Annotated in this window: 38 protein-coding genes; 24 read left to right on the top strand and 14 right to left on the bottom strand. The window is 63.9% G+C overall.

Features of this window, described 5'->3' with window-relative positions:
• Positions 1-45: 45 nt before the first annotated feature.
• Positions 46-924, bottom strand: a complete 879-nt coding sequence (locus ACTJJN_RS22210; protein WP_003255031.1) for a LysR family transcriptional regulator — start codon at positions 922-924, stop codon at positions 46-48.
• Between the two features lie 97 nt (positions 925-1021).
• Here ACTJJN_RS22210 and ACTJJN_RS22205 point away from each other — a divergent pair, with 97 nt between their 5' ends.
• The 4 genes from ACTJJN_RS22205 (at position 1022) to guaA (ending at position 5594) form a co-directional block, all read left to right on the top strand.
• Positions 1022-1777: a sulfite exporter TauE/SafE family protein gene (locus tag ACTJJN_RS22205; RefSeq protein ID WP_012051361.1), complete on the top strand. Its 756-nt coding sequence runs from the start codon at positions 1022-1024 to the stop codon at positions 1775-1777.
• A gap of 47 nt (positions 1778-1824) precedes the next feature.
• On the top strand, positions 1825-2382 hold the full coding sequence (locus ACTJJN_RS22200) for a hypothetical protein (RefSeq protein ID WP_003255027.1): 558 nt from the start codon (positions 1825-1827) through the stop codon (positions 2380-2382).
• Positions 2383-2468: 86 nt separating this feature from the next.
• On the top strand, positions 2469-3938 hold the full coding sequence (gene guaB, locus ACTJJN_RS22195) for an IMP dehydrogenase (protein WP_003255025.1): 1470 nt from the start codon (positions 2469-2471) through the stop codon (positions 3936-3938).
• A gap of 78 nt (positions 3939-4016) precedes the next feature.
• Positions 4017-5594, top strand: coding sequence for a glutamine-hydrolyzing GMP synthase (gene guaA / locus ACTJJN_RS22190; RefSeq protein ID WP_003255024.1), 1578 nt, complete (start codon positions 4017-4019; stop codon positions 5592-5594).
• A gap of 124 nt (positions 5595-5718) precedes the next feature.
• On the opposite strand, the gene tri1 is transcribed toward guaA, so the two are convergent.
• Both tri1 and ACTJJN_RS22180 read right to left on the bottom strand, forming a co-directional pair.
• On the bottom strand, positions 5719-6786 hold the full coding sequence (tri1, locus tag ACTJJN_RS22185) for an ADP-ribosylarginine hydrolase Tri1 (RefSeq protein WP_012051362.1): 1068 nt from the start codon (positions 6784-6786) through the stop codon (positions 5719-5721).
• Positions 6783-8258, bottom strand: a complete 1476-nt coding sequence (locus ACTJJN_RS22180; RefSeq protein ID WP_012051363.1) for a DUF6861 domain-containing protein — start codon at positions 8256-8258, stop codon at positions 6783-6785. Before ACTJJN_RS22180 ends, tri1 begins: the two co-directional genes overlap by 4 nt.
• A gap of 340 nt (positions 8259-8598) precedes the next feature.
• On the opposite strand from ACTJJN_RS22180, the gene ACTJJN_RS22175 reads away from it, so the two are divergent.
• Together ACTJJN_RS22175 and tadA are read left to right on the top strand one after the other, a co-directional pair.
• Entirely contained in the window at positions 8599-9978 is a 1380-nt protein-coding gene (locus ACTJJN_RS22175; RefSeq protein ID WP_014755491.1) for a multicopper oxidase family protein, read from the top strand.
• Positions 9978-10457 (top strand): tRNA adenosine(34) deaminase TadA, encoded by a 480-nt coding sequence (gene tadA, locus ACTJJN_RS22170; protein WP_012051365.1) that lies wholly within the window; start codon positions 9978-9980, stop codon positions 10455-10457. Before ACTJJN_RS22175 ends, tadA begins: the two co-directional genes overlap by 1 nt.
• Before the next feature lie 91 nt (positions 10458-10548).
• Here the strand turns inward: tadA and mltF are convergent, their stop codons facing one another.
• Entirely contained in the window at positions 10549-12006 is a 1458-nt protein-coding gene (gene mltF, locus ACTJJN_RS22165; RefSeq protein WP_012051366.1) for a membrane-bound lytic murein transglycosylase MltF, read from the bottom strand.
• A gap of 337 nt (positions 12007-12343) precedes the next feature.
• Between mltF and purL the strand changes: the two genes are divergently transcribed.
• Entirely contained in the window at positions 12344-16243 is a 3900-nt protein-coding gene (gene purL, locus ACTJJN_RS22160; protein ID WP_012051367.1) for a phosphoribosylformylglycinamidine synthase, read from the top strand.
• Between the two features lie 3 nt (positions 16244-16246).
• Positions 16247-16558 carry an NIF3 1 gene (locus tag ACTJJN_RS22155; protein ID WP_012051368.1) on the top strand — a complete coding sequence of 104 codons (312 nt, stop codon included), beginning with the start codon at positions 16247-16249 and terminating at the stop codon, positions 16556-16558.
• Between the two features lie 57 nt (positions 16559-16615).
• Here the strand turns inward: ACTJJN_RS22155 and tatC are convergent, their stop codons facing one another.
• Genes tatC through tatA form a run of 3 tightly spaced genes read right to left on the bottom strand, consistent with a single transcriptional unit; the run spans position 16616 to position 17897 of the window.
• Entirely contained in the window at positions 16616-17377 is a 762-nt protein-coding gene (tatC, locus tag ACTJJN_RS22150; RefSeq protein WP_012051369.1) for a twin-arginine translocase subunit TatC, read from the bottom strand.
• The gene (gene tatB, locus ACTJJN_RS22145) at positions 17374-17664 is read right to left on the bottom strand and encodes a Sec-independent protein translocase protein TatB (protein WP_003255013.1); all 291 of its coding nucleotides are present in this window, start codon (positions 17662-17664) and stop codon (positions 17374-17376) included. The genes tatC and tatB overlap by 4 nt, the downstream gene beginning before the upstream one ends.
• Positions 17664-17897: a twin-arginine translocase TatA/TatE family subunit gene (gene tatA / locus ACTJJN_RS22140; protein WP_012051370.1), complete on the bottom strand. Its 234-nt coding sequence runs from the start codon at positions 17895-17897 to the stop codon at positions 17664-17666. The genes tatB and tatA overlap by 1 nt, the downstream gene beginning before the upstream one ends.
• 145 nt (positions 17898-18042) lie before the next feature.
• Between tatA and gspK the strand changes: the two genes are divergently transcribed.
• Positions 18043-19008 carry a type II secretion system minor pseudopilin GspK gene (gene gspK, locus ACTJJN_RS22135; RefSeq protein ID WP_003255010.1) on the top strand — a complete coding sequence of 322 codons (966 nt, stop codon included), beginning with the start codon at positions 18043-18045 and terminating at the stop codon, positions 19006-19008.
• Between the two features lie 109 nt (positions 19009-19117).
• Here gspK and ACTJJN_RS22130 read toward each other — a convergent pair whose 3' ends face one another.
• Positions 19118-21193 carry a PhoX family protein gene (locus ACTJJN_RS22130; protein WP_088512957.1) on the bottom strand — a complete coding sequence of 692 codons (2076 nt, stop codon included), beginning with the start codon at positions 21191-21193 and terminating at the stop codon, positions 19118-19120.
• A gap of 224 nt (positions 21194-21417) precedes the next feature.
• On the opposite strand from ACTJJN_RS22130, the gene ACTJJN_RS22125 reads away from it, so the two are divergent.
• The 12 genes from ACTJJN_RS22125 to ACTJJN_RS22070 are packed head-to-tail and all read left to right on the top strand — an operon-like array spanning position 21418 to position 31845.
• Positions 21418-23058 carry a lipoprotein UxpA gene (locus ACTJJN_RS22125; RefSeq protein ID WP_033726021.1) on the top strand — a complete coding sequence of 547 codons (1641 nt, stop codon included), beginning with the start codon at positions 21418-21420 and terminating at the stop codon, positions 23056-23058.
• On the top strand, positions 23058-23480 hold the full coding sequence (locus ACTJJN_RS22120) for a pilus assembly protein PilZ (protein WP_049588493.1): 423 nt from the start codon (positions 23058-23060) through the stop codon (positions 23478-23480). The genes ACTJJN_RS22125 and ACTJJN_RS22120 overlap by 1 nt, the downstream gene beginning before the upstream one ends.
• A gap of 21 nt (positions 23481-23501) precedes the next feature.
• The gene (gene gspD / locus ACTJJN_RS22115; RefSeq protein ID WP_440781614.1) at positions 23502-25238 is read left to right on the top strand and encodes a type II secretion system secretin GspD; all 1737 of its coding nucleotides are present in this window, start codon (positions 23502-23504) and stop codon (positions 25236-25238) included.
• The gene (locus tag ACTJJN_RS22110) at positions 25238-26686 is read left to right on the top strand and encodes a GspE/PulE family protein (protein ID WP_440781613.1); all 1449 of its coding nucleotides are present in this window, start codon (positions 25238-25240) and stop codon (positions 26684-26686) included. The genes gspD and ACTJJN_RS22110 overlap by 1 nt, the downstream gene beginning before the upstream one ends.
• A gap of 3 nt (positions 26687-26689) precedes the next feature.
• Positions 26690-27892 carry a type II secretion system inner membrane protein GspF gene (gene gspF, locus ACTJJN_RS22105; protein WP_012051375.1) on the top strand — a complete coding sequence of 401 codons (1203 nt, stop codon included), beginning with the start codon at positions 26690-26692 and terminating at the stop codon, positions 27890-27892.
• 17 nt (positions 27893-27909) lie between these two features.
• On the top strand, positions 27910-28344 hold the full coding sequence (gene gspG, locus ACTJJN_RS22100; protein ID WP_004575677.1) for a type II secretion system major pseudopilin GspG: 435 nt from the start codon (positions 27910-27912) through the stop codon (positions 28342-28344).
• Positions 28345-28346: 2 nt separating this feature from the next.
• On the top strand, positions 28347-28778 hold the full coding sequence (gspH, locus tag ACTJJN_RS22095) for a type II secretion system minor pseudopilin GspH (RefSeq protein WP_003254996.1): 432 nt from the start codon (positions 28347-28349) through the stop codon (positions 28776-28778).
• Positions 28775-29143 carry a type II secretion system protein GspI gene (locus ACTJJN_RS22090; protein WP_440781611.1) on the top strand — a complete coding sequence of 123 codons (369 nt, stop codon included), beginning with the start codon at positions 28775-28777 and terminating at the stop codon, positions 29141-29143. Before gspH ends, ACTJJN_RS22090 begins: the two co-directional genes overlap by 4 nt.
• Positions 29140-29730, top strand: coding sequence for a type II secretion system protein (locus ACTJJN_RS22085; RefSeq protein ID WP_012051376.1), 591 nt, complete (start codon positions 29140-29142; stop codon positions 29728-29730). Before ACTJJN_RS22090 ends, ACTJJN_RS22085 begins: the two co-directional genes overlap by 4 nt.
• Positions 29727-30803, top strand: a complete 1077-nt coding sequence (locus ACTJJN_RS22080) for a type II secretion system protein GspL (protein WP_012051377.1) — start codon at positions 29727-29729, stop codon at positions 30801-30803. Before ACTJJN_RS22085 ends, ACTJJN_RS22080 begins: the two co-directional genes overlap by 4 nt.
• Positions 30800-31186 carry a type II secretion system protein GspM gene (gspM, locus tag ACTJJN_RS22075; RefSeq protein ID WP_014859960.1) on the top strand — a complete coding sequence of 129 codons (387 nt, stop codon included), beginning with the start codon at positions 30800-30802 and terminating at the stop codon, positions 31184-31186. The genes ACTJJN_RS22080 and gspM overlap by 4 nt, the downstream gene beginning before the upstream one ends.
• Positions 31183-31845 carry a hypothetical protein gene (locus ACTJJN_RS22070; RefSeq protein ID WP_003254991.1) on the top strand — a complete coding sequence of 221 codons (663 nt, stop codon included), beginning with the start codon at positions 31183-31185 and terminating at the stop codon, positions 31843-31845. The genes gspM and ACTJJN_RS22070 overlap by 4 nt, the downstream gene beginning before the upstream one ends.
• 275 nt (positions 31846-32120) lie before the next feature.
• Here the strand turns inward: ACTJJN_RS22070 and ACTJJN_RS22065 are convergent, their stop codons facing one another.
• From ACTJJN_RS22065 to ACTJJN_RS22055, 3 genes are all read right to left on the bottom strand, one after another.
• A complete protein-coding gene (locus tag ACTJJN_RS22065; RefSeq protein ID WP_324737448.1) occupies positions 32121-32882 on the bottom strand; it encodes a siderophore-interacting protein in 762 nt (253 codons plus the stop codon).
• Complete coding sequence (locus ACTJJN_RS22060; protein WP_012051380.1) at positions 32875-33420, bottom strand: PadR family transcriptional regulator; 546 nt, start codon at positions 33418-33420, stop codon at positions 32875-32877. Before ACTJJN_RS22060 ends, ACTJJN_RS22065 begins: the two co-directional genes overlap by 8 nt.
• Positions 33421-33509: 89 nt before the next feature.
• On the bottom strand, positions 33510-36659 hold the full coding sequence (locus ACTJJN_RS22055; RefSeq protein ID WP_012051381.1) for a transglycosylase domain-containing protein: 3150 nt from the start codon (positions 36657-36659) through the stop codon (positions 33510-33512).
• A 388-nt stretch (positions 36660-37047) separates the two neighbouring features.
• Here ACTJJN_RS22055 and ACTJJN_RS22050 point away from each other — a divergent pair, with 388 nt between their 5' ends.
• On the top strand, positions 37048-38466 hold the full coding sequence (locus tag ACTJJN_RS22050; protein ID WP_003254987.1) for an amino acid permease: 1419 nt from the start codon (positions 37048-37050) through the stop codon (positions 38464-38466).
• Between the two features lie 36 nt (positions 38467-38502).
• Here the strand turns inward: ACTJJN_RS22050 and ACTJJN_RS22045 are convergent, their stop codons facing one another.
• Both ACTJJN_RS22045 and ACTJJN_RS22040 read right to left on the bottom strand, forming a co-directional pair.
• Positions 38503-40122, bottom strand: a complete 1620-nt coding sequence (locus ACTJJN_RS22045) for an FMN-binding glutamate synthase family protein (protein ID WP_012051382.1) — start codon at positions 40120-40122, stop codon at positions 38503-38505.
• Positions 40123-40404: 282 nt separating this feature from the next.
• Positions 40405-44685: a DEAD/DEAH box helicase gene (locus ACTJJN_RS22040; RefSeq protein WP_324737447.1), complete on the bottom strand. Its 4281-nt coding sequence runs from the start codon at positions 44683-44685 to the stop codon at positions 40405-40407.
• Positions 44686-44821: 136 nt separating this feature from the next.
• Between ACTJJN_RS22040 and ACTJJN_RS22035 the strand changes: the two genes are divergently transcribed.
• Positions 44822-45235 (top strand): NUDIX hydrolase, encoded by a 414-nt coding sequence (locus ACTJJN_RS22035; RefSeq protein WP_003254983.1) that lies wholly within the window; start codon positions 44822-44824, stop codon positions 45233-45235.
• Here ACTJJN_RS22035 and metR read toward each other — a convergent pair.
• Complete coding sequence (gene metR / locus ACTJJN_RS22030) at positions 45219-46136, bottom strand: transcriptional regulator MetR (protein WP_003254981.1); 918 nt, start codon at positions 46134-46136, stop codon at positions 45219-45221. The genes ACTJJN_RS22035 and metR overlap by 17 nt on opposite strands.
• A 195-nt stretch (positions 46137-46331) precedes the next feature.
• Between metR and ACTJJN_RS22025 the strand changes: the two genes are divergently transcribed.
• The gene (locus ACTJJN_RS22025) at positions 46332-47327 is read left to right on the top strand and encodes an alpha/beta fold hydrolase (RefSeq protein ID WP_012051384.1); all 996 of its coding nucleotides are present in this window, start codon (positions 46332-46334) and stop codon (positions 47325-47327) included.
• The last annotated feature ends 14 nt before the right edge of the window (positions 47328-47341 follow it).

The raw sequence follows: 47341 nt of genomic DNA, 5'->3' as shown, positions 1-47341 counted from the left end.
CTTTCGCGACGCAAGGCCGCTCCCACAAGACCGCAACCGGTGCCTTCAGCCCTGCATCGTCGCCACGAACTGCCGCACCAGTTGCCCCGCATCACGGCGACAGGCCAGTGCCACCGTGCTCTGGCAATCACCCTCCAGCGCTACGAAGCTGACTGAAGCCGGGGCAATCTCGCACATGCACCGCGGCAACAACGCCACCCCAAACCCCGCCTGTATCAGCTGCAACTGCGTAGTTTTGCGCGACAGTACCTGCGCCGCCTGCGGGAAGAACCCTGCCCCCATGCACAGCGAGGCCGACAGGTAGCTCAAGCCACCGCGATCCCGGTGCGGGATGGAAATGAAGCGTTCTTCCTTCAATTGCTCCAGTTGCACGTGCCGAGTACCCGCCAAGGGGTGCCCAGCGGCGACCGCCAGCAACAAGGGTTCGTCGAACAGTTCATGCAGCACCACGCCTTCATGCTGGCGCAGCACCGGCAAGCGCAACAGGCCGATATCCAGCCGTCCGGCAGCAATGTCTTCCAGTTGTGCCTCCGACGACTGCTGCGCAATCTCCAGCGAAACCCCTGGGTTGTGCTTCAGGTAGTTCCCCAGGCGAGCCAGAAGCCCGCCGGTCAGCGGCACGGTGCTGGAATGGTTCAGGCGCAAGCTGCCTTGCAACCCTTGGCCAATGTCACGGGTAACCCGCTCCGCCTGTGCCAGGTCAGCCAGCAGGCGTCGTGCCCGTTCAAGAAAGGCCTGACCGGCCAGCGTCAGGCGAGGCAGGCGCGCCGTGCGTTCGAACAGCGGCGTGCCCAGTTGCTGCTCCAGCTCCTTGATCTGCCGGCTAAGGGCAGACTGGGCGACGTACAGTCGCTCGGCTGCACTGCTGAAACTGCCACACTCGGCGATTTCCACGAAGTAACGCAACTGTCGGATCGACGTCATGTCATGCCTTTTCGAGATGGCTTTCTGGATAAAGGCATATTAGTCGGCATGGCTCATGGCTGACTAACCTTTGCCTGTCTCCCCAGGAACTGTTGCCATGCTTGCCCAACTGTCGTTTTCCGGCCTTGACTGGCTGCCGATCCTGTTCGCCATCGCTGCGGCCTACATCGTCTTCGGCATCGCCGGCTTCGGTACTGCACTCGTGGCGGGGCCGGTGCTGATTCACTTCATGCCGTTGTCACGCATCATCCCGTTGCTGGTGCTGCTGGATTTCGTGGCCGCGTTCGGCAACCTGCTGCCGTCGCGCCGGGATGTGGTACGCAGTGAATTGCTGCGGCTGCTGCCCTTCATGGCCTTGGGTTGTACGTTGGGCGTGGTGTTCCTGCTGCAACTGAAGTCCGACCTGTTGCTGCTGTTGATGGGGGTATTCGTGACTGCCTATGCACTTTACGGGCTGGCAGTGAAAGTGAGGCCAGCCAGCCTGTCCGGCTTCTGGGCGGTGCCGATGGGCACGGCAGGCGGGTTGTTCGGGGCTTTGTTCGGCAGCGGCGGGTTTCTTTATGCCCTTTACCTGAGCGCACGGCTGGAGGTGAAGGAACAGGTACGCGCCACCCAGAGCGCGCTGATCAGCTGCAGTACGATAGTGCGTCTGTCGCTGTTCCTGATCGCCGGTGTCTATGCCGACCAACGCCTGCTGCTGCTCGCCGCCTGCCTGCTGCCTGTCATGTTCATTGGTCTGTGGGTAGGGCGTCGGTTGACCCACCGGTTATCCCGCGAAGCGTTCGTACGGCTGGTGACCTGGCTGGTGCTGGCCAGTGGGCTGGCGTTGATTGGTCGCTACCTGAGCGCCTGAGCGGTAGAATTGCGTCATTACCGGCGTTTCTCAGGCTTGTCCCGTTCATGAACACCCAGAGCATCATCGTTCCAAAGCTGTCTACCGTCCCGGTGCATGAAGCCCGCGCACGCGCCATCCTGCGCTGGCTGGTGCGCGAAAAGGTCGTCGAGGAGCAGCTGACCACCTGTGGCCGCACCGGTAACCGCATGGGCCATGCCCTGGCGGCAGGAGCGCGCAAAGTGGCCCTGCACCCGGAAAAACTGCCCTTCGGCGAACCGGTCAACGGCCTGGAAGTGATGCTCAAGCGCTGCATCTATACCCCCACCGAAGGCTTCCTCGAAGAAGCCGGTTGCCCGGAGTGCCGGCGCGAGGTAGGCGAGCCGTTGTTCGAAAGCCTGGAAGAGTGGATGCCGGCAGTGAGCGACAACTTTACCTGCCCACTGTGCGGCTTCGAAGATGACATCAATGGCTTCATTTACCTGCAGCCATGTGCCTTTTCCAACCTGGGGTTCATCTTCAACAACTGGGGCGAGGCCGGGTTCACCCAGGCCTTTCTCGACAGCTTCGCCGACTGGCTCGACCAGCCGGTGGCCGTGGTGCAGGTAAAACTGCCACAAGCCTGACCGAAGGCCCTTATTTTGCATTGAGCGGCGCGCCATGCATGAGTATAATGGCGCGCTTCCATTTTTCCCGCCCGGGAGCCCCCGCGATGCTGCGTATCAGCCAAGAAGCCCTGACCTTCGACGATATCCTCCTTGTACCTGGCTATTCCGAGGTACTGCCCAATGAAGTCAGTCTCAAGACCCGTTTGACCCGTGGCATCGAGCTGAACATTCCGCTGGTTTCCGCTGCCATGGATACCGTGACCGAAGCGCGTCTGGCCATTGCCATGGCTCAGGAAGGCGGTATCGGCATCATCCACAAGAACATGACCATCGAGCAACAGGCCGGCGAAGTGCGCAAGGTCAAGAAGTTCGAGGCTGGCGTGGTCAAGGACCCGATCACCATCGACGCCGATGCCACTGTGCGCGACCTGTTCGAGCTGACCCGCCTGAACAACATCTCCGGCGTGCCGGTACTGGCGAACGGCGACCTGGTCGGCATCGTCACCTCCCGTGACGTGCGCTTCGAAAATCGCCTGGACGCCAAGGTTCGCGACGTGATGACGCCGAAAGAGCGCCTGGTCACCGTCCGCGAAGGCGCCGATAAAAACGAAGTTCGCGAGCTGCTGCACAAGCATCGCCTGGAAAAAGTCCTGATCGTTGACGACAAGTTCAACCTCAAGGGCATGATGACCGTCAAGGACATCGAAAAAGCCAAGGCTTACCCGCTGGCCAGCAAGGACGACCAAGGTCGCCTGCGCGTCGGCGCCGCCGTCGGCACCGGCAAGGACACCGGCGAGCGCGTTGCTGCGCTGGTGGCAGCTGGCGTTGATGTCGTCGTCGTCGACACTGCCCACGGCCACTCCAAAGGTGTGATCGACCGCGTACGCTGGGTGAAAGAAACCTACCCGCAAGTGCAGGTGATCGGCGGCAACATCGCCACCGGCGCTGCCGCCAAGGCCCTGGCCGAAGCGGGTGCCGATGCGGTCAAGGTCGGTATCGGCCCTGGCTCTATCTGCACCACCCGTATCGTTGCCGGTGTCGGCGTGCCGCAAATCAGCGCCATCGCCAACGTTGCCGCAGCACTGGAAGGCACTGGCGTGCCACTGATCGCTGACGGCGGTATCCGCTTCTCCGGTGACCTGTCCAAGGCCATCGTTGCCGGTGCGTCCTGCGTGATGATGGGTTCGATGTTCGCCGGTACCGAAGAGGCCCCGGGTGAAGTCGAGCTGTTCCAGGGCCGTTCCTACAAGGCCTACCGCGGCATGGGCTCGCTGGGTGCCATGGCACAGGCGCAAGGCTCGTCCGACCGTTACTTCCAGGACTCCTCGGCCGGCGCCGAGAAGCTGGTACCGGAAGGCATCGAAGGCCGCGTTCCTTACAAAGGCGCCTTGGCCGCGATCATCCACCAGCTGATGGGCGGCCTGCGTTCGTCCATGGGCTATACCGGCAGCGCAACCATCGAAGAAATGCGCACCAAGCCGGAGTTCGTGCGTATCACCGGTGCCGGCATGGCCGAGTCCCACGTGCACGACGTGCAAATCACCAAAGAAGCCCCTAACTACCGCGTAGGCTGAGGCTTCCAGCTACAACATAAAGCGGGGCTGTCATGACAGCCCCGCGTCGTTTCCGATTTCCACTGACGAGATTGAGTCATGGCCCTCGACATTCACGCTCACCGCATCCTGATCCTCGATTTCGGTTCCCAGTACACCCAGCTGATCGCCCGCCGCGTGCGCGAAATCGGCGTGTACTGCGAACTGCACCCGTTCGACATGGACGATGAAGCGATCCGCGAATTCAACCCGCGCGGCATCATCCTTGCCGGCGGCCCCGAGTCGGTCCACGAAGCCAACAGCCCGCGCGCTCCGCAAGCCGTGTTTGACCTGAATGTGCCTGTGCTGGGTATTTGCTACGGCATGCAGACCATGGCCGAGCAGATGGGCGGCAAGGTAGAAGGTTCCGACCTGCGTGAGTTCGGTTATGCCCGCGTGGACGTTGTCGGCAAGAGCCGCCTGCTCGACGGCATCGAAGACCACGTTGACGACGACGGCGTGCTGGGCCTGGACGTGTGGATGAGCCACGGTGACAAGGTCACCCAGATGCCTGGCAACTTCAACATTCTGGCCAGCACCCCAAGCTGCCCGATCGCTGGCATGTACGACGACGTCCGCGGCTACTACGGCGTGCAGTTCCACCCTGAAGTGACCCACACCAAGCAAGGGGGTCGCATCCTGTCCCGCTTCGTGCAGGACATCTGCGGCTGTGAAGCCCTGTGGACGGCGTCCAACATCGTCGAAGACGCCATCGCCCAGGTGCGTGCGCAAGTCGGTTCGGCCAACGTCCTGCTGGGCCTGTCCGGCGGCGTTGACAGCTCGGTGGTTGCCGCGCTGCTGCACCGCGCCATCGGCGACCAGCTGACCTGCGTATTCGTCGACAACGGCCTGCTGCGCCTGCACGAAGGTGACCAGGTGATGGCCATGTTCAAAGAGAACATGGGCGTCAAGGTGATCCGCGCCGACGCTGAAAAGCAGTTCCTGGACAACCTGGCCGGCGAAGCCGACCCTGAGAAGAAGCGCAAGATCATCGGCCGCACCTTCATCGACGTGTTCGATGCCGAAGCCAGCAAGCTGGAGAACATCCAGTTCCTCGCCCAGGGCACCATCTACCCGGACGTGATCGAGTCGGCTGGCGCCAAGAGCGGCAAGGCTCACGTGATCAAGTCGCACCACAACGTTGGTGGCCTGCCGGAGGAGATGAACCTCAAGCTGGTCGAGCCGCTGCGTGAACTGTTCAAGGACGAAGTGCGCAAGATCGGCCTGGAGCTGGGCCTGCCATACGACATGGTCTACCGCCACCCGTTCCCGGGCCCGGGCCTGGGCGTGCGTATCCTCGGTGAAGTGAAGAAGGAATACGCCGACATCCTGCGTCGCGCCGACCACATCTTCATCGAAGAGCTGCGCAAGGCCGACTGGTACCACAAGACCAGCCAGGCATTCGTGGTGTTCCAGCCGGTCAAGTCGGTCGGCGTCGTCGGCGACGGCCGTCGCTACGCCTGGGTTGTGGCCCTGCGTGCCGTCGAGACCGTGGACTTCATGACCGCGCGTTGGGCACACCTGCCGTACGAGCTGCTGGAAACTGTCAGCGGTCGTATCATCAATGAAATCGACGGTATCTCGCGCGTTACCTACGATGTGTCGAGCAAGCCGCCGGCGACCATCGAGTGGGAATAAGCCGGCACATGGCAATAGCCAGTGTCAGATGACCTGTAACACACAAAGGCCCGCGTAATCGCGGGCCTTTGTCATTCTGAGGTCTATCGGCTCCTCACGTTCATCTGCCCCGCTGCGTGCAATATCACAGCGAGTAGAACGGGTCGCTTTCAGGCGCCTGGTCGTGCAGCGCTTGGGCGAGGTCCTGTATGTGTTCTGACCACGCCACTGTCTTTACCCATTGCACGGGCATACCGGATACCCCGTACAACGCCCCGGCTAGTTGCCCCGCCACGGCTGCCACACTGTCGGCATCGTCTGCCAGGTTTGCGGCCAGAAGCACTGCGTCCCTGAAGTTGTCGGTATTCCACACCGCCCACAGTGCAGCTTCCAAGGTGTCGATGACATACCCTGAAGAGCGGATCTGATCGCGGCTTTTTTCCTTGTATTCGCCAGCGTTGATGATGGTGGCGCGGGCTTGCAGCGGGCGGACCATAGGGCGGCACATTTCATCCTTGTCCGCGCCGTTCAGGGCGAGGTGCAGCTGCGCACCCAGCAGTTCGCAACAACTTAGTGCTTCGGGCGCCCGGTGGGTGGTCCGACTCTGACTTTGAGCTTCGCGCCAGGTGGACGGTAGCATGTGGCGCCTGAATATGGCGGTCGGGGCGAGTCGGATGATCGAGCCATTACCGGCCGTGTTCGGGTCTGTGTTGCCTGACCAGTCCAAGCCTTGCCGTAGCCATCCTTCCAAGGCAAGGCGGGTTGCATTGCCGATGTCGAAGCAGACACCGTTAGCGCTGTTTTCCCCTTGCTTGTACCACCTGCACAGACGCTCAAGATAATCGGCATGGTCAAATCGCATGCACGCCAGGTACGAGTCCGCCAGGCAAAGCGCCATGCTCGTATCATCGGTCCACTCACCTGGCTTGAGCCTGAACGGCCCGCCGCCGACCATGTCATCGACATGCTTGGCATCACGGGGCAAGAACTCCAGCGTGGTGCCTACGGCATCGCCAATGGCCAACCCCAGCAATGCCCCCTTGGCTCTGTCGAGCGATTGATCGGGGGTGAGTGTGCAGGCGCGCGAATTTTGCCATTGCGGGTGTACGTAGCCACGGCTTGCGGATTCGCGTGGGGTGGGCGCTGGCAGCAAGTGGTTGTACCGGTAGGCATATTCGGTAACGGCGAGGGTGGAGCTGTGCAGGTCGATCATAGTACTTCTTCTAATAAGAGACGAGTCGTGGGGCCTTGTTCAATCCGATTCAGTACTCTGAAAGAGGTACCTGGCGGGTACAGTACCTCCGCTTCGGGAATTTGCGTGAGGAAACTGATGTCCTTGCCGGATACGCCGCGTACGACCATCTGGGTATTGCCCGAAAACGGTGTTGTAGCGGATGAGCTGAAGAATGCCATGTCGGTCTCTACTGCACCCATTTGCATCCGATTGAGCACATGCTGCGGAAGATCCGTTCCACGATAGGTTTCAGCGCCTAAGTAGCGAGGCAAGCGTGCCAGGCCTTCGGTTGCATGCTCGGCAAAGGCCTTGATACCAGGCGTAGCAGTGCCTTCGCGCAATGCTTGGTTATACGCCTTGTACACATCGTTGGTAGAGTAGCCGTAAAGTGCGCCTATTTGATCGTCGCTGAGCAGTCTCGAAAGCTCCGGGGCCCGTATGTCTGCCCGAGCGCGGCCTTCGGCAATCCATCGCTCTGCCATGTCCTTGCCCACTGCATCGCGCAGGCTCATGAGCTTCTTCGGCGCCGCTGCAACGGTTTTTTCCGTGGCTTGCGTCGCTGGGGGCAGCTCTGGCTCCGCTTTCTTAAGCGGCGTTGCGGTTTTCATCTGCAGCTCAGGTTCGATCAGCAGCCTGTTCTGGTTTTTTGCCAGCCAGTTGGCCAACTGCTTGTTGGAAATCTCGGCCTGAAGCTTGGCGCTGCGGCTGGCGATGCTTTCCATGCTGCTCATCACGCCGGCTTTCATCTGCCCGCGGGTCAGGTAGGTCACGATCGCCATCAGCAAAAGCATCACGAGTTGCTCTTGTCCGCGTGCCAGTTGCCTTGCAGCTTGTTCGGTACGTTCTTGAACCAGCGCGGCCGAGCCGCCCGAAGGGTCGAGACCCGAGGGTTTCAGGCCGTCTTCGGCAGTCCACGCGGTTGCAAGCCCCTCTTGCATCGAGGCCAGGCAGGCGGGAAGCCCTTGATAGAAATACTCCGCGATGGCGGCCAGGCCCAATGCCATCAGGATCAGGTTACCGACCTGCAGGCCGATACCGCTGCCTGCGACCACCCCAGGTGCCGCGCCCACGCCAAAGGCAAGAGAACCTACCGCGCCGCCTATAGCGCCGCCTAGCGCGACGCTGCCGCCGAGAATCATCACCACTTCCTGCACGAGCTTGAGCAGCACGGGCAAAATCTGGTCGATGTTGATGGATGCCCATTTGCGGGACAGATTTGACTGCATCATGGGATAGGACAGCGCCATCGCCTGCCGGACGTTGTCGATCCGGTGCCCGCCTACAGCGCCATAGGCCTGGCTGGCGCCATCGCTTACACGGCGGGTGAAGCCGTCCCAGCTGTCATGGGCACTGCGCAACCCGCTGCTGACGCTCTGATTCAGGGCGCTGAACTTCTGGTCCAGGTTGCGTTCGATGTCGTCCCAGCTAGGGACGTAAGCTGATAAGTCCATTTACCATTGCATTCCTATAGAGAAGGCCCGGTGAGTGTGCTGGCTGAAGGCGATTCATTCCCATGCACCGCCCTGGCAGTCAAGCCAACTGCCAAATAAGCTGATGGTTGCATTGCGAGGCATTTTCTCATCTGAGGTGCCTCTGGCAATGGTGTCAATTTGATGTCGGCGCTGTCGATTGGTTCCGCTACGCCTGCCGTCCAGCCAATGCCGTGGCTAAAGCGGACGATGCTTGGATACTTCACTTAATATTTCCCATTTGCAGGTGTATCGTATTCGCCCCTCATCGTCAGCGCCTTGCTGGCAGACTGATTGCGCAGAACACGAGGTACCCGCACCGATGTCCTTCACCCGTCGACAAATGCTCAAGGGCCTGACCGGCCTGGTTGTGGTTGGCCTGGGCGCCGGGGGCGCGGCGCGTTACTGGCTGGGCAAGGTCGAAGACGACAGCGCAGGGCACGATTATGAGCTGATCGCAGCACCCCTGGACGTCGAGCTGGTGCCGGGCTTCAAGACCGAGGCCTGGGCCTTCGGCCCATCGGCCCCGGGCACCGAGCTGCGCGTGCGCCAGGGCACTTGGCTGCGGGTACGCTTTATCAACCATCTGCCGGTCGAAACCACTATCCATTGGCACGGCATTCGCCTGCCGCTGGAAATGGACGGCGTACCCTATGTGTCGCAGTTGCCGGTCAAGCCGGGTGAGTACTTCGATTACAAATTCCGCGTGCCGGACGCCGGCAGTTACTGGTACCACCCGCACGTCAGCAGCTCTGAGGAGCTAGGCCGCGGTCTGGTCGGGCCGCTGATCGTCGAGGAACGTGAACCCACCGGGTTCCAGCATGAGCGTACGCTGAGCCTGAAGAACTGGCATGTGGACGAGCAGGGCGCATGGCTGCCTTTCAGCATTCCGCGCGAGGCTGCGCGCAACGGCACTGCCGGGCGGTTGATCACCATCAACGGCCAGGCCGACTCGATCACCGAGCTGCCGGCCGGCCAGGTGGTGCGGGTGCGCGTGCTGAACCTGGACAATACCTGGACCTACCGCCTCAACCTCAAGGGCAACTGCGAGGCGAGAATCTATGCCCTCGACGGCAACCCGGTGACCCCGCGTGCGCTGGACGAATACTGGCTAGGCCCTGGCATGCGTATCTGCCTGGCCATCCGCATTCCTGAGGCGGGTGAGGAAATTTCCCTGCGCGACGGTTTCGTGCGCCTGGGCACCCTGCGTTCGGTGGCCAACAACGACGCGCCGAGTGACTGGCCGCCCGCGCTGCCGCCCAATCCGATCGCCGAGCCGGACCTGGAGAATGCCGAAAAGCTGAACTTCAATTTCGAGTGGGCGGCCAGCGTCTCTGTCACCCCTGATCCGGCCAAGCCGTCGAGCATGTGGCAGATCAACGGCCAGGCCTGGGATATTACCGACAAGACCTGCGCCGACCGCCCCATCGCCACGTTGCAGAAGGGCAAGAGCTACATCTTCGAGCTTAAGAACATGACCCAGTACCAGCACCCGATCCACTTGCATGGCATGAGCTTCAAGGTGATCGCCTCCAACCGTCACGACATCAAGGAGCCGTGGTTCACCGACACCTACTTGTTGGGCAAGAACGAGCGCGCCCAGGTAGCACTGGTGGCGGATAACCCTGGGACCTGGATGTTTCACTGCCACGTCATCGACCACATGGAAACCGGCCTGATGGCCGCGATTGCGGTGGTCTGATGCGCCCGCAGATCATCGATCGCAGTCGCGATCAGGAGTTCATGCGCCTGGCGCTGGCCTTGGCCGCCGAAGGCGCGGCACTGGGCGAGGTGCCGGTGGGGGCGGTGCTGGTACAGCATGGGCAGGTGATCGGCCAGGGTTTCAATCGGCCGATCATCGACAGCGACCCCAGCGCGCATGCCGAGATGGTGGCGATCAGGGCGGCAGCCAGGTCGGCCAGCAACTACCGGCTACCCGGCAGCACCCTGTATGTGACCCTGGAACCGTGCAGCATGTGTGCGGGGCTGATCGTGCATTCGCGGGTGATGCGCGTGGTGTTTGGCGCGCTGGAGCCCAAGGCGGGGATCGTGCAGAGCCAGGGGCAGTTCTTTGGCCAAGGCTTTCTCAACCATCGGGTGATGGTGGAGGGCGGGGTGCTGGCGCAAGAGTGCGGGCAGATCCTCAGCGACTTCTTCAAGGCCCGCCGGGCCAAGGCTTGAGCAGCACCGGCCTCTTCGCGGGCAAGCCCACTCCTACAGGTTCTGCGCAAATCTTGTAGGCGTGGGTTTGCCCGCGAAGAGGCCTACTGGCTTACATCGGCGACGACTTGTCCGCTGGCTTGTCCTTGTTGACCCCAGGCACATGCAGGTTACCCTCGGCCACCTGGCCTTCGAGCTGCGGCTGGGTCACCCAGGTGAGGATGTCGTAGTAACGACGGATGTTGGCCACGAAATGCACCGGTTCGCCCCCACGGGCATAGCCGTACTTGGTCTGCCGGTACCACTGCTTCTGAGCCAGCCGCGGCAGCATTTTCTTCACGTCCAGCCACTTGTTCGGGTTGAGCTTCTCGCGCTTGGCCAGGGTACGGGCGTCTTCCAGGTGGCCGCTGCCGACGTTGTAGGCCGCCAGGGCAAACCAGGTGCGATCCGGTTCCTGAATGCTGTCGTCAAGCTCTTCCTTGATCTTCATGAAGTACTTGGCGCCGCCCTGGATGCTCTGCCTCGGGTCCAGGCGGTTGGACACACCCATGGCCTGGGCGGTGCGCTGGGTCAGCATCATCAGGCCGCGCACGCCAGTCTTGGAGGTGACTTCCGGCTGCCACATCGATTCCTGGTAGCCGATGGCGGCCAGCAGGCGCCAGTCGACCTGCTCGACCTTGGCGTAGCTCTTGAAGTGCTTCTCGTACTTGGGCAGGCGCTGTTGCAGGTGCTGGGCGAAGGTGTAGGCGCCGACATAGCCAAGCACGTCGACATGGCCGTAGTAGCGGTCCTTCAAGCGTTGAAGGGTGCCGTTTTTCTGTGCCTTGTCGAGAAATTCGTTGATTTCGTTGAGCAGGCTGTTGTCTTCGCCGGCTGCCACTGCCCAGCGCTGGTCGCGGGTGTCGCCCAAATCGAAGGCGACCCGCACGTTGGGGAAATACACCTGGTTCATCGCCAGTTCGTTGGAGTCCACCAGGGTCAAGTCGATCTGACCTTCGTCCACCATGCGCAGCAGGTCGACCACTTCGACGGCGTCGGATTCCTCATATTGCAAGGCAGGGTACTGCTTTTTCAGCTCGGCCAACTGGTCAGCATGGCTGCTGCCCTTGAGCACCATGATCTTCTTGCCGACCAAACCCTTGGCGCCGGTGGGGCGCGCGCGGCCGTTGCGGTAGATGACCTGCGGGGTCACCTCCAGGTAGGGATGGGAGTATTTCACCTGGGTTTTGCGCCGCTCACTGCTAACCAGGCCAGCGGCAGCAAGTACCGGGCCGGAAGGTTTGCCGAGGGCGTCGTACAGCTCGTCCAGGTTGTCGGCGGTCTCGATCTGCAGCTTTACGCCGAGATCGTCGGCGAAATGCTGGACCAGTTCGTACTCGAAGCCGGTTTCGCCGTTACGGTCCTGGAAGTAGGTTGCCGGGCTGTTGCGTGTGATCACGCGCAGCACGCCATCCTCCTTCACGCGCTCGAGGGTGCTGGGTTTTTCAACGCAGGCACCTAGCAGCAGAAAGAGTCCGGTTGCGAGAAGCCATTTGGCGCAACGCTGGCGCAAAGCAGTGTGGGCGAACATAGGTTGCAGTATACGCAAAGGACTGGCCCAACCATATCTCGACAACGGTTAGCTTGTCTGGTAGCGGGTTGTGTGGTTGGGGAGGGGGATTGCATGAGGGCTACCAGGTGCCCGGTTTGAGACATTCAGCGCCTGGGCGATCTCACAGGCGCTGAATGTGTTGAACCGGACACCCGGCGGCGCTCGATCTCGTCTCAAGCCGGACACCGCTGAAAACTGACCCCGAAGTCCGGTTCCGCCGCCTGGCAGGCGTGGCTTAGAGCAGGTGCCGAAAGCCATCGAATTAGGCTAGAATGCACGGCCTCTAAGCACACCCCTTCCTGAGGCTGTCCCGACGATGTTGATCCTGCGCGGCGCTCCTGCCCTTTCTGCCTTTCGCCACGGTAAATTACTCGAGCAACTGAGCCAGAAAGTCCCCGCTGTTACTGGTTTGTATGCCGAATTTGCCCACTTCGCCGATGTTGACGGCGAGCTGACCGCCGACCAGCAGCAGGTGCTGGGCCGTCTGCTCAAGTACGGCCCGAGCGTGCCGGTACAGGAGCCGACGGGTCGTCTGTTCCTGGTGGTACCGCGCCTGGGCACCATTTCGCCATGGGCCAGCAAGGCCAGCGACATCGCCCACAACTGCGGCCTGCAGTCGATCCAGCGCCTGGAGCGCGGCATCGCCTACTACGTGGCCGGCACCCTGAGCGACGCTGACGCCGCCCTGATCGCCGCCGAACTGCACGACCGCATGACCCAGCGTGTGCTCAGCCAGCTGGAGCAGGCCGCTGACCTGTTCAGCCACGCCCAGCCCAAGCCAATGACCTCGGTCGACATCCTGGCCGGCGGCCGTGACGCCCTGGCCAAGGCCAACATCGACCTGGGCCTGGCCCTGGCCGAAGACGAGATCGACTACCTGGTCAATGCCTTCCAAGGCCTCAAGCGCAACCCGAACGACATCGAACTGATGATGTTCGCCCAGGCCAACTCCGAGCACTGCCGCCACAAGATCTTCAACGCCAGTTGGGATATCGACGGCCAGGCCCAGGAAAAAAGCCTGTTCGGCATGATCAAGAACACCTACCAGATGCACAACGAAGGTGTGCTGTCGGCGTACAAGGACAACGCCTCGGTGATCGTCGGCAACGTTGCCGGCCGCTTCTTCCCGAACCCTGAAACCCGCCAGTACGGCGCGGTGCAGGAGCCGGTGCACATCCTGATGAAGGTGGAAACGCACAACCACCCGACCGCCATCGCCCCGTTCTCCGGCGCCTCCACCGGCTCCGGTGGCGAAATCCGCGACGAAGGTGCGACCGGCCGTGGCGCCAAGCCCAAGGCCGGCCTGACCGGCTTCACCGTGTCCAACCTGCGCATTCCGGGCTTCGAGCAGCCGTGGGAGCAGGCCTATGGCAAGCCCGAGCGTATCGTCGACGCCCTCGACATCATGATCGAAGGCCCTCTTGGCGGCGCTGCGTTCAACAACGAATTCGGCCGCCCGGCCCTGACCGGTTACTTCCGTACCTTCGAGCAAGCCATCAACACCCCGCACGGTGAAGAAGTGCGCGGCTACCACAAGCCGATCATGCTCGCCGGCGGTATGGGCAACATCCGTGAAGACCACGTGCAGAAGGGCGAAATCACTGTCGGCGCCAAGCTGATCGTGCTCGGTGGCCCGGCCATGCTGATCGGCCTGGGCGGCGGCGCTGCTTCGTCGGTGGCTACCGGTGCCAGCTCGGCTGACCTGGATTTCGCTTCGGTACAGCGCGAAAACCCGGAAATGGAGCGCCGTTGCCAGGAGGTCATCGACCGTTGCTGGCAGCTGGGCGACAACAACCCGATCGCCTTCATCCACGACGTGGGCGCTGGCGGTATTTCCAATGCCTTCCCTGAGCTGGTCAACGACGGTGGCCGCGGTGGCCGCTTCGAGCTGCGCAACGTGCCCAACGACGAGCCGGGCATGGCCCCGCACGAAATCTGGAGCAACGAATCGCAAGAGCGTTACGTGCTGGCCGTCAGCGCGGTCGACTTCGAGCGTTTCAAGGCCATCTGCGAGCGCGAACGTTGCCCGTTTGCCGTGGTGGGTGAAGCCACTGAAGAACCGCACCTGACCGTCAGCGACAGCCACTTCGGCAACACCCCGGTGGACATGCCGCTGGACGTGCTGCTGGGCAAGCCGCCGCGCATGCACCGTTCGGTTACCCGCGAAGCCGAGCTGGGCGATGACTTCGACCCGAGCGAACTGGACCTGGACAGCGCCGTCCAGCGCGTGCTGAACCACCCGGCCGTGGCCAGCAAGAGCTTCCTGATCACCATTGGCGACCGCACCATCACCGGCCTGGTTGCCCGTGACCAGATGGTCGGCCCGTGGCAGGTTCCGGTGGCTGACTGCGCCGTTACCGCCACCAGCTTCGACGTCTACACCGGTGAAGCCATGGCCATGGGCGAGCGTACGCCGCTGGCGCTGCTGGATGCCCCGGCGTCCGGCCGCATGGCCATCGGCGAAACCCTGACCAACCTGGCGGCTTCGCGCATCGAAAAGCTGTCCGACATCAAACTGTCGGCCAACTGGATGTCCGCGGCTGGTCACCCAGGTGAAGACGCACGCCTGTACGACACCGTGAAGGCTGTCGGCATGGAGCTGTGCCCGGAGCTGGGCATCACCATTCCGGTCGGCAAAGACTCGATGTCGATGAAGACCAAGTGGAGCGACGAGGGCGTCGAGAAGAGCGTCACCTCGCCGATGTCGCTGATCATCACCGGCTTCGCCCCGGTCACCGACATCCGCAAGACCCTGACCCCGCAACTGCGCATGGACAAGGGCGAGACCGACCTGATCCTGATCGACCTGGGCCGCGGCAAGAACCGCATGGGCGCCTCGATCCTGGCCCAGACCTACGGCAAGATCGCTGCGCAGGCACCGGACGTCGACGACGCCGAAGACCTCAAGGCCTTCTTCGCCGTGATCCAGGGCCTGAACGCCGACGGCCACCTACTGGCCTACCACGACCGTTCCGACGGCGGCCTGGTTACCACCGTGCTGGAAATGGCCTTCGCCGGCCACTGCGGCCTCGACCTGCAACTCGACCCGCTGACCGACAGCAAGGGCGAAGTGCCGGCCATCCTCTTCAACGAGGAGCTGGGTGCGGTGATCCAGGTTCGCCAGGACGCTACCCCGGACGTGCTGGCTCAGTTCAGCGCTGCTGGCCTGGGTGAAGAGTGCGTCGCGGTGATCGGCAAGCCAGTCAACAACGCTGAAGTGACCATCAGCCTGAACGGCGAAGTGCTGTTCGACGATGACCGTCGCATGCTGCAGCGCCAGTGGGCTGAAACCAGCTACCAGATCCAGCGCCTGCGCGACAACGCCGACTGCGCTGACCAGGAGTTCGACCTGCTGCTCGAGGAAGACAACCCGGGTCTGTCGGTGAAGCTGGGCTTCGACGTCAACGACGACATCGCGGCGCCTTACATCAAGAAAGGCGTGCGCCCGCAAGTGGCCATCCTGCGCGAGCAGGGTGTCAACGGCCAGGTCGAGATGGCTGCTGCCTTCGACCGCGCCGGCTTCGCCGCCATCGACGTGCACATGAGCGATATTCTCGCTGGCCGTGTCGACTTCGAAGCCTTCAAGGGCCTGGTCGCCTGTGGCGGCTTCTCGTACGGTGACGTGCTGGGCGCTGGCGAAGGCTGGGCCAAGTCGGCGCTGTTCAACGCCCGTGCCCGTGACGCCTTCCAGGCCTTCTTCGAGCGTACCGACAGCTTCGCCCTGGGCGTGTGCAACGGTTGCCAGATGATGTCCAACCTGCACGAGCTGATCCCGGGCACCGAGTACTGGCCGCACTTCGTGCGCAACCGCTCGGAGCAATTCGAGGCCCGCGTGGCCATGGTCGAAGTGCAGAAGTCCAACTCGATCTTCCTGCAGGGCATGGCCGGTTCGCGCATGCCGATCGCCATTGCCCACGGCGAAGGCCATGCCGAGTTCGCCAGCGAAGAAGCATTGCTGGAAGCCGATGTGTCCGGTTGCGTGGCCCTGCGCTACGTCGACAACCACGGCAAGGTCACCGAAGCTTACCCGGCCAACCCGAACGGCTCGCCACGTGGCATCACTGGCCTGACCAGCCGCGACGGCCGCGTGACCATCATGATGCCGCACCCGGAGCGTGTGTTCCGCGCTGTGCAGAACTCCTGGCGCCCGGACGAGTGGCAGGAAGATGCCGCGCTGATGCGTATGTTCCGCAACGCGCGGGTGTGGGTGAACTAAGGCGTGTACAAGCTCGCCTTCTTCGTCCCCGCCAGCCATGTCGAAGTGGTCAAGGCCGCTGTGTTCGCTGCTGGCGGCGGGCGCATCGGTGACTATGAGCACTGCGCCTGGCAAACCCTTGGCCAGGGCCAGTTCCGCCCGTTGGACGGCAGCCAGCCGTTCCTCGGGCAAACCGGCCAGGTCGAGGTGGTGGAAGAGTGGAAGGTGGAGCTGGTGGTGGCTGACGAGCTGATTGTGCAGGTCGTCGCTGCGCTCAAGCAGAGCCACCCGTACGAGACGCCAGCCTATGAAGTCTGGCGGCTCGCCGAGTTCTAGAACGCATCACGGCTATTCGCGGGCACGCCCGCTCCCACAGGGACATNCGAAAGGGCCCTACAATCCAGCCACAATCTCCTTGCCTGGCTCCGGCCGCTTCAACATTCCACAAGCCAGCAACCCCACCTCGAACAGCACCCACATCGGCACTGCCAGCATCGTCTGCGAAAACACATCCGGCGGTGTCAGGATCATCCCCACCACAAAGCACCCGACGACCACGTAGGGCCTGCTGCGCCGCAATGTGGCCACATCGGCCAACCCTGCCCAGACCACGATGAACGTCGCCACCGGGATCTCGAACGCCAGCCCGAAGGCCAGAAACAGCGCCAGGATAAAGTCCAGGTACTGGCTGATATCGGTCATCATCGCCACGCCGTCCGGCGTCACGCTGGCAAAGAAACCGAACATCATCGGGAACACCAGAAAGAACGCGAACGCCATGCCGGCATAGAACAAAACGATGCTCGATACCAGCAGCGGCAGGGCAATGCGCCGTTCACGGCGGTACAGCCCCGGCGCCAGAAAGCCCCAGGCCTGATGCAGCAGCAGCGGCATGGCCAGGAACAGGGCGCACATCGCGGTCAGCTTGAACGGTGCCAGAAAGGGCGAGGTGACGCTGGTGGCGATCATGCTCGCGCCTTCCGGCAAAAAGCGCCGTAGCGGCTCGGATATGAGCGTGTACAGCGTCTGGGCAAAGGGGAACAGGCCGGCGAACACCAATGCCACCAGCGCCAGGCAACGCACCAGGCGTTTGCGCAGGTCGCGCAGGTGTTCGGTCAGGGGCATGTTCGCGGCAGGGTCCATGGCAATACTCATGAAGCATTTTCCTTGGGCAGCACGGCCGTGGCCGCATCATTGGCCGGTTCCGCGTTCAGGCTGATGCCCTGGCGGATCTCCTGTTCCAGGCGTTGCAGAGGTGCCTGGTCGAGGTTGGGCATCTCGATTTCGCGCTCCACCTGCGTGCGCAATGCGTGCATGGCCCGGCGCGCCTGGCCCAGGCCGCGGCCGAGGGTACGGGCTGCCACCGGCAGGCGCTCGGGGCCCAGCACCAACAGCGCGACGACGCCGATCAGCAGCAACTCGCTGAAGCCGACCTCGAACATCAGGCCTGGCGGTCCGCTTGAGATTGCTGGGCAACTTGGCCGTTCAGCGGGCACTGTTGCTGCACGTGCGCCTGGTCAGCGGCGTTGGCGTCATTGTCACCACCCATGGACTTGCGAAAACCCTGGATCGCCTCGCCCACATCGCTACCCAGGCCCTTCAGGCGCTTGGTACCAAAGAGCAAGAACACGATCAGCAGTACGATCACCAGTTGCCAGATTCCAATGCCACCCATAGCGACCACTCCTGTAAGGTCATGAAAAGGAAGGGCAATCCTGCCTTGCCTAGATGACGAGCACATGACGAACGGGCACTGCCATCTACCTGAAACACCCCGCGTGTTGACTGGCGTTTTTATTCCGCGAGCGAGGCACACACCGATGGGTGGAAGGCAACAGCAGGGTGCGGCCCTGTTGATGGTGATGGTGGTGCTGGCAATGCTGGCGGCGGGCATGGCCTGGCTGGTGGAAGATGGCCGGCGTCAGGTCGACGAAGTGCGCCTGCTGCACCAGCGAGTGCAGGTGCGGGCCATGGAGCAGGCCGGCCTGGCCTATGCCGGGCAGGCCCTGCGGGACCCTGCCTGGAGGCTCAGTCCGCTGTTCTGGCAAGCCTTGCGCGGGCAGCCGCTTAACTACGATTTTGGCGCTGGCCAGGCGCAGTTGCGGGTACGCGACCAGCACACCTGCTTCAACGTCAATGCGTTGCTGGGTGCCGATGGCGAACGCGCCGAGCGCCAGTTGCGTTACTTGCTGGGCAATGACATGGCGGCCGAACGCCTGGTCGATGCTTTGGCCGACTGGCTCGATGCCGACAGTGATGCCCGCCTGCAGGGCGCCGAGAGCGCCCAGTACCTGCGTCAGCAACCGCCACGGCTGGCGGCTGACCAGCCGATGCTCGACACCAGCGAGCTGAACCTGTTGCTGGAGCCGGACGCCAGCCGCCAGGCGCGTTACCCGATGCTGTGCGCCTTGCCCCAGACCACGGGTTGGCGGCTCAACGCCAACGCGCTGGGGTTGGAGCATCTGCCCCTGCTGGAGGCGCTGTATGAAGGGCGTTACTCGCGTTCGTTGCTCAGCCGCATTGTCAGCGGCAGGCCGGCGTCGGGGTATGTGGACGCGGCTGCACTGCGTCAGGCGCTTGGGGCGGTGGATGACGAAACGTTCGAACGGTTGAGCGAAGGGCTGCTGCTCAACAGCGGGCATTTTCTGTTGCAGCTGTCGTTCGAGGAAGAGGGGCGGGTGATGCGCAGCGAGTTCCAGGTGGAGGCGCTGGGGGTGGTGCAATGGCATGCCCGGGTGCCCGCGCAGCAAGTGCGGGTGCGTAGCCGGGAGCCAATAGCCTGGTAACGTTCACTGACCTCTAAGCGGGCAAGCCCGCCCCTACGCTGGTTCTGAAACNGGGCTTGCCCGCGAAGAGGCCGGTACAGCCAGCAAACGTTGGCTGACCGGCACGGGATCAAACGGTCCCGATCTCCCCACCATCAATACGCTGGATCACCACCGTCGAAGCCCGCGGCCGCACGGTAGCCCCAGCCGGCGTCGCATCGGTCGCCTTGTCGGTATACGGCCAGTTGTCCGGGTGTTGAATGTTGACGAACAGCGTCTTGTTGTCCGGGGTAAAGGTAATACCGGTCACCTCGCAACCATTTGGCCCGACAAAGAAGCGCCGCAGGTCCACCTGGTTCTGTGCGTTCACCGGCACCTGCTTGCCGCTGGCATCCACCAGGTCGGTAGGGATCACCGCCAGCAACTGGTCGTTGGTGTAGTCGGTCAAGGTGGTTTCGCCGTTGTCGGTCTCGAACCACAGCACGCCGCGGCTATCGAAGCTCATGCCGTCGGGGCTGGCGAACTGGTTCAGTTCGGTCAGGCCGGAGCGGTTGATGTCGGCGGTGCCGGCAGCGTTGGCGCCGAACACGAAGATGTCCCAGGTAAAGCTCAGTTGGTCGTCGCTGTCGTGCCAGCGAATGATGTGGCCGTGTCGGTTCGGGCCGCGTGGGTTCGCTGCATCGACCTTTTCCGGGGTGCGTGCACTGTTGTTGGTCAGGGTCAGGTACACATCGCCGTTCAGCGGGTTGACTGTCGTCCATTCCGGACGGTCCATCGGCGTTGCGCCCACGGCATCGCCAGCACCACGGGTGTTGAGGATGATGCCCGGCAGGTCACCATACAGCGCGCCCAGGGTGCTGCCGCCGGTGGTGGCGGTGGCCACGTCCAGCAGCAGCCATACGCCGGTGCCGTCGGCATTGAAGCGGGCCACGTAGAGTTTGCCTTGGTCGAGGTACTTGGCGCCGGTGGCCAGGCGGTCGGCCGGGTTGGCATCAGCGGCGTCCCACACGGCGGTGGACACCCACTTGTACAGGTACTCGTTGTTCGAGTCGTCACCCATGTACCACACCAGCGGCTTGCCGGCGACGGGCAGGCCGGGGGCGCAGCCCTCGTGGCGGAAGCGGCCCAGCGCAGTGCGTTTGGTGGCCAGGGTGCTGTTGTTGTACGGATCGATCTCGACGATGTAACCGTAGGTGCTGGCTTCGTTGCGGTAGTCGTCCGTGGCGCTGGCCCCTTTGACGGTAACGTCGAAGCGGGCGAATTCGTCGTCCACTTCGCTGGCGTCACCGGCAGCGGTTTCCCACTTGTACTGGCCGCTGGAGGTGCCCACGCCAATGCGGCGCTGGTCCTCGGGGCGGGTGCCCTTGTTGACGAAGATGCCCGGCCAGTTCTCTTCGCAGGTCAGGTAGGTGCCCCACGGGGTATAGCCGTTGCCGCAGTTGTTGTTGGTGCCACGGCAGTGGGTGCCAGCAGTGGAGTATTTGGTCTTGACGTGGTCGGTGCCACGCAGCGGGCCGGTGATCTCCATGCGTGAAGCCGTGGTGAAGCGACGGTTCAGCGGGTCGTTGTCGACCACTTGCCAACGGCCGTTGATCTTCTGCAGGCGTACAACGCCAGCACCGTGAGCGTTGATTTCCTTGCGCACTTCTTCAACCGGGCGCTTGCCGTTGACATCGGTAGTGGGGCCGGCCGGGTGCAGGGCGGCAGTGTCGATGTACTCGAAATTGATTGCCAGCAGGCCGTCTTCCGAGCTGCCGTTGATGGGGAAGAAGTGCATGCCGTCGTGGTGCATGCCCATGGCGTTGGCCTGGTCGGTCGAGGTGTTGCTGCCGTCGGACTTCCACGGGTTGCCGTTGCTGTTCAGTGGCGTCCCCCAGGGCGCCAGCACGTAGGCGCTATAGCCGGTGGCGACCACACAGGCGTCGGTGCGCGAGCCTGGGATGGACTGGAAGCCCAGTGCCAGTTTCGGCACTTCCGGCTCGGTGACTGGCGGTTCGGTCACCGGGGGCTCGGTGACCGGATCATCGTGATCGGAACCACCACCGTCGAAGCAGCCTGTCAGGCCGGTACCGGCGATCATGGCGATGGCGGCGCCCAGGCTGCCGCGCATGACGCTGCGGCGGCTCAGGTAGGCGTCCATGACGTTGGCCATCGGCAGGTTGCCGCTTTGGTTCCGGTCCAGGTTGTCGCCGGTATCTCGACTCATCAGGGTGTCCTTGTGTTGGCTGAGTGGGAGGAAACCGCGACTTTAAGGCGCAAGTGTGATGATTCCTTGGCAGAAATGTTAACGAGCTTTTAAAACTGCCAGTTCTTAGATTTGTGGTCTACAGATCAAATTGGAATTGCTGTCGGATTTCTGCCATCAAACTGTAATGCCAACGCCGCAACATCCGGGTCCCTGAATGGACGTGGATAAGGATGGCGGATGCGATGGCGAGCAGTGTGCACAGGCGCGAAGTGATCGGCTGGATGGGTATCGGTGCCTTGGCACCGCTGCTCGGCGCCTGCACAGCCTTCCCAGGGCAGCAGGGCGGCAACGCCCAGCTCGACTTGCTGTACGTCGCCGATACCCTCGATGCCCGCCAGCCTGGCCAGGCGGTGGTACCGGCTACCCGGTTGGGGCCGGTCAGCCATTTGGGCCGCGCGCCCTGGATGACTGGCCGCAGTGCCAGTATCGCCTACCCGCAACTGGCGCCGCTGCTGGATGCCAGCCAGGCAACGACAGCGCAACTGGGCGGTTATGCGGTGCTCGCGGCGTTGCTGGAACAACTGCGTGGCGAGGCCGGTGCGGGCAACAGCCTGACCCTGGAGAACGGCCAAGGCTGGAATGGCAGTGGCCTGGCGTACCTGACCCAGGGCGAAAGTGGTGTGCAAGGCAGCCAACTGCTGGGCATCGAAGCGCGGGTCAGCAGCGATGAGCGTGTGCTGTGGCCACAACGCAGCACGGGCCTGTATCGCCAGGCCAGCGCCATTACCCTCGGCGCCGGGCTGGCTGACGCACAACGCCAGGCACTGGGTGTGCAAGCCCTGCACGTTTTCGAGCGCGGCGGTGCCCGTATCGCAGTGGTCGGCGTGACCGACCCGTACGCCCAGGATCAGAAAGCCTCACTTAAACAGTGGTACCAGTCTCTGCTGCCGGTATTCGAACAAGCCCGGCACGAGGCTGACCTGGTGGTGGCCATGGCCGATGCAGGCACGGGCCCCGGCCTGTGGCTGGCTGAACGGGTGCCGCAAATCGACGTGCTTTTGTGCGCCCGTGGTCAGGACCTGTGGCCCGCGCCGGTCGAGGTCACCCAGGCCAGCGGTCGCCGCGTACCGGTGCTGTTTGCCGGCTGCCGGGGCAGCGGTGCCTTCCGCCTGCGCTGCCAGCGTGTGGCCGGCCAGTGGCAGTTCGACGGGCGTTTTTTCCCGGCCTTTGAACAGCAACTGGCGCCTGCCGCGCAGCTGCGTGTCGCGCCACTGCAGGCGCAACTGCACCAGCAACGGGCCGGCCATGCGGCCTGGCTCGACCAGCCGCTGGCCCGCGCGCCCCAGGCCTTGTGGCGCCGCGATACCCGTGGCGGCAGCTGGGACCGCCTGCTGCATCAAGCCTTGGCCGACGATAGCAGCATGCCCGTGTTGCTGCCGGGCCTGCGTTATGACTACCCGCTGGCAGCAGGGGCGCCCATTACCCGCGAACACCTGATCAGCCTTACCGGTGGCTACCCGGCGCCAGTGGTCGAGGCACCGGCCAGGCAGGTCGAACAAGTGCTGGAAAACGCCGCTGAACAATTGTTCGGTGACCCGCTGCTGCTGGACAACAGCCAGGACCTGCCGCGCTGGCAGGGCCAGGCCTGGAGCGTCAGCTACAGCCCACAAGGCAAGCGCATCACGGGGCTGGAGCCGGTGCAGGGCCTGTGCCGCACCTTTGGCCTGCAATTCGAAAGCCAGGCCGGCGAGCCACTGTGGCAGCGGGTCGAAGCCTGGCTGGCCCGTCAGCCTGACAACTGGCAACTGGCGCCGCTGCAACTGCCCGAAGTGCGTTACGTGCAGGGGCACCCAGGCTGGCACCCACGGCAGTTGGCCTCGTGATGCTCACCTCGCGCCTGCTCACCGGCGCTGGCCTGACCCTGGCCGGCTGGCTGTCTGCGCAGTGTGTGCTGCAGTTGAGCCGGCAGCCACACCCGGCCACGGCGCCTGCGGTGGCCGACAGCCCGCTGCCCGGGCTGATGGTCGGTCACTGGCAGGCGCCGCCCGACGACGGCGCCATCACCATTACCCGTCTGCCGCTGCAATACCTCGGCGGCCTCAAGGCCCAGCCATTGGCCGCCAGTGTGGTGGTGCTGCGCTACGGCGAGCAAGTGCGCACCCTGGCCCGCGGTCAGCGCCTGGCGCCAGGGATCGTGCTGCAGGACATCGACAGCGATGGCCTGATTTTCAACAACCAGGGGCGGCGTGAGCGCCTGCCCTGGCCGCCACGCCCCGCCGTGACCGGCTTCAAGCGGCAAGGATGAACGATGCCTGTTAGATACTGCATGGCGGCTGCGCTGAGCCTGGCCTTGTCCATGGCCTATGCCCAAGAGCCGGTGTTCGATGACAACGGTACGCCGATGTACGAAGTGAACTTCGTTGATACCGAACTCGGTGAGTTCATCGACAGCGTGTCGCGTATCACCGGCACCACCTTCATCGTCGACCCCCGGGTCAAGGGCAAGGTCACCGTGCGCACTGTCGACCTGCACGACGCCGACGCCATCTACGACATCTTCCTGGCCCAACTGCGTGCCCAGGGCTATGCCACCGTCGACCTGCCCAATGGCAGCGTGAAAATCGTACCCGACCAGGCCGCGCGCCTGGAGCCGGTGCCGGTAGAGGCGGGCGGGCAGCAGGGCGAGGGCAGCGACAGCGTGGCCACCCGCGTATTCAGCGTGCGCAACGCCGCCAGCGAACAGGTACTGGGCATCCTCAAACCGCTGATCGACCCGCGGGTTGGAGTGATTACACCGTACCCGGCGGCGCACCAGTTGGTGGTGACTGACTGGCGCAGCAACCTCGAACGCATCGCCAGCCTGCTGCGCCAGCTCGACCGCCCTCAAGAGGCACCGGGCAACGGCAGCACCCAGGTGATCTACCTGCGCCATGCCAATGCTGGTGAAGTGGTCAAGGTGCTGCGAGGGCTCAGCCAGGAAGGGGCGGTGCCGGCTGAAGGCGCGGGCGAGGCAGAGGGCAAGGACCGGCCGGTGATGCCAGCCTCCGGTGGCCCGGGTATCCGCCTGGAATACGAAGAAGGGACCAATGCCGTGGTCATGGTCGGCCCCGACAGCGAGCTGGCAGCGTACCGGGCCATTGTCGAGCAACTGGACATTCGCCGTGCCCAGGTGGTGGTCGAAGCGATCATCGCCGAGGTGTCCGACAGCAGCGCCCAGGAGCTGGGCGTGCAGTGGCTGTTCGCCGACGAGAAGTTCGGTGCCGGTATCGTCAACTTCGGCAGTAACGGGGTGAATATCGCCAGCATTGCCGGGGCCGCCGCGAGTGGCGACAGCGAGGCCCTGGGTGACCTGTTGTCCACCACCACCGGTGCCACGGCGGGCATTGGCCATTTCGGCGGGGGCTTCAACTTCGCCATGCTGATCAACGCGCTGAAGGGCAAGAGCGGCTTCAACCTGCTGTCCACGCCCACCTTGCTGACCCTGGACAACGCCGAGGCATCGATCCTGGTTGGCCAGGAAGTGCCCTTCGTCACCGGCTCCGTGACGCAGAACAACGCCAACCCGTACCAGACCATCGAGCGCAAGGAAGTCGGGGTGAAGCTGCGCATCAAGCCGCAGATCAATATCGACAACAGCGTGCGCCTGGACATCGTTCAGGAGGTGTCGTCGATTGCCGACACCAGTTCGGCCAGCGACGTGATCACCAACAAGCGCGAGATCAAGACCAAGGTCATGGTCGAGGACAACGGCCTGGTGATACTTGGCGGCCTGATCAGCGACGAGTTGAGTACCAGCAACCAGCGTGTGCCGCTGCTCGGCGACATTCCTTATCTTGGCCGGTTGTTCCGCTCCGATGCCACCAGGAACGCCAAGCAGAACCTGATGGTGTTCATCCGCCCGCGCATTCTGCGCGACGGCCCGAGCCTGGCGGGCCTCAGTGAAGACAAGTACCGCACCCTGCAGCAGACCACACCGCTGCAATTGCCGGACCTTGCAGAGGGCACGCGGCTGTTGCAGGTATTCCCCGCCAGCCGCGCACGCCTGGAAGGCGGTGACTGGTGATGCTGCCCTATCGCCAGGCACGGCAGAGCGGAGTGGCCATGGCCCCGGCAGAGCAGGGCTGGCAGCTATGGCTGCGGTCCGACGCCGACAATGCCCAGTTGCAGGAGTTGCTGCGTGTGCATGGCCAGCCAAGCCTGCTCGAATACCTGGAGCCTGCGCTGTTCGACGAGCGCCTTGGCCAGCTGTACCAGGCCGGCGATGCCGCCACCGAAGCGCTGATCGAAGGCATTGGCGACCAGGTCGACCTGGATAGCCTGATGAGCGAGATGCCGCGCATCGAAGACCTGCTTGAAAGCGACGACGAAGCCCCGGTGATCCGCCTGATCAACGGCCTGTTCGGCCAGGCGCTGCGGCTGCGCGCCTCGGACATCCATATCGAGACCTTCGAGCAGAGCCTGGTGGTGCGTTTGCGGGTCGATGGCCACCTGCGTGAGGTGCTGCGCCCTCCACGTGCGTTGTCGGCCATGCTGGTATCACGGATCAAGGTCATGGCCCGCCTGGACATTGCTGAAAAGCGTCAGCCCCAGGACGGCCGCATCACCTTGCGCGCGGCGGGGCGCGAAGTGGACGTACGGGTCTCGACCTTGCCCGGCATTCACGGCGAGCGGGTGGTGATGCGCGTGCTCGACAAGCAGGCCAGCCTGCTGGCGCTGGATAACCTGGGCATGCCGACAGCGGTATTGCAGGGCCTGCGCAGTTGCCTGGCGCGGCCCAACGGCATCGTGTTGTCCACCGGGCCGACCGGTTCGGGCAAGACCACGACCCTGTACGCCAGCCTGAACAGCCTCAACGACGGCAGCCGCAACATCCTCACCGTCGAGGACCCGGTGGAGTACGCCATCGCCGGCATTGGCCAAACCGCCATCAACCCGCGTGCCGGGCTGACATTTGCCAGTGGCCTGCGCGCCATCCTGCGTCAGGACCCTGACGTGATCATGCTCGGCGAAATCCGCGATCAGGAGACTGCGCAGATCGCCGTGCAGGCCAGCCTCACCGGCCACCTGGTGCTGTCGACCTTGCACACCAACAGCGCGGTAGGCGCAGTGACCCGCCTGCGCGACATGGGCATCGAGCCGTTCCTGATCGCCTCGTGCCTGCGCGGCGTCCTGGCCCAGCGCCTGGTGCGGCGTTTGTGCAGCTGTGCCGTGGCGCACCCGCTACAGGCTGCCGAGCGCGAGCTGTGGCCTGAGCTTGCGGCGTTGGGCAGCACTTATCACGCCGTGGGTTGCGAGCAGTGCCAGGGCAGCGGTTATATCGGCCGACTGGGGCTGTACGAATTCATCGAGCTGGACGCCGGGCTCATCGGCCTGTTGTACGACGGCGCCAGCGAGCTGGCCATGCAGGATTACCTGGCTGATCGGCGTCAGAGCCTGGTGGCGATGGCCAGCGATTGCCTGGCCCGCGGTGAGACCAGCCTGGCTGAAGTGCTGCGCGTGGTGCAGGGCTAAGGCATGCCGACCTATCGCTACCAGGCCGTTGACCTCGCCGGCAAATCGCACAAGGCCAGCCTGCAGGCTGACAGTGAACGCCACGCCCGCCAGCTGCTGCGCGAGCAGGGCCTGTTCGCCCGCCAGTTGCAGCGCCATGAAGCCGGCAGCCGACAACCCCGACGCCAGCGCTTGAGCCGCGCCCAGTTGTGTGAGCTGACCCGTCAGCTGGCCACCTTGACCGGGGCCGGCATTCCCTTGGTCGATGCCCTTGCCACCCTTGAACGGCAACTGCGTCAACCCGCCTTGCACAGTGTGCTGGTGGCCTTGCGCGGCTCACTGGCCGAAGGCCTGGGCCTGGCCCGCAGCCTGGCCCGGCAGGGCGCACCGTTTACTGGCCTGTACTGCGCGCTGGTCGAGGCCGGCGAACGTTCCGGGCACCTGGCCCAGGTGCTGACCCGCTTGGCCGACCACCTGGAGCAGGTGCAACGCCAGCAACACAAGGCCCGCACAGCGCTGATATACCCCGCTGTGCTGATGGGTGTGTCGCTGGCAGTGGTGATTGGCCTGATGACGTTCGTCGTGCCCAAACTCACCGAGCAATTCGCCCACGCCGGGCAAAGCCTGCCGCTGATCACCTCGTTGCTGATCGGCCTGAGCCAGGGGCTGGTGCACGCCGGGCCCTGGTTGTTAGGGGGGGCGCTGTTGCTCGGGGGGCTGGCTGGCTGGCTGCTGCGCAAACCGCACTGGTGCCTGCGTCGCGACCAGCTGCTGCTGCGCCTGCCGCGTATTGGCAGCCTGCTGCAGGTGCTGGAGAGCGCGCGCCTGGCGCGCAGCCTGGCGATTCTCACTGGCAGTGGCGTGGCCCTGCTCGAAGCCTTGCAAGTGGCCACCGAAACCATCGGCAACCGGCGTATCCGCCTGGCCATGGAGCAGGTGCGCCAACACGTGCAGGGCGGCACCAGCCTGCACCGTGCGCTGGATGCCAGCCAGCAATTCCCGCCGCTGCTGGTGAACATGGTCGGCAGCGGCGAGGCCAGCGGCACCCTGGCGGACATGCTCGAGCGCGTGGCCGACGACCAGGAGCGCGGCTTTGCCCGCCAGGTCGATACCGCCATGGCGCTGTTCGAACCCCTGATGATCCTGGTGATGGGCGCCGTGGTGCTGTTCATCGTGCTGGCGGTGCTGCTGCCGATCATGCAACTCAACCAGGGCCTGCAATTGTGACGACAAGGAGTATTGCCATGCAGCATCGACGTAACCGCCAACGCGGCTTCACCCTCATGGAGATCATGGTGGTGATCTTCATCATCGGCCTGCTGATCGCCGTGGTGGCGCCCAGCGTGCTGGGCAACCAGGACAAGGCCATGAAGCAGAAGGTGATGGCCGACCTGGCCACCCTGGAGCAGGCGCTGGACATGTACCGGCTGGACAACCTGCGCTTCCCCAGCAGCGAACAGGGCCTGGCCGCGCTGGTGAAAAAGCCGGCTCAGGAGCCAGTGCCTCGGGCCTGGCGCAGTGATGGCTACGTACGTCGCCTGCCGGAGGACCCGTGGGGCACCCCGTACCAGTACCGCATGCCCGGCGAGCATGGCCGGGTCGATGTGTACTCGCTGGGTGCCGATGGCCTGCCGGGCGGCGAAGGCCAGGATGCCGACCTGGGTAACTGGGCGCTGTAACGGTGCGTCATCAGCGCGGCTTCAGCCTGATCGAACTGTTGGTGGTACTGGCCATTGCCGGGCTGATGACCGGGCTGGCGGTGGCCGGCCTTGGCAACGGCCAGGCCAGTGTCGAGCAGGCCCTGCAACGGCTGGCGGTCGAGGTCCGCGGCCAGGCCGCGCTGGCCCGGCATGCGGGGCAACTGCGCGGGTTGCGCTGGAATGGCCAGCGCCCGGAGTTCGTCCGCCGCGAGGGCAATGCCTGGGTGGTCGAAGCGGTCCCGCTCGGCGACTGGCCCAAGGGCCTGCACCCGGACTGGCCCGCCAGCCCGCAACCGCGCGTGCTGTTCACGCCGCATGGCTGGGCGCAGGCGGGTAGCGTGCGCTGGCGCTGGGCCGATGGCAGTCAGCAATGGGCCTGGAGCCGCACCGATGGCATGTGGGTCGTGCCATGAAGCAAGCACAGCGTGGTTTCACTCTGCTGGAGGTGACCGTAGCCCTGGCAATCGCTGCCGTGCTGGCGGTGATCACCAGCCAGGTGCTGCGCCAGCGGCTGGCCGTTCAGGACAACCTGCAACAGTACCGCCTTGGCCTGCTGTGCGCGCGTGAGCTGCAAGCCCGCTTTGCCGTCGAGCAGTACTGGCCTGCCGAAAACCAGGTAGCCGGCGAGCTCGGCCAAGGTGGCCAACGGTGTCACTGGCAACTGCAACTGCGCCGCACTGGCGTGCGAGACCTGCGCCGTGGCGAACTGCAATTGTTCGCTGACCGCGATCAGCGCCTGCCACTGGGCCAGTACACCGTGTTTCTGGAGCGCCCATGAAACACCGCCAGGCAGGTCTGACCCTGATCGAACTGATGGTCGCGCTGGCCCTGACGGCCGTGCTCGGCATCATGCTGGCCGCCCTGGTCAACGGCTGGCTGAAGGTGCGCGAACGCTTGCAGGACACCATTCGGCAAACCTCGGTGCTGGACTTTTGCCTGGCCCTGGAGCGGCGCTTCGACAGCCCGGTGCTGCGCCGTGTCTACGACCAGCGTCTGCCGCTGGCCAGCCGTTGGCTGGACTGGCAGCCCGCCAGCAACCAGTTGCTGTGGGTCGCCAGCACCGGCCTGCCGGCAGCCGAAGGTGGCTCGCGCCTGCAACGCCAGCGCCTGCGGTTCGAGGCCCGGGAGCAACGCCTGCTGCTGGAAAGCTCGGCGGACTTGTACGCCGCCGTCGCCCCGCGCTGGGTACAGCGCGAACGACTCGACCAGGTCAGCGCCATGAACGTTCTGTACTACCAGGGCGGCCGCTGGCTGGCCTGGCCTTCTGACCAACCGGTGCACCCAGGCCGTGGTGTGCGTCTGGAACTGCTGCGTGATGGAGCCCCCTATGTCTGCACCTTCGCCCTTCCATGGGGGCGCTCATGAAACTTGAATGGCGGCGGCGTGCGCCGGCCCAGGTGTGGCTGCTGCTGCGCCCGGGTGCTGTCTGGCATTGGGCGCTGGTCCAGGACGGTATTTTGCAAAGCCAGGGGCAGGGCGAGCCACCGGCCAACCCGCAGGCCCATGTTGCGCTGGTCCTGCCTGCCGAGGCGTGCAGCCATTTTCGCGTGCCGGCCCCGCCCGGGCTCAAGCGCGAAGAGTGGCCTTTGCTGCTTGAGGATCGCTTGCTGCAGGCCCCGCATGAGGTGGCCTGTGCCTGCCTGGCCCGTGAACCCGGCTACCTTCGTCTGCTGGTAGTGGCGCGTCAGCAGTTGGATGACTGGCGTGGCCAATGTGCCGAATGGGGCTTGCAGACGGTGCGTTGCTGGGCGGAGCTGCAGCTGCTGCCTTCGCCCGAGCCAGGATGCGCCTGGCAATGGCAACGCACCCCCGGGCTGTCCTTCTACAAAGGCTTGGCCGAAGACGGACAGGAGCACTGGCTGGCGTGGCCTGATGCCTTGGGTGGCGTGCCGCAGCCACCGTGGGCAGGGCTGCACAAGACGTCGCTGAGCGGCAGTTGGCCAACCGTATTTGCGCCGCTCGACACATTGCCCGGCCTGTTCGACCGCGCCCGCAAGGTGCGTTCGTTGCCGGCGGCCTCCCGCCAGCAGCAGCGGCTGCTGGCAGCTTGCCTGGTGCTGGCCACCGTTTGGGGTGGCCTGTGGGTGAGTCAGCAATGGCGTCAGGCGCAACTCTGGCGCAACCAGGTCGTTGCCGTGACCGGCGAGCAGGCCAGCCCTCGGCACGCGGCACAGGCCCTCAAGCGCCTGCGCGAGAGCGTACTGCAGCAGCAACTGCGTACACGTCAGCTAGACGACCTGCAGGCTCGCTTGCAGACCTGGCTGCGTGCCAACCCCGGCTTGCGCCTGCAAGCGGTGCGCTTCGATGGTCAGCGTTGGCACCTGCGCCTGGAGGGCGAGGGCAGTGCGCCGCCATGGCGTGATATGGCGGCTGCCGCTGGCGCCACAGTGCAGGTTCAAGAAGGCCAAGTGATCTTCGACCTGGGAGCAGCCTCATGAACCGGGACTGGCTACAGCGTCATCGCTTCACGTTCGCCTGGGGACTGATCGCCCTGTTGCTGGCCTTCCTGGCCCTGCGCGAAGGCGTTGCGCAATGGCGCGTGCTTGGCCAGTGGCGTGTGCTGGCCGAACAGGCGGCCAGCCTGCAAGGCGGGCCTGGTTTGAACCTGGAGCGGCTACGTCAGTCGGCCCAGGCCCGTGGGGTCGAACTGACCGAAGTCGATACGCAAGGCAAGGCCTGGCAACTGCGCGGGCAGGTGGCCGATGAGCGCATGCTGCAAGGCTGGGTGCAGAGCCTGCGTGCAGAAGGCGCACTGCCGTTGCAATGGGGGCTGGAGCAGCAGGGCAAGGCTTTGCGATTTGATCTGGTGGTGCAGCCATGAGCCGCAGTGCAGCAATGGCCTGGGTGTTACTGGTATTCGTGCTCACGCTGTTTATCGAGCTTCCGGCCAATTGGGTGGTGCGTGCGTTCGGCCTGCCGGTACGCGATGTCGGTGGAAGCCTCTGGCAAGGGCAGGCACAACAATGGGGGCCGGTCGGGCCTTTGCGCTGGACGCTGCAGCCCTGGCGCTTGCAGGCGAATGCGCAAGTGGGGTTCCAGGGGCAGGCCTGGCAGTTGCGTGCAGAAGGCTGGCCCTGGCGTTGGCGGCTGGAGGCATCAGCCAAGGGGCCTTTGGCGACGGTCTCGACGGATTACCGCCTGGCCGGCCAGTGGCAGGGTGTGTTGAGGATGCAGGGGACAGGGCGCCAATGCCAGGCCAGTGAAGGCCGCGTGATCGTAACCGACCTTGCCCTGAGCGACCCGTGGTCCCTAGGCCTTGGGCACGGCTGGCTGGAAATGGATTGCCGCAGTGGCTGGCACCTGCGCGGGCAGTTGGCGCAGCAAGGGCAACATCAACTGGCCGTGGATGCCGACCTGCCAGGACGCCAGGCGCAGGTGGTGTTCCAGCTGCAGCCTGAAGCGCAGTTGACGCCATTGTTGCGTGGCGCCCAATGGCTTGGGCCGCAGGCCTTGGCGGGGCAGCGAGACCTTCGTTGGTAAGCAACAACGTGGCGCGGCCTCCTGTAGATACGCTGCGAGCGGTCGAGCTTTTCTGAGGTGCTCGGGGCTTAAGCGCTTGGTCGTATCGATGGTGCATACCCGCGAAGCAGGCGGCGCGTTGCGTGGCACCGGCTGCGCCGGTGTTCGCGGGTGAACCCACTCCTACAACGGCCTGTGCCCAACCACCGATTTGTGCCCAACCGCCGAGTTGTGTCCATCCCCGATCAGTGTAGGAGCGGGCTTGCCCGCGAAGACGGCAGATCAGGCAATCACGATCACTCGTCGTCGGCAGTCCCGTTGGCCCGCCAGTAGGCTGCAGCCTTTAGCGCGTCTTCCTTTACCCCTTTCTCCAGCAACAACGCCTTGGCCTGGCGAGTCAGGGCTTTTTCCAGCGCCACCCAGGCATACAGCTGGCCTTGCGGCAAGCTCAGGTTACGCACCAGCTCCAACAAGTCTTCCCCTTGGCGACGTACCCAGATCACTTCCACCTGCGCCTTGCTTGGCAGCGGCTGGCGCTCGTGCTCGTCTTCGATCTGGATCACTGCCAGCACCTGGCGGCCCGCCGGCAACTCCTCCAGCCGACGGCCAATGGCCGGGATGGCAGTTTCATCTCCGATCAGCAGGTAGCTGTCGAAAATATCCGGCACCACCAGCGAGGCCCGTGGCCCTGCGATGTCCAGGGTTTGCCCAGGCGCGGCTTGCGCGGCCCAGGTAGAGGCAGGGCCGTCGCCGTGCAGCACGAAGTCGATGTCCAGCTCATGTGCCACCAGGTCGATGCGCCGTGGTGTGTACTCGCGCATGGTGGGCCGCGCGCCACCGTCCTTGCCCAGGTTACGGGCCTCGATGGCCTGTTGTTGCTCCGGCGTTTCGGCGAACAGCAGCTTGATATGGTCGTCGCTGCCCATGCTGGTAAAGCCTTGCAGCTCGGCACCCCCCAGGGTGATGCGGCGCATGCGCGGGGTCAGCTCGGTGACCCGCAGCACCTGCAGACGGCGCTGGCGGATCTCGTGGTTTACGCGGTGAATGGTGTCACTCATGGGGCGTCTCCCTGAAAGGTTCGGTGGGCCCGGAGGCGATGGCCTTGGCGGTATGGTTGAGCAGGTCACGGACCCGTTCGATTTCTTCCACTGTCCAGCGGCCGCTGTGCATGTGCAGTGCATGGCGCAGGTTGCCGACCGCTTCATGAATCTCTGGCGGGCGGTCGTGGCCGCGCAGGGCGCGTTTGCTGACCTCGATGCGCATGCGCACGCCATCCAGGGCTACTGCCTGATCCACCAAGGCGCTGCGGCCGGCATCGGTGATGGCGTAGAGGCGTTTGCTGCCTTGTACCTGGCCGCTGATCAGTTCGGCCTCTTCGAGGAAGTTCAGCGTGGGGTAGATCACCCCAGGGCTTGGGCTGTAGCTGCCGTCGAACAGATTTTCGATCTGGCGGATCAGGTCGTAACCGTGGCCGGGCTGCTCGGCCAGCAAGTCCAGCATCAGCAGCTTGAGGTCACCCGGGGCGAAGACACGCGGGCCGCGCTCGCCACGGGCGGGGCGCCGCTCGAAGGGATCATGAGGGGGATGTTCGCGCATAAGGATAGGGCTCCGTCGTTTGCGATATATCTTAAGATATTACTCAAGATATATCTAAAGACAAGCCCTTAAATGCTGATGATTATCATCTACTGCGTCGATGTGTTCCCTGCCGGTGGCGGTGTGTGCAGGGCAACCTGTGGCGGCTTGCACTCATTCGGATTGCCAGGCTGCAGGTATGGCATGAGGATCGGTGCCATGCCCTTGAGCACCTGCACTGGCAGCGCCGAAGTAAATTTGAACGCTTCTGCCGTGCGACCCGGCACGAAGGCGGTCAGCGTGCCGAAATGGTTGTCGCCGAGGAAGAACACGAAGGTGGCGGTGCGGTTTAGCGAGCGCGAGCCGATCAGCCGGCCGCCGGCGCCAAAGCTCTCGATTCGGTTGTCGCCGGTACCGGTCTTGCCGCCCATCACCAGTGGGGTGCCGTCCTGCAGCTTGAAACTGCCGGAAATACGCCGCGCGGTACCTGCATCGACCACTTGCGACATGGCGCCTTTGAGTGCACGCGCCACTTCGACTGGCAGAATTCGCACGCCCCGGTCAGGGTCTGTGATCAACTTGGTCTCATAGGGTGTGTTGGCTGCGAAATGCAGGGTGTCGATGCGCAGGGTCGGCAGGCGAACACCGTCGTTCTGGATGATCCCGACCAGTTCGGAGAGGGCAGCGGGGCGGTCGCCGGAGCTGCCGATGGCGGTGGCCAATGAGGGCACCAGGTGGTCGAATGGATAGCCCACGCGTTTCCAGCGTTGGTGGATATCGAGGAAGGCTTCGATTTCGACCATGGTGCGGATGCGGCTGTCACGGGCGCCCTGGTGGCGGCTCTTGAACAGCCAGCCGTATACCTCCTGGCGTTCGAAACGACTGGCGTTGATCATCTCGGTCAGTGTCGAGCTTGGGTTCTTCAGCAGGTAGCCAAGCAGCCAAAGGTCCAGTGGGTGGACCTTGGCGATGTAACCCTGGTCGGGCAGGTCGTACTTGCCGGGGCCGTAAGCTGCGTACATCTCGGACAGACGGCCATCGGTCAGTTTGCCCAGCACGGCCTTGTCGCCCTTGAGGTGGGCACGCACGAACGCGTTGAAGGTTTCCTGGCCTGCCTCGGGGAACAGGTAGCGGTGTACCGCCGCCAACCGCTGTGGGGTCACGCGCATGCTGTCGAGGAAGGTGTCCAGGCGTTGTTGCGAGGTTTTACGCTGGTACTTCTTCCAGAAGCGCATCAGGTAGTTGGTGCCTTCCTTGTCGGCAAAGCGCGCAAGGTATTCCTGGCGGCGCGGGTCGGCATCGTCCTTGAGCAGCGGCACGCGGTTGTACGGCTGCTGGTAAGTCACGTAGCGCACCAGGTCGCGCATCAGGCGGATGAACGGCAGGTTGATCGACTCGCGCAGTGCATCCTTGAGTGTCGGGTTGCGGTTGTTGTCTTCCTTGCGGAAGTTGTTGAACACATGCATCCCGCCACCGGTGAAAAACGCTTCGCCGGTGTTGGCCGAGTACTTGCGTTCGAGCGCGGCGTCGAGCATGGCGTCAAGGCTCTGGTTCTTGCTGTTCAGCGCCAGCCATTCCAGCGACCATTGCGTGATGCGGTCGAGTTCGGCCACTTCGACCTTCTTCAGCTCGGCGGCAGGTTTGCCGGCGTACTTGTCGTGCAGCTCGGCGATAATTTCAAGGTAGGTGGTCAGTACCCGCAGCTTGGCGGTTGAGCCCAGCTCCAGCTTGCTGCCTTCGTTGATGTCGAAGGGCTGGTTGGTGCTGTCGGTCTGCACCCGGACCCGCGAGCCATCGGCGGTGCGTTCGAACAAGGTGAAGCTGTAGCTCACCTGGTCGGTGGTCTTGGCAGTGAGCAGCCGCTCGCCGATCAGGCCGATCTGTGCGGCAAACGCCGGGTCGGCAAGGTTTTTCAGGTACTGGCTGATCTGCAACTGCAGGTCGGCCTGCAAGGTACTGGTGGCCGACAGGTCGAGGCGGTCGAGGTCGTACAGCGGGCGATTGAGCATGGCCGACAGGCGGTTGCGCGCCAGGCTGATGCCCTTGTTGGTAATGATCGGTACGATGGTCGGCTGCGCGACCCAGTCGCGGTACACCGCCTTGCTGGCCAGCGCGGCATCGGCCAGCGGCTGATCGATGACCTTGTTGGCGGCAAGCAGGCGAATGTGCGAATCGGTGAGTTCGGCCAGCTCGACCCGGCCCTTGGACAAGTAATGCGAGGGGCGGCGCTGGGCAATCATCAGCGACAGCACCTGGCGCAGGGCCAGGCCACGTGCGGCCATGCTCTCGGGGTCGGTAGCGGTGGCGTTCAGGGCCTGGTTGACCTGGTCGAAGTCGGCGCCGTACCACACCCGCAGGCCCTCGGCCATGCCATGTACCTCACCATGCCCAGGTACAGCCGACAGCGGTACGCTGTTGAGGTAGTCACGCACGATGCGCTGGCGTGCCTCGGTGGTGTCGGGACCGCCCTGGTAGGCACGCACGCTGGCAGAAATCATCTGCCGGATTTTCTCCGCGCCCGACACCGTCAGGCCGTCGGGTGAGTGGCGATATTTCTCCAGCTGCGTGGCCAGGGTGCTGCCGCCGGCAGACTGGCCGGGCAGGGCCAGGTACTTGGCGACCTGGCTGTAGGCGGCCTTGGCAAAGCGTGGCCAGTCCACTGCCGGGTTGTTACGTGGGTCCTGGGTATCCAGCAGGTCGCGGTTTTCGATGAACAGCAAGCTGTTGACCATCACGGGAGGGATCGCTGCAAAGTCCGGGTACAGGTGCTGGGGGTAGTTGTACTGGTACAGCGTGTCGCCGCGGCAGTCGGTGATCGACAGGCCGGCCTGGATTTTCTCGATATAGGGCGCGAACAGCCCATGATCGACGTAGTTCATCAATGCGGGTGAGAACTTCACCTGTTCACTGATGAGGTAGTCGCGCTTGAGCAGGCGTGGCAGGAATTCACCCAGGGCGCTATAGCCCAGGCGTTTGTCGAACGGCCCGTCACCGGGGTAGATGATGGCATCGCTGGGACCGGCTTGCAGCGAATAGGTCAGTGTACCGGCCAGTTTGCTGAACTCGCGCGATTGCAGTTCGGAGGTACGGAATTCGTCATACGCGGCAACACCTATGGCTACCAGTGCCACCAGCAGGATGAGGATGATCAGCCGCCACCATAGCCGACGCTGACGGGGGGACTTGGGTTGTGGCGTCTCGGCCGGAGGTATCTCGGGTGCTTCCGTTCTGCTTGGTTCCGATTGCCACAGTGCGCCCATAGTCTTCTATCCGGCCAAGTATTTTCGTCTTGCTTGTCTGAAGCTTAGACGTTGAGTGGATAGGGTGAAAAATTTGTAGAAGAAGGAAAGTGGTGAGGGGCTATGCGGCTTTGGTGTGGGTTCCTTCAACGGCCGATGTTGCTATGGTGCCCCGGCGATTTTTGGGGCGGGTAGCGGCCCCAGAGTTCTAGCCAAATTTCTGCATATATACAGTGAAAACTCCTACAACGGTCTTCCTATACTGCTCGCCCCCTTCGCCTTGCCGGGCGCTCTACTCCGGCACACGGGCCGGTCCACAAGGCCAGCCTGGCAAGCCAATGCCACGCCTATCGGCTTGGTCGCGGCGGCACGAAGGTCAAATCCAATAACAAAATGAGGTTGTATTGCTATGCCAGTCGGCAACCACTCTGCCCACGGCCAGGCCACAGAAGGCGGCCCGCTCAAGCGTGAACTGGGCGAACGGCACATCCGCCTGATGGCGCTGGGCGCCTGTATCGGTGTCGGTCTTTTCCTCGGTTCGGCCAAGGCGATCGAAATGGCCGGTCCGGCCATCATGTTGTCCTACATCATCGGCGGCCTGGCCATCCTGGTGATCATGCGCGCCCTTGGTGAAATGGCCGTGCACAACCCCGTCGCCGGCTCGTTCAGCCGTTATGCCCAGGATTACCTCGGCCCATTGGCAGGCTTCCTGACCGGCTGGAACTACTGGTTCCTGTGGCTGGTGACCTGTGTTGCCGAAATCACGGCAGTGGCCATCTACATGGGCATCTGGTTCCCCGACGTTCCGCGCTGGATCTGGGCCCTGGCGGCGCTGGGCAGCATGGGCGCGGTCAACCTGGTGGCGGTGAAGGCTTTTGGTGAGTTCGAGTTCTGGTTCGCGCTGATCAAGATCGTCACCATCATCGCCATGGTGCTTGGCGGCATCGGCATCATTGCCTTCGGCTTTGGCAATGACGGTGTGGCAGTGGGGATCTCCAACCTGTGGAGCAACGGCGGCTTCATGCCCAATGGCGTGACCGGCGTGCTGATGTCGCTGCAGATGGTGATGTTCGCCTATCTGGGCGTGGAAATGATCGGTCTCACCGCCGGTGAAGCACGCAACCCGCAAAAGACCATTCCCCAGGCCATCGGCTCGGTGTTCTGGCGCATCCTGCTGTTCTACGTCGGCGCGTTGTTCGTGATCCTGTCGATTTACCCGTGGAACGAAATCGGCAGCCAGGGCAGCCCGTTCGTCATGACCTTCGAGCGCCTCGGCATCAAGACCGCTGCCGGCATCATCAATTTCGTGGTCATCACGGCGGCGCTTTCGTCGTGCAACGGCGGCATCTTCAGCACCGGGCGCATGCTTTATAGCCTGGCGCAGAACGGCCAGGCGCCGGCGGCCTTTGCCCGCACCTCGAAGAACGGCGTGCCACGCAATGCGCTGCTGCTGTCGATCGGCGCGTTGCTGCTGGGCGTGCTGGCCAACTACCTGGTGCCAGAAAAGGTCTTCGTCTGGGTGACCTCGATCGCCACCTTCGGTGCGATCTGGACCTGGGTGATGATCTTGCTGGCGCAGCTGAAGTTCCGTGCCGGCCTTACCACGGCCGAGCGCAAGGCACTGAAGTACCGCATGTGGCTGTGGCCGCTGAGCTCGTATCTGGCACTGGCCTTCCTGGTGCTGGTGGTCGGGCTGATGGCGTACTTCGAGGATACGCGTGTGGCCCTGTACATCGGCCCGGCGTTCCTGGTGTTGCTGACAGTGCTGTATTACACGTTCCGCCTGGCGCCGAAAGACGCACAAGGTGTGACGAGTACCGCCTCCTGACCTGACGTGGGGCCGCTTTGCGGCCCCAGCGTTCTCTCAGGCCGCCACTTCGCTGTGCGGCTCGAAACTGTCCGCCCGGGCCAGTTGCCACATCCGCGAATAGAACTGCCCGTTCACCTCGCCGGTCAGCAGCTCACCTGGCTTCAAAAACACATGCATCTGCGAGAACAGCTTGATCTCGGTGGCTGAAATGCGCCGCACCAGGTGCTTGGCCTCCAGTTGTGCCGGATGCTCCAGGCCGGCCGCCGCCAGCATTTCTGCCAAGGCACGCAACGTGTTGTGATGGAAGTTCAGCACCCGCTGGGCTTTGTCGGGCACCACCAGCGCACGCTGGCGTAGCGGATCTTGCGTGGCCACACCGGTCGGGCACTTGTTGGTGTGGCAGCTTTGCGACTGGATGCAGCCGATGGCAAACATGAAGCCGCGTGCCGAGTTGGCCCAGTCGGCGCCAATGGCCAGCACGCTGGCGATGTCGAAGGCGCTGACAATCTTGCCGCTGGCGCCCAGCTTGATCTTGTCGCGCAGGTTCAGGCCGACCAGGGTGTTGTGCACGAACAGCAGGCCTTCACGCAGTGGCACGCCGATATGGTCGGTGAACTCCACGGGCGCTGCGCCGGTGCCGCCTTCCTTGCCATCGACGACGATGAAGTCGGGCAGGATGCCGGTTTCCAGCATGGCCTTGGCGATGCCCATGAATTCCCACGGGTGGCCCAGGCAGAACTTGAACCCCACTGGCTTGCCACCGGACAGCTCACGCAACTGGGCGATGAACTGCATCATTTCGATTGGTGTCGAGAAGGCGCTGTGGCGCGACGGTGAGATGCAATCCTCGCCCATCAGCACGCCACGGGTTTCGGCGATTTCCTGGGTGACCTTGTGTTTGGGCAATATGCCGCCATGGCCGGGTTTGGCGCCCTGGCTCATCTTGATCTCGATCATGCGCACCTGAGGGCTGCGCGCCTGGGCGGCGAAGCGTTCGGGATCGAAGCGCCCATCTGGCGTGCGGCACCCGAAGTAGCCGCTGCCCAGTTCCCACACCAGGTCACCACCGTGCTCGCGATGGTAGGGGCTGATGCTGCCCTCGCCGGTGTCATGGTGGAAATTGCCCAGCTTGGCGCCCTGGTTGAGCGCACGGATGGCATTGGCGCTGAGCGAGCCGAAACTCATGGCCGAAATGTTGAAGATCGACGCGGAGTACGGCTGGCTGCACTGCGGCCCACCGACGATGACGCGGAAGCTGGCCGGGTCGGCCAGCGGTGCCGGGCGCATGGAGTGGCCGATGAACTCGAAACCGGATTCATATACGTCGATCAGGGTGCCGAAAGGTTTGTCCGAGGCTTCGTTCTTCGCCCGGGCATACACCAGCGAGCGCTGGGCGCGAGAAAAGGGAAGGGCATCGCTGTCGGACTCCAGCAGGTATTGGCGGATTTCCGGGCGAATGGCCTCGACCAGATAGCGGATGTTGCCGAGAATCGGGTAGTTGCGGCGTACGGCGTGGCGCTGCTGCAGCAGGTCGAACAGGCCGATCAGGCTGAGAATGCCTGTGGTCAGGGTGAACGGCCACAGCCATTCGTGGTGGCTGAAGGGGAGGCTCGCCAGGGTGAACAGCACACAGGCGGCGAAGAAGGCATAACGACTGAGAAGTGACAGGCTCATACAGGGTCCTTGCGATGGCGCGGTCAGGCTCAGGGCCTGGGGCAAACCCCGACCATAGCCAAGTTGCCGGGCACTGCAAAATAAAATCGGGGTAGCGAAAATCATTCTCGACCCGAGCCAAATTGCCTGGTCGCAACGCAGATCGGTGGTGGACACACATTGATGATTGGGCGCAGGCCGTCGTAGGCGCGGGTTTACCCGCGAAAGGGTCGGGCCTGCTGGCCAATTTCTACCCGCCGGTCAGCGTTGCCGCCGCCACCGTATTCGCGGGTAAACCCGCTCCTACAGGGGGGCGCGCAGCAGTTTTTGCCGCCAGCTTTCCTGCTCCTGTGCGGACGCCTCGACCAGATACGCGTAACGCCCGGCCATCCGCACCGCCACCGGTATCCCGTCGCGATACAGAAGCCGGTTGCCAATCACTGCCGGCACTTTCGCCCCGGGCAGCAACGAGCCGATCAGGTTCAGCGGGTCACCGGCGCTCACCACCTGCAGCGTTCCGTCCGGTTCACGTCGTCTCACTTGCCGCAGCAACACTACCGCCTCAGGCAAGGCGAACTGTTCACCGGCCAGCCCGGCAATGAAGCGCCCGCCCCGGATCTCGCCACGCGCTTCCAATCGGTGATAGCAGCGCAGCAGCTCACGCCAGGGCGGCAGTACATCACTCTCGCGCGCCAACAGCCGCCAGCAGATCACGCCATAGCGGCGCAGCAGCGTGCGGGCAATGTGCTCCAGGCGCTGGTCGTGGTCCGGTGGCGCATCGCTGCGGCGCAGCAGGGCCCAACGTCCGGCATGCGCCATGCTGCTGGAAAGCGGCGGGTGGCCTCGGCGGCTGTTACGTGCGCTGCGCTTGGTTGCAGGCGTGATCAGGCTGCGCAAGCCAGTGAAACTGTCCGCCCCGGCCAGGCCCGAGCCCACCAGCTCCTGCAGTGCAGTTTCCAGTTCACTGGGCAGCAGGTGTGCCTCATGTGCCAGTTCATCGAAGAACAGCGCACCCTGGGTTTTCAGCGCTTCGTGCACACGTTGCGCACGTAGGCCAAGGGCGTCGACAGCAGGTGCGGGTGCCAGGCTGCGCCACGTGTTCAACTGGTCCCGCGGCAGCAACACCAGTGGGGTACTGGTCAACGTGCTGCTCGCCACTGTTGCCGCCAGCCGGCTCCAGGCAAACTGGCCGCTTCGGCAGGCTTCGTCGAGCCAGTGCGGACTGTAGTCTTTGATACGCGCCGGCAGCAGTTCCGCCTCCCAGGCCGCTGCGGCGCTGGGGAACCCTTGTAACTGGCCCAGCACTTCGGCCACCGCCTGCGGACCACGCAGGCGCTCGTCTGGCGCCAGGTGCTGCCAATCGAACAGAAAGCGCATGAAGTCTTGCAGGCTGACCGGCTCGATCTCGCGGCGCAGGCGTTTGACCGTGTAGCGGTGGATGCGCGCCAGCAAGTGGCGTTCGCACCATTGCAGGTCAGTGGCACCTGGGCTGAAATGCCCGCGCAGCACATAGCCTTCGGCTTCCAGGCGGGCCAGAGCCTGCTCGATATCGGTTACCGGTTTGCCCAATGGCGCAGCGATTTGCGCCAGGGTCTGTGGGCCATGGCCGCTCAGGCGGGCGCGCAGCAGTTCGCTCAGTGCGTGGTCGGGCTCGATGGGCTGGTCGAAGCCAGCGAGCCGTTCGAGCGCTGGCTCCCTGTGCGCTGTGGGGTACAGTGCCAGCAGCAGGTTCAGGCGTTCGCGGGCCAACCAGAGCTTGTCATCGGGCAGGCGCAAGGCACGCCCGGCCTTGGCCAGCTGCCTTAGCAGCACATCCCAGCAGGGGTTGGCATCTACCTCGACCTGACCGATGGCACCCAGGCCCATCAATGCTTCGTGCATTTCGTCGGGATTGGCCGGCTGTGGCCAGGCCTCAGCCACGACGGCAGCAATGGCATCAGCGTCCAGCGCGCCCAGGTCGTCGCTACTGTGCACGTCGTTCCAGCGCCGGTTGAGTACCGCCTGGGTACGTCGTTCTTCCAGTGGCGCATCGTCCAGAAAGGCATAAGGCCGGGCGCTGAGAATCGCTGAAGCCAGCGGCGAGGGGGCGGGCAAGTCGCGGCACAGCAAGCGCACTGCACCGCTTTCCATGCGCCGCAGCAGGGCCAGCCAGCCTTCGCTGTCCATTGCCTCGTGCAGGCAATCGTCAAGGGTTTGCTCGACCAGCGGATGGTCGGGAATCTGCCGCTCGCCGACGATGTTCTCCAGGCAGGCGATCTGGTCGGGGAACACGGCGGCAACCAGGTCCTCACTCTTCATGCGCTGGATTTGTGGCGCCACCTTGCGTCCGCCCACAAAGCGCGGCAGTGCCATGGCCACGCCTGCATTCCAGCGCCAGCGCACGCCAAACAGCGGTGCATCGAGCAGGGCCTGGATGAGAATCGGCTCGGCGCTGCGGCTGTTCAGGTAACGCCACACTTCGTCCAGCTCGAAACTGTGGCTGGTCGACAGTGACAGCACGATGGCGTCCTCGCTGGCGGCAGCCTGCAGTTCGAAGTTGAAGGTGCGGCAGAAGCGCTTGCGCAGGGCCAGGCCCCAGGCGCGGTTGATGCGGCTACCGTAGGGTGAATGAATGATCAGTTGGGGCCCGCCGGACTCATCGAAAAAACGTTCCATCACCAGCGTATCCTGCGAGGGCAGGGCGCCAAGCACTTCACGGGTGCGGGCCAGGTAGTCGAGCAACTGGCCCGCACAAGCTTCGTCCAGTTCGAAGGTCGCCTGCAACCAGGCCAGTACCTCCACCGTGTCGCCGCCTGCCAGCGCCAGTTGCTGGTCGATTCGCGCCTGCAGCCGGGCCACGGCGGCAGACAGCTCGTCACTGCGCCCCGGCGCTTCACCCAGCCAGAACGGAATGGTCGGTGGCAGGCCATGAGCATCCTCTACCCGCACCCGGCCCGGCTCGACGCGCAGAATGCGATAGGAGGCGTTGCCCAGCTGGAAAATATCGCCGGCAATGCTTTCCACGGCAAAATCTTCATTGACGCTGCCGATGTTCAGCGCCTGCGGTTCCAGCAACACGGCGTAGTCGGCGTTGTCGGGGATGGTGCCGCCGCTGGTCAGCGCGGTCAGTTGGCTGCCACGTCGGCCACGCAGCGTGCCGCTCACTGCGTCACGGTGCAAGTAGGCACTGCGCACACCCTGGCGGCCGTTGTAGCCCTCGGCGAGCATGCGCAGCAGGGCCTGGTAATGGTGCTGGTCAAGCTCGGCGTAAGGTGTGGCCTGGCGCAGGCAATCCAGCAGATCCTGTTCGTGCCAGGCCTGGTTGCTGGCTTCTGCGACGATCTGCTGGGCCAGCACATCCAGCGGTGCCCGGGGGATGTGCAGTGCGTCCAGTTCGCCCTGTCGAACGCAGTCAAGCAAGGCAACGCATTCGATCAGGTCATCGCGTGAGGTGGGGAACAGGCGCCCCTTCGGCACACCATCGACCTGGTGTCCAGCGCGGCCAACCCGTTGCAGGAAGCCGGCAATCGAGCCCGGCGAGGCGATCTGGCAGACCAGGTCGATATCGCCGATATCAATGCCAAGCTCCAGCGATGCGGTCGCGACCAGCACCTGGAGCTGGCCGCTCTTGAGCCGCTGCTCCGCATCCAGGCGCAGCGCTTTGGACAGGCTGCCATGGTGTGCGGCAACCGCCTCCTTGCCCAGCCGGTCGCTGAGGTGGCGGGTTATACGTTCGGCCAGGCGCCGGGTATTGACGAATACCAGCGTGGTGCGGTGTTCACGGGCAAGGGTGGCCAAGCGGTCATACACCAGGCCCCAGACATCAGTGGCCATCACCGCCCCCAACGGTACCGGCGGCACTTCGATGGCCAGGTCACGCTTGCGGGCATGGCCGATATCGACAATGGCGCAGGGGCGCCCGCTACCCACCAGAAACTGTGCCACCCGTTCGACCGGGCGTTGGGTAGCGGACAGGCCGATCCGCCGCAGTGGCTTTTTGCACAAGGCTTGCAGGCGTTCCAAGGTCAGTGCCAGGTGGGCGCCACGCTTGTTACCGGCCAAGGCATGGATTTCGTCGACGATTACCGTGTGCACATGGGCCAGGCCTTCACGGCCAGAAGCCGAGCCCATCAGCACATAAAGCGATTCGGGAGTCGTCACCAGAATGTGCGGGGCCAGCTTGCGCATGGCGGCGCGTTCCTTCTGCGGAGTATCGCCGGTGCGTACCGCCGTGGTGATGCGTGGGGCGTTCAGGCCTTGGTCTGCAATGGCTTGGCTGATGCCTTCGAGTGGGGCCTGCAGGTTCAGACGAATGTCATTGGACAGGGCCTTCAGAGGTGAAACGTAGATCACCAGTGTCTGTGCGGGCAGTTCGCCCTGGTGCTTCATGCCTTCACGCAGCAGCTCATCTAGCACGGCCAGAAAAGCGCTCAGGGTCTTGCCTGAGCCGGTCGGCGCGGCCAGCAGCATGGATTGCCCGGTGTGGATCAACGGCCAGGCCTGTGCCTGGGCATCGGTGACCGTGGCGAAGCGGCGGCGGAACCAGGTGCTGACGGCAGGGTGGAACAGCTCGAGCACCGGGTGGTGTTTGGCGGGCAGGTTCATGTGTTGTTTATGGAGGGTGTGCAACAGGTTGGCAAGGGGCCGCTCGTCTGCCAGGCCGACACAGGAATGACCGGCCTTGTCAGGCCATTGACCCCATGGGATCCTCGCGGGTCATTTTATTTAGCGAGCCCATTTCATGCCCAACATCATCCGCATCGCCGCCGCCCTGCTGATCGACCCTCAGGGCCGCACGCTGCTGGTGCGCAAGCGTGGCACCGAGGCTTTCATGCAGCCAGGCGGCAAGATCGATGCCGGTGAAACGCCGGTACAGGCACTGGTGCGCGAATTGCAGGAGGAACTGGGCCTGCGCATCGACCCGGCTCAGGCCATGCACCTGGGCCAGTTCAGTGCCCCCGCCGCCAACGAACCAGGCTTCGAAGTGCAAGCTGAACTGTTCCGTGTCGACAGCGCCGCTGCCGTGGTGCCGGCCGCAGAGATCGAGGAGGTGGTCTGGCTGGCTGCAGATCAGGCGCCCGTCATGCCACTGGCTCCCCTGACCCGCGACTTGATCCTGCCGCTGTATCGCCAGGCGCTCAACGCACCGCGCTGACGCCGTCGAGGGTGGCGAACGAGGTGTCCTTGGCCGTCAGCAAAAAGTCGCGCATGTACGGGGCATCGAGCATGTCGGTGCGTACGGCGGCATAAAGCGTGGCAAACAGGCCTTTCTCGCCAAGGCGTTTGCCCTTCACATAGCCGCGCGAGCTGTACTCGTGCAGCGCCCAATGCGGCATGCCGCATACGCCACGGCCGCTGGCCACCAGTTGCATCATCATCACCGTCAGCTCCGAGGTACGCACGGCGGCTGGCTCGATATCGGCCGGCTCCAGGAAGCGCGTGAAGATGTCCAGGCGATCGCGCTCCACCGGGTAGGTGATCAGCGTCTGGTCGAGCAAGTCTTGCGGCACGATGTAAGGCTTGCTGGCCAGCGGGTGCTGGTTGGCCACTGCCAGCATCGCCTCGTAGGTGAACAGCGGCACATAAGTGATGCCTGCCAGGTCCACCGGGTCGGAGGTCACCACCAGGTCAAGGTCGCCGCGGGCCAGGGCCGGTAGCGGGGCGAAGGCAAAGCCCGATGCCAGGTCCAGTTCCACTTCCGGCCAGGCATCACGGAACTGGTCGATGGTCGGCATCAGCCACTGGAAGCAGCTGTGGCATTCGATAGCCATGTGCAGGCGTCCGGCAGTGCCTCCGGCCAGGCGTGCGATGTCACGTTCGGCGCTGCGCAGCAACGGCAGGGTGGCATCAGCCAGTTGCAGCAGACGCAGCCCGGCGCTGGTGAAGCGGATTGGCTTGGTCTTGCGCACGAAAATCGGGAGGCCCAGGCGCTCTTCCAGCTCCTTGAACTGGTGCGACAACGCCGACTGGGTCAGGTGCAGGCGTTCGGCGGCCTCCACCAGGCTGTCGGCCTCGCGCAGGGCATGAAGGGTTTTCAGGTGACGGATCTCCAGCACAGATAACTCCGGGGTGTGGAATAGAGGAATCAGGTAATGAGTTGAGTTTCTCTCATGATGCTACATCTGTCGACTGGGCGATCGTCGCACCGCCTGGCGGGAGTCATGAAACTGTCACCGAACTGTGGCAGCGCGCCCGAACAGAATTCATCAGACTCGCGCTCTACTGGGGATCTGCATTCTGGTGTTTCTTTCATGCGGGCTTTTTGGCTTTTTCTTTTCTTTCTGTTCAGCGCACCGGCGAGTTTCGCCGAACAGCGCTGTGACGCCCAGGTGCCGGTGCAGCGTGCCGAACTCGGTGCCGTCAGCCTGGTGTACCAGAGCGTCGGTGCGCCACGCGACCCGGCCTTGCTGCTGGTCATGGGCTTGGGCGGGCAGCTGATTCATTGGCCAGATGATGTGGTCGAGGCATTGTGCCGCCAAGGTTTTCGGGTGATCCGCTATGACAACCGCGATGTCGGCCTGTCCCGCTGGAACCAGGTACCACCGCACGCCAACCTGACGCTCGAACTGTTGCGTTACAAGTTGGGCCTGCCCGTGTCGGCGCCCTATACGCTGACTGATATGGCCGATGACGGCTTGCGCCTGATGGACGCGTTGGGCGTGCGCCAGTTTCATGTATTGGGGGTGAGCATGGGCGGCATGATTGCCCAGCACCTGGCGGCGATGGCGCCTGAGCGTGTGCGCAGCCTGACGCTGGTCATGTCCAGTTCAGGGGCGGCGGGGCTGCCGGCGCCGGCCCCGGCGTTGGTGCAGTTGCTGGCCCGGCGCAGCGCGCCGAACCGTGAAGTGGCTATCGAGCAGCAGGCCGACCTGCTGGCGGCCTTGGGCAGCCCTGAGGTACGAGACGACCGCGAAGTGCTGCTGCAGCAGGCGGCGCAGGCCTACGACCGGGCGTTCAACCCTGACGGGGCCAAGCGCCAGATCATGGCGATACTGGCCGAGCCGAGCCGCGTCGAGTTGCTCAACCAGTTGCGAGTGCCGACCCTGGTGGTACACGGCACGGCTGATCCGTTATTGCCGGTGATGCATGGCGTGCACCTGGCGGCGCATATCCAGGGCAGCCAGTTACGCTTGATCCCGGGGTTGGCGCACCGTTTTCAGGAGCCGTTCAAGGCGCCGTTACTGGGGGCGGTGTTGCCTTATTTGCAGGCGCACAGGCAAGCGGTCACGCACATCGCAGGGCTCTGAATCCGCGCTGGCTG

It is taken from the genome of Pseudomonas sp. 22515 (assembly GCF_052044625.1).
In the GTDB taxonomy this organism is placed as follows: domain Bacteria; phylum Pseudomonadota; class Gammaproteobacteria; order Pseudomonadales; family Pseudomonadaceae; genus Aquipseudomonas; species Aquipseudomonas alloputida.
Note: the sequence above shows the minus strand (reverse complement) of the source record. Positions and strands in the feature narration are given on the sequence as shown.

Bases quoted from the DNA above. Each gene is read 5' to 3' on its own strand.
- ACTJJN_RS22210 (WP_003255031.1), bottom strand. From the start codon at position 924: ATGACGTCGATCCGACAGTTGCGTTACTTCGTGGAAATCGCCGAGTGT.
- ACTJJN_RS22205 (WP_012051361.1), top strand. From the start codon at position 1,022: ATGCTTGCCCAACTGTCGTTTTCCGGCCTTGACTGGCTGCCGATCCTG.
- ACTJJN_RS22200 (WP_003255027.1), top strand. From the start codon at position 1,825: ATGAACACCCAGAGCATCATCGTTCCAAAGCTGTCTACCGTCCCGGTG.
- guaB (WP_003255025.1), top strand. From the start codon at position 2,469: ATGCTGCGTATCAGCCAAGAAGCCCTGACCTTCGACGATATCCTCCTT.
- guaA (WP_003255024.1), top strand. From the start codon at position 4,017: ATGGCCCTCGACATTCACGCTCACCGCATCCTGATCCTCGATTTCGGT.
- tri1 (WP_012051362.1), bottom strand. From the start codon at position 6,786: ATGATCGACCTGCACAGCTCCACCCTCGCCGTTACCGAATATGCCTAC.
- ACTJJN_RS22180 (WP_012051363.1), bottom strand. From the start codon at position 8,258: ATGGACTTATCAGCTTACGTCCCTAGCTGGGACGACATCGAACGCAAC.
- ACTJJN_RS22175 (WP_014755491.1), top strand. From the start codon at position 8,599: ATGTCCTTCACCCGTCGACAAATGCTCAAGGGCCTGACCGGCCTGGTT.
- tadA (WP_012051365.1), top strand. From the start codon at position 9,978: ATGCGCCCGCAGATCATCGATCGCAGTCGCGATCAGGAGTTCATGCGC.
- mltF (WP_012051366.1), bottom strand. From the start codon at position 12,006: ATGTTCGCCCACACTGCTTTGCGCCAGCGTTGCGCCAAATGGCTTCTC.
- purL (WP_012051367.1), top strand. From the start codon at position 12,344: ATGTTGATCCTGCGCGGCGCTCCTGCCCTTTCTGCCTTTCGCCACGGT.
- tatC (WP_012051369.1), bottom strand. From the start codon at position 17,377: ATGAGTATTGCCATGGACCCTGCCGCGAACATGCCCCTGACCGAACAC.
- tatB (WP_003255013.1), bottom strand. From the start codon at position 17,664: ATGTTCGAGGTCGGCTTCAGCGAGTTGCTGCTGATCGGCGTCGTCGCG.
- tatA (WP_012051370.1), bottom strand. From the start codon at position 17,897: ATGGGTGGCATTGGAATCTGGCAACTGGTGATCGTACTGCTGATCGTG.
- gspK (WP_003255010.1), top strand. From the start codon at position 18,043: ATGGGTGGAAGGCAACAGCAGGGTGCGGCCCTGTTGATGGTGATGGTG.
- ACTJJN_RS22130 (WP_088512957.1), bottom strand. From the start codon at position 21,193: ATGAGTCGAGATACCGGCGACAACCTGGACCGGAACCAAAGCGGCAAC.
- ACTJJN_RS22125 (WP_033726021.1), top strand. From the start codon at position 21,418: ATGGCGAGCAGTGTGCACAGGCGCGAAGTGATCGGCTGGATGGGTATC.
- ACTJJN_RS22120 (WP_049588493.1), top strand. From the start codon at position 23,058: ATGCTCACCTCGCGCCTGCTCACCGGCGCTGGCCTGACCCTGGCCGGC.
- gspD (WP_440781614.1), top strand. From the start codon at position 23,502: ATGGCGGCTGCGCTGAGCCTGGCCTTGTCCATGGCCTATGCCCAAGAG.
- ACTJJN_RS22110 (WP_440781613.1), top strand. From the start codon at position 25,238: ATGCTGCCCTATCGCCAGGCACGGCAGAGCGGAGTGGCCATGGCCCCG.
- gspF (WP_012051375.1), top strand. From the start codon at position 26,690: ATGCCGACCTATCGCTACCAGGCCGTTGACCTCGCCGGCAAATCGCAC.
- gspG (WP_004575677.1), top strand. From the start codon at position 27,910: ATGCAGCATCGACGTAACCGCCAACGCGGCTTCACCCTCATGGAGATC.
- ACTJJN_RS22090 (WP_440781611.1), top strand. From the start codon at position 28,775: ATGAAGCAAGCACAGCGTGGTTTCACTCTGCTGGAGGTGACCGTAGCC.
- ACTJJN_RS22085 (WP_012051376.1), top strand. From the start codon at position 29,140: ATGAAACACCGCCAGGCAGGTCTGACCCTGATCGAACTGATGGTCGCG.
- ACTJJN_RS22080 (WP_012051377.1), top strand. From the start codon at position 29,727: ATGAAACTTGAATGGCGGCGGCGTGCGCCGGCCCAGGTGTGGCTGCTG.
- gspM (WP_014859960.1), top strand. From the start codon at position 30,800: ATGAACCGGGACTGGCTACAGCGTCATCGCTTCACGTTCGCCTGGGGA.
- ACTJJN_RS22070 (WP_003254991.1), top strand. From the start codon at position 31,183: ATGAGCCGCAGTGCAGCAATGGCCTGGGTGTTACTGGTATTCGTGCTC.
- ACTJJN_RS22065 (WP_324737448.1), bottom strand. From the start codon at position 32,882: ATGAGTGACACCATTCACCGCGTAAACCACGAGATCCGCCAGCGCCGT.
- ACTJJN_RS22060 (WP_012051380.1), bottom strand. From the start codon at position 33,420: ATGCGCGAACATCCCCCTCATGATCCCTTCGAGCGGCGCCCCGCCCGT.
- ACTJJN_RS22055 (WP_012051381.1), bottom strand. From the start codon at position 36,659: ATGGGCGCACTGTGGCAATCGGAACCAAGCAGAACGGAAGCACCCGAG.
- ACTJJN_RS22050 (WP_003254987.1), top strand. From the start codon at position 37,048: ATGCCAGTCGGCAACCACTCTGCCCACGGCCAGGCCACAGAAGGCGGC.
- ACTJJN_RS22045 (WP_012051382.1), bottom strand. From the start codon at position 40,122: ATGAGCCTGTCACTTCTCAGTCGTTATGCCTTCTTCGCCGCCTGTGTG.
- ACTJJN_RS22040 (WP_324737447.1), bottom strand. From the start codon at position 44,685: ATGAACCTGCCCGCCAAACACCACCCGGTGCTCGAGCTGTTCCACCCT.
- ACTJJN_RS22035 (WP_003254983.1), top strand. From the start codon at position 44,822: ATGCCCAACATCATCCGCATCGCCGCCGCCCTGCTGATCGACCCTCAG.
- ACTJJN_RS22025 (WP_012051384.1), top strand. From the start codon at position 46,332: ATGCGGGCTTTTTGGCTTTTTCTTTTCTTTCTGTTCAGCGCACCGGCG.